Genomic DNA, 56,323 nt, shown 5'->3' with positions numbered 1-56,323 from the left:
TTTGCCGTCCTTATCGATTGCCGGACAACGCATTTGGTATAGGTCGGGGCAGCATTTTATCGTCATCGGCAGGCATGACGGTGTGGCTCGCCGATTGCCGATGGTCACGGATTGGTCACGATGACGCGCGGGTCCATCGCTCGACGACGCCGGTGACGGCACGGTAACGATCGTCATCTGAAGTCGTCGCGACGCGCTGAGCAAATCCCAGGGAAATCGCCCCGAAAACTTATCGTCACATCGTGGAACGACGTACGGCCCTGAAACTCCCTCTGTTACTGGCCGCGGGCGCCGCAGTCGCCCGGATGCCGCGGGCCACGGCGGAGGAAGCGGGCCGGTGGTCACCCGAGCGCGCCAGCCGCTGGTATCAAGCGCAGGGCTGGCTCGTTGGGGCTAACTACATTCCGGCGAACGCCATCAACCAGTTCGAGATGTTCCAGCCCGACACCTTCGACCTACGGCGCATCGATACCGAGCTCGGCTGGGCGCAGTTCTACGGGCACAACACCGCGCGGGTGTTCCTGCATGATCAGCTCTGGGCGGCCGATCAGCGCGGCTTTCAAACGCGCCTTGGGCAATTCGTCGACATCGCGGCGCGCCATCGCATCAAACCGCTGTTCGTTTTCTTCGACTCCTGTTGGGATCCGCAACCGCGCGCCGGACGCCAGCGCGCGCCGAGGCCCGGCGTGCACAACTCAGGCTGGGCGCAGAGCCCGGGCGCCGAACGCCTCGGCGATCCACGGTACGTCCAGGTCATGCACGACTACGTCACGGCGGTGATGACCCAATTCCGCAACGATGACCGGGTTTTGGGCTGGGACCTGTGGAACGAACCCGACAACCCCGCCCGCCAGTACCGCAGCGTCGAACGAAGCGACAAGGAGCAACTGGTCGCCAACCTGCTCCCCCAGGTCTTTCGGTGGGCCCGGGCTGTAGAGCCCAGCCAACCGCTGACAAGTGGTGTGTGGCGCGGGGATTGGGGACAACCGCAGGGTCGCAGCGCGATCAGCGACATTCAGCTCGCCAATGCCGACGTGATCACCTTTCACTCCTACGCGGGCCCCGCCGGGTTCGAGAACCGGATCAACGAGCTCACCCCGCTGGGCCGGCCGATCCTGTGCACGGAATACATGGCGCGACCTCAGGGCAGCACCGTCCAATCGATACTGCCGGTTGCCAAGCGCCACAACGTCGGCGCCATCAACTGGGGTCTGGTGGCCGGCAAGACCCAGACCTACTTCCCGTGGGACTCGTGGGATCACCCCTACACCTCGGTGCCCAAGGTGTGGTTCCACGACCTGATCCGGCCCGAGGGGCGACCGTTCCAAGACATCGAAGCGCTGACGGTGCGAAAGCTGGCCGGTAGCCAGACCTGAAAAGGTCGCGTCCTCCGTGACCCCAGTCAAGCCAACCGACACCACGCCGCCATACACCTTCCGGTAGTAGGGTTGTACCAGCTCAGAAGGGGGCGGCGATGCTCGTCGGTGTTTGTCTGCTGCTGGCGGCACAATGACGTGGGAAAACCTGAGCGAAGCAGAGCTGATCGCGTCGGCCGGCGGCGATCCGTGGGCGATCAACCAGAGCTTGCAGGCCGGCAGCCCGTTCCAGATTTCACAGCTGGCTGAGGCCTTTCATGGCGCGGGTCGGCACACCGCCGAGGCCGACCACGCCTTCGAGGAAGCCCGGAAACGCTTGGCCGCGTCCTGGAACCATCAGGACGGTGGACACCCGATCAACGACTCAGAGGAAGTGCAGCGGGTCACCAAATCCCTTGGCGCGCAATCAGAGCAATTGCCGAAGATCGGCGCCGAGTTGGAAGGTATCGCCGCCGCGCTGGCCGACGCGCAAAAGCAAGGCGCTCAGGAGATCGCCGCCCTGGAGAGTTCGCTGCGGGGGCTCGACAGGCTCATCGGCGCGATAAAACACGACTTGACCCTCGACCTCTCCCCGTCGGAACGCGCCAAACTGGAGAGGCTGAAGGAGGCTGCGCACGCCCAGGCCGTGGACGACGTCCGCGATGCCGTCAAGCAGATGAATTCAATTCGCAATGCCTACTCGGACACGTTACGGAAATCGATGGAGGCTCTGCACACCGACGGTTGCAACCCCCCGACAACCGTCGACACCTGGATGGAAAGTCCGTTGAAGCCGGGTGAGGCACGAAACCTGGGACCGATCGCCGGAACCGGCGGTATCCCAGGCGTCCCAGGGATCGGGGCGGCCGACCTGGGCGAAGTGGTCGAGGTGCCCGGGGAGAACGGACAGCCCGCAAAGTTGTACGCAATCTTCGGGGATTCGTTCACCGGCGATAAGGCCTACGACGGCAAGCACTACCCGTCGGTGGCCGTGCCGGTCACCTTCGACGACGAGGGCCGCCCGCATTTCGGTGCGCCGCTGACTGGCCAAGACGGCCAAAACGTCTTGTTCCCACCGCCACCGGAGGCAAAAGGGACAGACACGCTGCCCGCCGGAAGTATCCGCATGAGTGACGGCACCACGTACATGATGGTCGCCGGGACCAACAACCTGAACCCCACCGGCGGAACATGGCTGGTCAAGGTGACCAACGATCCCGGCCAAGGATGGAAACCGATCCCAGGATCGTGGCGTCCGTGGACACCGAACCCGCCCAATCCGAACGACCCCGTCCACCCGGGCACCAGCGCGGCGAGCCAGCCTACGCAGATCAGCGGTTTTCAAGCCAAAGACGGCACGGTGTACATCGCGGCCGACTCGTTCGACCGATCCCGAGGCGTGACCATGTACCGCGTCGATCCGAATCACGTCACCGAGCGCCAATACTGGCAGCCCTGGAACGGAAGCGGGTGGGGCCAGCCCGGCGAAGTCGCCACCGCACCGATCAGCCGCACCCCCTTCGGGGAACTCAGTTTCAGGGAAGTCGGCGGCCAGGCGGTGCTCTCGGGTTTCAACCAGGGCAGTGGAAACGTCGAAGTCCGAGTGGCGAATGACCCCACGAAGGTGTTGACCGTTGGACCGACAGTTGTTGCGCAGCAGAGTAACCCGCAAGGAACAAACTTCGTACCCCAGAATTACGGTGGATTCATACTTCCCGGATCAACGCTGGATAAGCTGAATCTTTTTGTCAGTCAATGGAACACAACGACCAACACTCCCTACAACACCCAGGAGTTTCAGGTTAATGCGAACCACTAACCCGCCCGCCGATAGGATCACGATGATCAGCAAGACTCTCGCCGTCGCTGCCGGGATAGTCAGCGCCGTGATGACCAGCTGCAATGCGCGCGCCGACACGCCTGCTTTTCCGGACATGAGCGGGTACGCACCGGTTAACGTCGCGGATTACACGATAGGGCTGCCCAACACGGGGCGCTCACCGCTCAACACGGTGTATTTCCTTACCCCGGACGGCATCACATGCGATTTTTTCTCCGGAGAGGCGCAGTGCACCGGCAATAACTTTCCCGCTATCCCGCCGGCCACCGGGACCGGCGCGGTGAACGCGATCGGGACCACCTCTGGGTTGGCACAATCCGGTGACCCGATCGCCGCCAATAATCAGGTCTACGGGCACCCCCTGAAGACCCTGCCCCCCTTGCATTCCATCACCGTGGACGGCGTGATCTGCGGGGTCGACAACGCGGGTACTACTGCGTGCAAAGACCCCCAGGGCCGTGGCTTTGTGCTCTCACCGCACGGGTCCGGCTGGCTGCCTCACGTGTAATCGCCGTCAAAGGTGGTGAAAAAGCTTGGCGCAGAGCAGCTTACGAGGCCGCGAAGTCACCGACGGCGGTCATTTTGTTGCCGTCCCAGGCGGTGGCGAAGCCGCCCGCGTTATACCCGCAATTCAGGATGATCGCTCGGTGTGGGGGACTTTGCATCCACATGTCGAGGGCCTTGTTGGGATTCGCGGCGGAACCCGTGCCCCAGAAGACGATCTCGCCCGAGTACCTGCTCCGATAGCCCGCATCCGTGATCCGCGCTTGCGGCGACGAGCCGTCCGAGCCGATGTGTCCGTTCACCCCGCTGCGCAGCATGTCGTCGGCGTGCCGCTGGGCCGCTTCGGCCAGACGCGGGTCATCATTGATGGCCGCGCATCCCTGACGAAGCTGGTTGATGCCGCCGTACAACACGGCTCCCGAATCGTCTGCGCGCGCTAGGAAGCCGGACACTGTCCCCGGGGCCGCAATGAAGGCAGTACAGATCGCGATGACGGCGATGATCCCGACTTTCTTGGCCATGACGCCTCGTGCCGTGCGCTCGTTGTGCTGCTTTTGGTACCCAAATGTTATCCATCGTCAACCGGGAACGAGCGCGAATCGCAAATTCGTCCACGCCGGCGACGTGGCGCTGGCCGACGCGGGGTCAGGCTCGAGCCGCTCCTAGTGGCCGACGTTGTGAACCAGATCGATGGCGTACTGGTTCACGAAGTTGCCGGCCGGTGGATCACCTTTGCCGCACGTTCCGTCGGATTCACCCGGACGTTTGATCCACAAGTAGGCGTCGGCGTGCGCTCCCGCGGTAGCCGCGGTAGGCGGAGTGCCGAGTGCTCGGCCGCTGGGGTTGCACCAGTTCAGGTCGGAGTCCGGTGCCGGTCCGGCTCCATTGCGCGACGTGTCGATCACGTAGTGCGAACCATTCGTGAGGCCCGAAATGGCCTCGCCGTAACCGATTTCGTCCTCGGTGGTGAAGAAGTTCGCGGTGTTGATGCTGAAGCCCCGCGCGTGACCGACACCCACCTGGTTGAGCCTGGCGGCCATGTCGTCGGCCGTATGCCAGCGCAGGTGGCCCGCGTCGACATAGACGGCCGCGTTCGGGTCGCGGGTCAGCGTGTCGACGGCGTAGCGAATCAAATCGAAGCGCTCCTGGCGCTGATCACCCGATAGGCAATCGGCCATCGCGAGCGCATCGGGTTCGACGATGATCGCCACCCGCGAAGTGCCCACGCCCGATGCGATGCCGTCGATCCACGAGCGGTAGCCGTCGGCCGAGCCCATGCCGCCGGCGGCGAAGCTGCCGCAGTCGCGGTGCGGGATGCCATAAATCGCCAGAATCGGGATGGCGCCGGCCGCATTCGCGTCGCCGACATACTTCCCGACCGTTGCCGCCGACCCGCCCGGGACGATCCAGTACGCCTGCGGTGTGTTGGCGATGGTGGTCAACTCCGGGCTCGGCGGATCGGCGCTCTGCGCGGCGCGCATGGCGGCCGACGTCGGGTTGACATAGAACGGCGCTCCGGCCAATGGGTCGCCGTCGGCAACCAGGCGCACCGTCGGGGCGGGACGAACCTGTACCGGGTCTCCGAGTAGACCCATGCCGGCGACCGCCGCAACCGTGAGCAAAGGGGCGATCCACCGCGCGACTGCGCCAGCAGCTGAGAACTTCACCTCAGGAAAGTTAGTGGTTGGGAAGCATCGAGCGCCAATCGTCGACGGCCCGATTCGTGCGTTCAATCACAAAGATGGCCGCAACCATCCGCTTACATGGATCCGCCTTCAGGACCTCCGCCAAGACGACCGGCCGCAAAGGCGGCACCCTGGTCGATCACCGCCATGTTGGTGGAGTACGTGTCGTGCGCGGCGAAATTCATGCCCTCAGAGCAGATCGGGTCCTGGGCAGCGCACACCTGGATGGTCTTGGCCTGATAGAGCGGGCCGATAACGACCGGCGGCTCGCCGAAGAAGTTCATCGCCTTCTCGTTGGGCAAGGCGAAGAGCACGACAGAGGAGACGTGGTTGGCCACCTCCGGATCCAACGGTTTGGGCACGGCCGCCGGATCGATCCCGTTCGGTACGACGGGTGAGGTGACGAAGCCCATCACGGCCGCACCTTGGGAGTAACCGCCGAGCACCATCTTCGTGTTGGGACAGTCGTGCGCCATCGTGACGACGTGTGCGCCGGCGTCTCTGACGCCGGCCTCCCCCGCGCTCGTCCAGTCATGGGTGGCGGGGTAATCGACCGGATAGACGTCGAACGACTTTGCGCCGATGCGCGAGTGCAGGGAGTCGACGAATGCCTGCCCGGTCGGACCGAGGCCGGGCGGATCGTCGGTGCCGCGGGCGAACACCACCTGAACCTCCGGACACGGATCCGCACCGGCGGGAGGGATGGCGGATACGAGGACACCACCGGCAACGCCCGACACGACGGCCACGGCGGAAGCCACAAGACGAGGGCTGTGACGTGCGATCATGCCGCTGTTTGCCCAAAAATGTGATTTTTAAACCGCGACTTCCCGGCCCACGCGCGCGGTGCGAAACATGCGCGCACGCGGCGGTCGGCCGGCGTCCAGCAAAACCACTGGGGCTTTCGTGCAGTCTTGGCGGTGGCGGAGGGATTTGAACCCTCGGACGGTTTTAGCCGTCACACGCTTTCGAGGCGTGCTCCTTAGGCCGCTCGGACACGCCACCGCCGAGCAGCTTACCCAACCGAAGGGCCGTCACCCCAATCGCTGGCGGGCGAAGAAGGCCTCCAGTGGCGCAGCGCACTCCTGCGCCAGCACACCACCGCGCACTTCCGGGCGGTGATTGAGCCGCCGATCGCGGACCACGTCCCACAGCGACCCGACCGCCCCCGTCTTGGGCTCCCAGGCGCCGAACACCAGCCGGGCGACGCGCGAGAGCACCAGCGCGCCCGCGCACATGGTGCACGGTTCCACGGTGACCGCCAGCGTGGCGCCTTCCAGGCGCCACCCGTCGCCGAGAACCTCGGCTGCCGCGCGCAATGCCAAGATCTCGGCGTGGGCCGTCGGGTCTCCCCGCGCCTCGCGCGCATTGACCGCGCGGGCCAGTTCGGTTCCGTCCGCGCCGATCACCACCGCCCCGATGGGCACGTCACGGGGACCCGCAGTCGCGGCAACCGACAATGCGGAGCGGATCAGGTCGTCGTCAGATCTCACCGGCGGGTCCTGATGGCGGCGACCCGCCGCGCCCGGCTCCGCCGCGCTTGCGATCACCGACCGAGGCGGTCGATCACCGCGGACAACTGGTCGGCGAAGCCCATCTCGCGGGCAATGCGGCCCAACTGCTCGTCGGCGTACAGATCGGTCTCGTCGAGGATGACCCCCAGCACCGCCTCAGGCAACCCGACGTCGGACAACAGCCCTAAGTCGCCCTCTTCGAAAGGATCCGAGTCCTCGAGATCCTCCGGATCGATGTCGGCATCCAACTTGTCGAGCACTTCCGCGGCAATGTCGTAGTCCAGCGCGGCGGTGGCGTCGGAGAGCAACAACCGCGTCCCCGACGGAGCGGGCCGGACGATGACGAAGAATTCGTCGTCGACGTCGAGCAGCCCGAAGACCGCCCCGGAACTGCGCAGTTCACGCAGCTCGGTCTCCGCGGCCGAGAGGCTCAACAGCGACTTACGGGCCATCGGGGCGCAGCGCCACTGCCCCTCTTCACGCACCACCGCGACACCGAAACCGTCCGGGGTGTCGGCGGACAGGCGCTGGGCGGAGGCCCGTTGTGCTCCCATGGCCGCTTACGGTAGTCCCTGACCAGGCCCCTGACCAGATGGCGCCTGGTAGCCGCGAGATCTGACGGCGCCGTTCCCAGCCGGATGTGCCAACCTTGGAATGTGGCAAGCCCTCCTTCTAAGACACCGGTGTGTGTGCTCGGGCTGGGGTTGATCGGTGGCTCGATAATGCGGGCCGCAACGGCGGCCGGCCGCGAGGTGTTCGGCTACAACCGGTCGGTGGAGGGCGCGCACGCCGCGACCGCCGACGGCTTCGACGCCGACACCGATCTGATCGCGACGCTGTCTCGCGCCGCCGCCTCCGAAGCGTTGATCGTGCTGGCCGTGCCGATGCCAGCGATGGCGGGCATGCTCGCCCACATCAAGGAGAACGCTCCGGAGTGCGCATTGACCGACGTCACCAGCGTCAAGCAAGCGGTGCTCGATCAGGTGGTCGCGGCCGGTCTGCTGAAGCGGTTCGTCGGGGGCCACCCGATGGCGGGCACCGCGCATTCGGGATGGGCCGCCGGCTACGCCGGTTTGTTCACCGGGGCCCCCTGGGTGATCAGCGTCGACGATCATGTCGATCCTTCGGTCTGGTCGACGGTGATGACGCTGGCCCTGGACTGCGGCGCGGTGGTCGTGCCGGCCAGGTCCGACGAGCACGACGCCGCCGCGGCGGCCATCTCGCATCTGCCCCACCTGCTCGCCGAGACGCTGGCCGTCGTGGCCGCAGACGTCCCGCTGGCATTCGCGTTGGCCGCCGGGTCATTCCGGGACGGGACCCGGGTGGCGGCCACGGCCCCGGACCTGGTCCGGGCGATGTGCGAAGGCAACTCCGATCAACTGGTGCCCACGGCCGATCGCGCGATCGAGCTGCTGAAACGCGCCCGGCAATCGCTGGCGTCCCATAACTCGGTCGCCGACCTCGTCGACGCCGGCCACGCCGCGCGAACGCGTTACGACAGCTTCCCGCGCTCCGACATCTTCCACGTCATCGTCGGGGCGGAGAACTGGCGTCAGGAACTGGCCGCGGCGGGCCGGGCCGGCGGGGTGATCAGATCCGCTCTGCCAAGCCTGGATAGTCGACGATGAAGCCTTCGTCGTCGACGCTCACCGTGGTGTCGGAGATCGGCGAGCGCAATTTGATCGCGTCCAGACTGCCGGTGCTGCTGTAGCTCACGGTGTCCGCGGTGATCGACATCTCCGGCATGTTCACATAGACCACCGGCAGCGTGACCGAGGCGGCTCGCTCGTACAGCCCGAGCCGCCGGATGGGCAGCGCATTGAAGAACGGGCTGAACTCCACGTCGATGTCGAGCGCACCGTTGTAGGCCGCGCGGTGCTCGCCCTGATGGTCGGTGACCAACCACATGTTCTCCTCGTCGCGGGCGAACGAGAAGACGCGCTCACGCTCAGCCAGGGTCACGGTCATGCCGAGCCGCTTGGTGGCGCCGGTCTCATCGGTCAGCAAGTCGTAATAGGCGCCGAACGCCGGGTGGGTATCGGTGGCGGCGGCGATGATGCGGCCATTGGCCTTGATTCTGTTGCCGGACAACTGAACTCGTACCGATTCCATCCGGGGAGCATCATGTGCGCGCCAGGTGAGCATCGCCTGCCACACGCGGCGAGACGGGTCAGAGGGGGCTGCGTTCACTCATCTACCGTAAGACGTGCCCGCCAACCGCTGCGGAAGTGCCCGGTATGTTCGCCGCAACCGCCCGGTGCCCGGCACCGAAATCCACACCGCCAGAGCCAGCAGTCCGTCGAGCACCAGCGCCAACGCGGCCACCATCAACGCCCCGACAAGGGCGAGATGAAACTCACGTTCTTTGATCCCGTCGATCAGGTATCTGCCCAGACCGCCGAGGCTGGCGTAGGCGGCCACCGTCGCGGTGGCGACCACCTGCAGCGTCGCGCTGCGGAGCCCACCGAGGATCAACGGCAACGCATTCGGCACTTCGACGCGCATCAGCACCTGGGCCTCGGTCATACCCATCGCGCGGGCCGCATCGACGACCGTCGGCTCGACGTTCGCGATCCCGGCGTAGGTGCCGGCCAACAACGCGGGCACACCCAGCAGCATCAGCGCCACCAGCGACGGACCGAGCCCCAGCCCGAACAGCAGCGTCCCGAACAGCAGCACGCCCAGCGTCGGCAGGGAGCGCAGGCCGTTGACGGCACCCACCACCAGCAGGGTGCCGCGGCCGGTGTGCCCGATGATCAAGCCGACGGGAATCGCGATGAGCGCCGAGGCCGCCACCGCCAGGGCGGTGTACTCGAGATGCTCGAGGATGCGGGCCGCGAGCCCCACCGGGCCCGTCCAGTTGTCGGCGGTCAGCACGTAGGAGATCGCCCGCTCGACGAAGTTCACCGCGCGCCACCCACTACGGGCGCCACGACCGAACGGCGGCCGGTGCTCCGGGTGGCGTGTGCCCACGGTGTGGCCAACCGGCCGGCCAACACGATCAGCACATCGATGACCACCGACAGCAGGAACAGCGCGATGATGCCCGCCAGGATCTGATCGCTCTTGTTGGTCTGGTAGCCCTGGGTGAACCAGCTGCCCAGGCCACCGATGCCGATCACCGAACCGACCGAAACCATCGCGATGTTGGTGACCACGACCACCCGCAACCCGGCAACGAGTACCGGAATCGACAGCGGCAGTTCAACTTTCAGTATCCGTGTGAGCGGAGGATAGCCGACCGCGGTGGCGGCGTCACGCACCTGGGCCGGCACCGCGTCGAGCGCCTCGAGCACCGCGCGCACCAGCAGGGCGGCGGTGTAGGCCGTCAACGCCACCATGACGTTGGCCTCGTCGAGGATGCGGGTCCCGATCAGCATCGGCAACACCACGAACAGGGCCAGCGATGGAATGGTGAACACGACGCTGGCGGCCGCCGTCGTGAGCCGGCGGGCGATTCGCGTGCGCTGCACCAGCATGCCCAGCGGCAGCGCGATCGCCAGCCCGATCAGCACCGGCACCAAGGCCAGCCAGAGATGTTCCGCGGTCAGCGTCCGGGCGTCGTCGAGGTGGGTCAGCAGGTAGTGCATCGGCTAAGTCCCTCGAGGTTCCGCGGCGCCCAGCCGCTGGGCCTGGACCGCGGCCAACACGTCGGCGGCCAGCACACCGCCGATCACCTTGCCGGCGTCGTCCACCGCGACGCCGATGCCCGACGGCGACGACAGCGCGGAATCCAGCGCCTGGCTCAGATTGCCCCGCGGCCTAAGCAGCGATCCGATGCCGCTCACGCTTTCGGACAACGACACATTGTCGCGATGCCGACGCAGGCCCGCCTCGTCGATCCAGCCCAGCGGCGCACCGTCGTCGTCGACGACGACCGCCCAACCGTCGGAAAGCCTTGCCCCGGAGAGCTTGTCGGCCGCGATCCGCTCGACGTCGTGTAACGGCAGACCGGTCGCGTCGAGAAGCTGCAACCATCGATAACCTCGGCCCAGCCCGATGAACCTGGACACGAAATCATTGGCCGGCCGCGACAGCAGCCGGCCGGGTTCGTCGTACTGCTGTAATGAGCCGCCCTTGAACACCGCCACCCGTTCGCCGAGCCGCAGCGCCTCATCGATGTCGTGGGTGACGAAGACGATCGTCTTGTGCATTTCGCCTTGCAGGCGCAGTATCTCGTTCTGCAGGTCGTGGCGAACCACCGGATCGACGGCGGAGAACGGCTCGTCCATCAACAGGATCGGCGGGTCGGCGGCCAGCGCCCGCGCCACGCCGACCCGTTGTTGCTCGCCTCCGGAGAGCTGCGCGGGGTAACGGGTTGCGAGCTTGGCGTCCAGCCCCACCCGTTCGAGCACCGCGTAGGCGGCCTTGCGGGCGGCCCTGCGAGACTGGCCGCGTAAGACGGGAACCGTTGCCACGTTGTCGATTACGCGTTGGTGCGGCATCAGGCCGGCGTGCTGGATGACGTATCCGATTCCCAATCGCAGCTTTACCGGGTCGCGGCTGGAGACATCGACGCCGTCGATCGAGATGCTTCCCGAGGTGGGCTCGATCATCCGGTTGATCATGCGCAGCGCCGTGGTCTTGCCGCTGCCCGAGGACCCGACGAAGACGGTCAGCTTGCCGTTGGGGACGGTCAGGCTCAGCTGGTTGACGGCGGTGGTGCCGTCGGCGAAGGCCTTGCTGACGTTGTCGAAGATGATCAAGTCATCCTCCGATCGCGTGGTCGAAGCCGTTGTCCTTCACCCAGTTTCGCGCCGCCTCGTCAGGGTCGATGCCCGAGTTTCCCGACACCGCGGCATTGAGTCCAGCGACACCTGAGGTGGTCAGCCTCGCCGAGACCGCGTCCAGAACGACCTTGAGACGGTCGGACCTCTTCTGCGTATTGATAAGCGGCACAATGTTTCCGGCTACGAAGTTGTGTTCGGGGTCGTCGAGGACCACCAAATGGTTCTGCGGTATCGCCGGCGATGTGGTGAAGATATTGGCGGCATTCACCCTTCCCTCGAGCAACGCGCGCACAGTGACCGCGCCACCGCCGTCGTCGATGGCGACGAAGTTGCCCGGTCTGATGTCGAGCCCATACTTCTGCCGCAGCCCCGGCAGGCCCGCCGGACGGGTCGCGAAGGCCGAGGGCGCCCCGAATCGCACGTCGGGCGAATGTGCCGCCAAATCGGCGATCGCCTTCAGATTCCAGGACTTCGCCGTCTGCCCGGCCACCGTGACGGTATCGGTGTCGGCGGCCGGCGCGGGCGTCAGAATTGACAGGCCGTCGGGCAGGCGCTGGTCGAGCTCCCGCTCGACCGCTTCCAATGTGGTGGCGTCGGACTGCGGCCAAACATAGCGCAGCAGATTGCCGATGTACTCCGGCACCAGGTCAATGGAATGGTCTTTGAGCGCAGGGATATACGTTTCGCGGCTGCCGATGCCCATCCGCTTGCCCACTTCGAAACCGTTGGCCTGCAACGCTTGTGCGTAGATCTCGGCGATGATCTGCGACTCCGGGAAATCGCCGGAGCCGATGACGACGGAGTTGGGGCTGCGAACCTGCGCTCCCAACGGATCGGAATTGCTGCACGCCGCAACGACGGACATCGCCAGCACTAATGCCGCCGCGCGCGTAATCGCGCTCCGACGTCGCGGCAGTGCCGTCATACCGCCGACCCTAACGCCCGAACGGCGCCGATGCCGGTCCCCGAGGACCGGTTGCGGTGAATCGGTTTCAATCTGCTCGGGATGGGGCAAAGATGGCACTATGAGCAGCCAAACCCCTGCCTCGCCCGGCCAGCCACCTCCCCAGCCCGATCCTGCACCCAAAACGGGCGCAACCACCAAGCAACCGGCCATTGGCTTTACCCGCGCCGGAGCGCTGTGGTCGTCGCTGGTCGCCGGATTCGTAATCCTGATCCTGTTGCTGATTTTCATTACCCAGAACACGTCGCCGACGGACTTCAAGTTCCTGGGCTGGCACTGGAGCCTGCCGTTGGGCGTGGCTATCCTGCTGGCCGCCGTGGTCGGCGGCCTGATCACGGTTGCGGCCGGCACCGCACGGATCTTGCAGCTTCGCCGCGCGGCGAAGAAAAGCCACGCGGCCGTCGCGCGCTAGCCGGGCAGCTTGGCCAGTTCGGCCAGACCCCGGGAGATCAGCGGCGCCACCACCTCCGGTGCGTGGTCGGAGTCCGCGCCCCGGGCTTGATCCGACATCCGGCGGCGGAAGTCTATGCCCGCGGCGATGATGGCGAGCTTGAAGTAGGCCAACGCCATGTAGAACTCCCAATGCGCCAGCGGTGTACCGGCCACCAACGAATACCGGTCGGCCAGTTCGTCGGCCGTCGGCAGCAACGGCGATGTCCAAGCGGCCTGCGCGTTGACGATCAAATCCAGGGCGGGGTCGCGGTACACGCACATCAGGGCGGCGTCGGACAGCGGATCGCCCAGCGTGGAGAGCTCCCAGTCGACGACGGCGCGGACCTTGGTCGGGTCGTCGGCGTCCAGGATCGTGTTGTCGATCCGGTAATCGCCGTGCACGATCGACGTGCGGCTCTGCTGCGGAATGGCCTCGCCCAGACCGGAATGCAGCCGTTCGACGTCGGCATCGCGCCGATCCTCGGGCAACCGCACCAGCGACCATTGCGAACCCCATCGCCGCACCTGACGCTCCAGATAACCGCTGGGCTTGCCGAAATCGGCCAAGCCGACGGCGCTGGGGTCGACATGGTGCAAATCGACCAGGACCCGGATCAACGAGTCGACGCAGCCGCCGATGACGGTGTGGCTGAACGATTCCAGTTGAGCGCGACGACGTACCACCTGGCCGTCGACGAAGTCGACGATCTGGAAGGGGGCGCCCAGCACCGAATCGTCCTCGCAGAGCGCGATCGTGCGTGCCACCGGAACGGGTGTGTCCTGTAGCGCCGCAACGACGCGGTACTCGCGGGCCATGTCGTGCGCCGACGGTGTCAAGCCGTGCAGGGGCGGTCGCCGCACCAGCCAGCTGGTGCTGTCGTCGTAGACGCGGAACGTCAGATTGGAGCGACCACCGGAGATGAAGTCCGCGCGTAACTCGCCGTCTCGCCCGATCCCGAGTGAACGCAGGTACCGGTCGAGCGAGGCCAGGTCGAGCCCCTCGAGTTGGTCAGCTGAAGTCACCGAACTTGTCTACCATCGCCGAGCCCGACGCGGTGCACCACCTGCAATGTGCCGATCTTTCGCTCAGCCGCCGCGGCCGGCGTCGTCGTCGAGCATCCTTTGGTTTCGCGGCAACAGGTCCCAGACGTGTTCGGTCGTGTTGACCGCGGCGACCGTCGCCTGACCGGACCGAGAGAACAACAGCCGAGTGACCGACGCGTAGTCGACGGGAAAGGACAGCAGCCGGGCGGTGCCCAGAATTTCGTGCAAGAGGACGTTGATGACCCCGCCGTGGCTGAACACCGCGACGGTGTCGTCGGGGTCGGCGGCGGCGACGAGGTCGTCGACCGCGGCGCGCACCCGGTCACGAAACGCATCCTCGTCGACCGCGCTGGGTAGATGCCCCTGAGCCAGTCGCGCCCATTCTTCGGGCATCTCCGCGCGGATCTGCTCGACGGGGATGTACACCGGCAGGTCGCGGTCGTACTCGGCGAAGCGATCGTCGACCTCGACGGTCAGCCCGCGATCCGCCGCGACCGGCTCGGCGGTCTGGATGGCCCGGCGCTGCGGACTGCTCACCACGCGGGCAATGGGAAACCTGGCGAGCGCCTTGGGGAGTCGCTCGATCTGCGCCAACCCTTCCTCCGACAGATCCGGGTCGGAACCTTGGCCGTGTTCGCTGCGCAGCGGCAGCGCGTGCCGGACCAGAAGCACTTGCATATGTCTTCCTGTCGTTCGATGGTTGGCAGCGCCAGTTTCTCATCGCCGGGTGACGCCAATCTCGAGGAGGACCGATGACCGAACCGGATAGGGATTGGGACGCCGCCTACCGGCAGGCCGCCCCGCCCCCGTGGAGCATCGGCCGGCCCCAGCCGGAGCTGGCGCTGCTCATCGACCAAGGCAAGGTGCGCAGCGAGGTGCTGGACTCCGGCTGTGGCCACGCCGCGCTCTCGCTGAGCCTTGCCGCGCTCGGCTACACCGTGGTCGGCCTGGATGCCAGCGCGACCGCGATTGCCGCGGCCACCGCCGCGGCCGCCGAACAAGGGCTCGCCACGGCGACTTTCGCCCAGGCCGACGTCAACAGATTCGGCGGCTATGACGGCCGCTTCTCCACCATCCTGGACAGCGGGCTGTTCCATGCGCTGCCACCCGAACGGCGCCATGACTACGTGCAGTCCATCTTTCGCGCGGCGGCGCCGGGAGCCTCGCTGTACATCCTGGCCTTCGCCGCCGGGGCACTGGACGATGCCCATTCGGGCCGGCCGGGCCCACCCGGCTTCACCGAAACCGAACTGCGCGATGCCGTCGCGACGCTGTGGCGGGTCGACGAGGTTCGCGCGGCCAGGGTGTACGGCACAGACGACGCCGCCGGGTCGCCGGACAATCCGCTGGCGCATCTCGACCACGACGACGAGGGCCACTTCATGGCTCCCGGGTTCCTGTTGAGCGCGCACAAGCCAGACTGACCCGACGGCGCCACGGCACGCGCGGAGAATGCTATTCTCCGCACAGAGATTGTGATGTGCGGCGATGCGGGGTGACTCACGTGGGTGAATCGGGACTCGACGCGGCCGTGTTCGCCCGGTGGCTGGACGCCAACGACGCACCGGGGAACGGGGAAGAACCGCAGCTGACCCAACTGAAGGGCGGTTCGCAGAACACCCTCTACCTGATCGAGCGCGCCGGCCGGCGCATGGTGCTGCGGATGCCCGGTCCCCGGGCGGACGCCGCCCGCATCGACGGGCTGCTGCGGGAGATTCGCCTGGTTCGCGCGCTGTCCGGCACGGATGTCCCGCACGCGGCGCTGATCGCCGCCGACGACACCGGCGACGTGCTCGGGATGCCGTTCTACGTCATGCAGGCGATCGACGGGTGGAGCCCGATGGACGGTGGGTGGCAACCGCCGTTCGACACCGACTTGGCGGCCCGGCGCGGCCTGGCCTTCCAATTGGTCGACGGCGCGGCAAGGCTGGGCCGGGTGGATTGGCGCAAGCAAGGGCTCGAAGGCTTCGGCCGCCCCGACGGATTCCACGAGCGGCAGGTCGATCGCTGGCTGGCGTTTCTGGACGCCTATAAGGTCCGCGAGCTGCCCGGTCTTGACGAGGCGTCCGACTGGCTGCGCCGCAACTGTCCGGCGCACTACCGGGCCGGCATCATGCACGGCGACTATCAGTTCGCCAATGTGATGTTCGCGCACGGCGAGCCGGCGCGCCTTGCCGCGATCGTGGACTGGGAGATGACCACTGTCGGCGATCCGCTGCTCGACCTGGCGTGGTGCCTACTGGGCTACGACGGTGAAAAGCCGCGCGAGGACGGGTTTTATCTCGACATGCGCGGCATGCCTACGCGCAGCGAGCTGTTGGACCACTACGAAACCGTCAGCGGCTTGTCGACCGAGGACATCGACTACTACCTGGTGCTGGCCAACTGGAAGCTGGGCATCGTGCTGGAGAAGACCTACGCTGCCGGGGTGCGCACCGGGAAGGTCGACCCCAAGATCACCGACGCGTTCGGGCCGATGATCTTGCAACTCATCGCGACGGCAGCCGAACTCGCCCGATCCAACAGGGTGTCCTGAAATGGGTTATGCCGAGCAGCTTTTCGACCTCACCGACCGGGTCGTCCTGATCACCGGCGGCAGCCGCGGGCTGGGACGTGAGATGGCGTTCGGCGCGGCGCGCTGCGGAGCGGATGTGGTGATCGCCAGCCGCAACCTGGACAACTGCGCCTCCACCGCCAAGGAGATCGAGGCCGAGACCGGCCGTGCGGCCATGCCGTATCAGGTGCACGTGGGGCGCTGGGATCAGTTGGACGGCTTGGTCGAGGCGACCTACGAGCGGTTCGGCAAGGTCGACGCGCTGATCAACAACGCGGGCATGTCGCCGTTGTACGACAAGCTCACCGACGTGACCGAGAAGCTGTTCGACGCCGTGGTCAATCTCAACCTCAAGGGCCCGTTCCGGTTGTCGGCGTTGGTCGGTGAGCGCATGGTGGCTGCCGGGCGGGGTTCGATCATCAACGTGAGTACGGCCGGCTCGCTGCGGCCGACACCCGACATCGTCCCCTACGCCGCGGCCAAGGCCGGTCTGAACGCCATGACCGAGGCGCTGGCGAAGGCGTTCGGCCCGGCGGTGCGGGTCAACACCCTGATGGCCGGGCCGTTCCTCACCGACGTGAGCAAGGCCTGGAATCTCGATGCGGCACCTCAGAATCCGTTCAAGCACCTTTCCTTGCAGCGCGCGGGCGACCCACGCGAAATCGTCGGCGCCGCCCTGTTTTTGGCGTCCGACGCGTCCAGCTTCACCACCGGCTCGATTTTGCGGGCCGACGGCGGGATCCCTTAGCGAGCAGGAGGTTGCGCGATGTCCTGGGACTTTTCTACCGAGCCCGAGTTCGAAGACAAGCTCGAATGGATCCGCGGGTTCGTTCGCGACGAGGTGGAACCGCTCGAGGTGCTTTTCCCCGGGTGTGAATTTCTGCCGCTGAACGACGAGCGACGCCGCATCGTCGACCCGCTCAAACAGCAGGTGCGCGACAACGGTTTGTGGGCACCGCATCTGGGCCCGGAGCTAGGTGGGCAGGGCTTCGGCGCGGTCAAGCTGACGCTGATCAACGAGATCCTGGGCCGCAGCCCCTGGGCGCCGATCGTGTTCGGGACGCAGGCGCCCGACACCGGCAACGCCGAGATCATCGCCCGCTTCGGGACCCAGGAACAAAAGGACCGCTATCTGGCGGGCCTGCTGTCCGGAGAGATCTTCTCGTGCTTCTCGATGACCGAGCCGCAAGGCGGCGCCGACCCGCGGGTGTTCACCACCCGGGCCGTGCGCGACGGCGACGACTGGGTGATCACCGGGCGAAAGTACTTCTCCTCCAACGCCTCCGTCGCCTCCTTCTTCATCGTCGTCGCGATCACCGACCCCGATGTGCCGGTGCATACCGGCGCGTCGACGTTCCTGATCCCGGCGGGCACCGAGGGACTGGTCGTGGAGGCCAACCACCATCTGGTCGGGGCCGACCCGCACGAGCCGGGCCATTCCCTGGTGCACTACAACGACGTGCGAGTGCCGTCCGACGCGTTGCTGGGAGAGCCGGGTCAGGGATTCCTGATATTGCAGACCCGGCTGGCCGGCGGGCGGCTGCACCACGCGATGCGCTCCATCGGGATGGCGCAGCGCGCCGTCGAGATCATGTCGCGCCGGGCGAAAAGCCGCTTCACCCAGGGCAGCCTGCTGGCCGACAAACAACTGGTGCAGGAGTTCGTCGCCGACTCCTACACCGAGTTGATCCCGTTCCGGCTGACCGTGCTGCACGCGGCGTGGTTGATCGACCAGGGTGACGAGCGCGCCGCCCGCGCCGAGATCGCCGCCTGCAAAATCCTGGCCTCGCAGGTGCTCAAATCGATTGCCCTGCGGGCGATCCAGGTGCACGGGGCGCTGGGGCTCACCGATCAGCTGCCACTGGTCAACGTCCTGCTCGGCGGCATCGCGCTGGGCCTGGCCGACGGGCCCACCGAGGCGCACAAGGTGAACCTGGCCAGGATGCTGCTCAAGGGTTACGAGGCCGAAGAAGGCGACTGGCCCAGCGAGATGCTCGATGTGCGGCGCGCGGCCGCGCGCGCCAAATACGGTGAGCTCGTTGACCTCTGACCGGGTGAGCGCGGCGGTCGAACGCGCGCTCGACGACCGCCAGCGCGAGGCCACTGAGGAGGTGGAACGCATCCTGGCCGCCGCGGTGCGCGTCATGCAACGCGTTGCGCCCGAAGCGCCCCGGGTCAGCGACATCGTCGCCGAGGCGGGCTCGTCGAACAAGGCGTTCTACCGATATTTCGCCGGTAAGGACGACCTGATCCTGGCGGTGATGGAACGCGGGGTGGCCATCGTGGTCTCCTACCTCGAGCACCAGATGGCCAAGGAATCAGACCCCCGCGACAAGGTCATGCGGTGGATCGAGGGCACGCTGGCCCAGGTCGCCGACCCGCACCTGATCAGCATGACCCGCGCGGCGGCCGGCCAGATGTCGGCCGGCACCAATTGGCGCGCGGCCGACCGGGAGATGATGCGGCCGCTTCGCGAGCTGCTCGTCGAACCCATTGCGGCGCTGGGCAGTAGCGATGTCGAGCGGGATGTCGAGGCCGTGTTCAGCTGCACCGCCGCTACCATGCGTCGCTACGTGGGTTCGGCCGCGCAGCCCGGAGCGGACGACATCGCGCACGTGGTGCGGTTCTGTGTACGGGGATTGGGGGTCGGTTGATGCGCGCGGTGATCTGTCGTGCGTATGGCACACCCGAGGACCTGGTGATCGACGACGTGCCCGATCCCGTTGCGGCGCCCGGACAACTGCTGGTGCGGGTCCGTGCCGCCGCAGTCAACTTCCCCGACGTGTTGTTCATCGCCGGCAAGTACCAGGTCAAAATTCCGCCTCCGTTCATACCCGGCAACGAGATCGCCGGGGAGGTCGTCGCCGCCGGGGAGGGCGCGCCGTTCCGTCCCGGGCAGCGGGTCTGCGGAACCACCTTCGGGGCGTTCGCCGAACTAGCGCTGCTCGACGCGAGCCAGGCCGAGTTGGTGCCCGACGACGCCGACTTCGCGTCGGCCGCGGCCTTCGGCGTCACCTACCGCACCGCCTATCACGCGCTGCGCTCGACGGCCGCTGTCACGCAGGGAGATTGGGTGGTGGTCCTCGGGGCCGCCGGCGGCGTGGGGCTGGCCGCGGTCGACCTGGCGGCGGCGATGGGGGCCCGCGTGCTGGCCGCGGCGTCGAGCCCGGAGAAGCTCGAGCTGTGCCGGCAGCGTGGGGCCGAGGCCACCGTGGACTACCACCGCGAGGACCTCAAAACGCGGATCCGTGAACTCACCGGCGACAGCGCCCGCGTGGTGCTCGACCCGGTCGGCGGACGTTACTCGGAGCCGGCGCTGCGCGGTCTCGCGCGGGGCGGCACCTTCGTCACGCTGGGCTACGCCGCCGGCTCCATCCCGGCCATCCCGCTCAATCTCATTCTGCTCAAAGACATCTGCGTGCGCGGCATGGAGATCCGCACCTTCATGACCGACCGGCCCGACGAGGCCGTGCGCGACCTGGCGGAGTTGGCGCAGATGTTCGCTGCCGGCACGGTGCGGCCGTACATCGGCGCGCGATTCCCGCTCTCGGAGACCGCGGCGGCGTTACGGCATGTGGCCGACCGCAAGGTGCTGGGCAAGGTGGTGATCGACGTCGCGTGAAGCGGCGTCACGGCGTGACGATGTTGAAGTTCGGGTCGGGCTGGTCGAGCGCGCCGAGGAAGGCCTGCAGGGCGTCCTGATCACCGGTGAGCTCCAGGCCGGGCGAGGTGAAGTCACCCGCCGCCACCGATAGCAGCCGAATCTTGTTGGCCAGCCGCACCGTAACCGTCGCCGTCGATGGATCCGCCGCCACCTTGCGCTGGACCAGCACGCCGTTGCGCAGGGCGAGTCGATAGTTGACCGCCGCGTCGGCAAGCGTGGCGTCGATGGTGATGTCAAGATCCCAGCTGCGCGGTCCGTTGACCCGGATAGCCAGGCTGTCGAAGATCTGCTCCGGCGTCAGCTGGCTGAGCATCGAGATAGACGTCGTCGTGGTCGCGGTGCCGAAGTTTCCGTCGCGCAATTCCGCTGCGCCGCTGAGGAAGAAGTTGCGCCAAGTCGCGTTTTCGGCCCCGTACGCCAGCTGCTCGAGCGTGTCCGAGTACAACGCGCGGGCGCCCGGGTGCGCGCTGTCGGTGAACATCGCATGGTCTAAAAGAGTTGCCGCCCAACGGTAATCACCCGAGTCGAACGCCTCCCTGGCGAGGTCGACGACTCGGTCGATGCCGCCCATCGCGCCGACGTAGCGGGGCGCCAGCGCCTCGGGCGGATGGGGCCACAGGCGTCCGGGGTTGCCGTCGAACCACCCCATGTAACGCTGGTATACCGCCTTGACGTTGTGGTTCACCGAGCCGTAGTACCCGCGCGTATGCCAGACCTGATCGAGAGCCGGTGGCATCTGGAATATTTCGGCTATCTCGACACCGGTGTAGCCCCGATTGAGCAGCCGCAGCGTCTGGTCGTGCAGGTACGCGTACAGGTCGCGCTGCAGCGACAGGAACGCAACAATGTTGTCCTGTCCCCAGGTCGGCCAGTGGTGGGAGGCGAACACGACGTCGGCGCGGTCGGCAAACGTGTCGATCGCTTCGGTGAGGTATCCGGACCAGGCGTGCGGGTCGCGCACCAGGGCGCCGCGCAGGGTCAAGAGGTTGTGCAGGTTGTGGGTGGCGTTCTCGGCCATACACAAGGCACGGAAACGCGGGAAATAGAAATGCATTTCGGCGGGCGCCTCGGTGCCGGGCGCCATTTGGAACTCGATCTCGACGCCGTCGATCGTGTGTCGCTCACCGGTTTCCCTGATGTCGACGGTCGGCACGATGAGCGCGACTTCGCCGGTGGATCCGGCCTGGCCGAGCCCGCACCCCACATGGCCGCGCGGCCCGCACTCGAGCAGCATGCCGTACATGTAGGTGGCGCGTCGCGTCATCGCCGGCCCGGCGTAGACGTTTTCCTGCACCGCATGCTCGGTGAAGCCCTCCGGTGCCAGGACGGCCACCGCACCGGCATCGACGTCCTCCTGCGAGGTGACGCCAAGCACGCCGCCGAAATGGTCGGCGTGGCTGTGGGTGTAGATCACCGCGACCACCGGGCGGTCGCCGCCGCGATGGGCGCGATACAGCCGCAGCGCCGCGGCGGCGACCTCCGTGGAAATCAGTGGGTCGATGACGATGATGCCGCTGTCGCCCTCGACGAAGGTGATGTTCGAGAGGTCTAAACCGCGTACCTGATAGATGCCGGGAACCACTTCGTAAAGGCCTTGCTTGGCGGCCAGCGTCGATTGTCGCCAGAGACTGGGATGCACCGACGTCGGGGCGGGGCCGTCCAAGAATGAATAGGCGTCGTTGTCCCATACCACCCGCCCGTCGGCCGCTTTGATCACGCACGGGGACAGGGCGGCAATGAATCCGCGGTCGGCGTCGGCGAAATCCTTCTCATCATGGAACGGCAGAACATGTTCGCGATGGGCCGATTCGATGATTGCGCTGGGCGATTTGTGGTCCACCGCCTTACCTTGCCACTAATGCGCCATCGGCCAAGGTTGTTCCGACGGCTTTTCGCCGTCCAATTAATGAACACAGCAACAATTTCTGCGGGTTCTGGATTCGTAGCCCAGTTAACCCGCATACTGCCCAGACGGCCCTCAATGCCGAGGACCGCAACTTTCGGGCAAAGGAGCACAGGTGAAGCGTGGACTGACCGTCGCGGTGGCCGGAGCGGCAATTCTCGCCGCGGGCATTTCCGGCTGTTCGAGCAACAAATCAAATGGCGTTTCGACCTCGGTGCCGGGAGGCTCGGTGTCGGCAGGCGGCAACAACTCGTCGAAGGTCATCATCGACGGCAAGGACCAGAATGTCCAGGGCACCACGATTTGCACGAAGGCCGGCGGCAATATCTCCATCGCGGTCGGTGGGAACACCACCGGGATCAGCGTCGTGCTCGCCGACGCCAATCCGCTCGCGGTGAAAGCGGTCCAGCTCGGCAACGTCAACGGCGTGACGCTTCAGTACGCGCAAGGTGGCCAGGGCAACGCCTCGGCGACCAAGGACGGCAACACGTACAAGGTCACCGGCACCGCAACCGGTGTCGACATGGCCAACCCGATGCAGCAGGTGAACAAGCCGTTCGAAATCGACGCGACTTGCTCCTGACTTAAGGCTCGCCAGCGGGCGGTTGCCATCCATTCGGTGGCAACCGCACCGTGAACGCGGTGTGGCCCGGCGCGCTGTCCACCGCGATACTTCCGTTGTGCGCCTTGACAACCGCCGAGGCGATCGCCAGGCCCAGTCCGGTGCTGCCGCCCTTGCGCGAGCGCGAGGAGTCGCCGCGGGCAAAGCGTTCGAAGACCTCGGACTGTAGCGCCGCCGGGATGCCGGGCCCGTTGTCGACGACCTGCAGCACGGTGTGTGACGGCTCGGTGCTCAATCGGATCGTCACGACGGTGCCCGCCCCGGTGTGCACCCGGGCGTTGGCAAGCAGGTTCGTCAGCACCTGATGCAGGCGCGCCGCGTCGCCAGTGACGACCACCGGTTCTTCGGGCAGGTCGAGTTCCCACTGATGATCGGGTCCGGCGACGTGAGCGTCGCTGACCGCGTCCACCGCCAACCGGGACAGATCGACCGGTTCGCGTTCCAAGGGACGGCCGGAGTCCAGCCGGGCCAGCAGCAGCAGGTCCTCGACGAGGCGCGTCATCCGCTCCGTCTCCGAAGCCACCCGGCTCATCGCCTGCGCAACCGCTTCGCGATCGTCGCCCATCCGTTGGGTCAGTTCGGTGTAGCCGCGGATCGCCGCCAGCGGCGTGCGCAGCTCGTGGCTGGCGTCGGCGACGAACTGGCGAACCCGCGTCTCGCTGGCCTGCCGCGCCGACAGTGCGGCAGCGATGTGGTCCAGCATCTGGTTGAGGGCAGCACCCAGTTGCCCCACCTCGGTGGACGGGTTCGCGTCGGATTCACCTACGCGCACAGGGAGTTTCACCTCGCCGCGCGCCAGCGGCAAGCCGGCCACCTCGCTCGCGGTCTGCGCGACGCGGCGCAACGGCGCCAGCGCCCGCCTGATGATGATCACACCGGCGGTGGTGGCCGCGACCAGCGCGACGACGGTGACGATCCCGAAGATGACGAGCATCCGCATCAGGGTGGCGTCGATGTTGGCCATCGACAGGCCGGTGACGATGACGTCGCCGCCGCTGCGGCTCGGCGCCGCAACCACCCGGTAGCGGCCCAGCCCGTCGAGGTTGAGGGTCACCGGCTTACGGCTGCCGGCGATCCCGGACAGTTGCTGCTGGGCGGTCGGGGTCAGCCCGGCCCGGTCGCCGCTGCTCGTCGTGTAACCGGCGTCCACCGTGTCCCCGTGGCTGACCACCGCGGCCACCATGCCCGCCGGCTGACCCGGGGCGTCCAGGAATCGCGGGCCGGGGCCCGGACGCGGATAGACGCGCTGATGCCGCCAGCCCGAATGCGGCGGCTCGGGGTACATGAGCGCCGAACGGTAGGAGGTGCCGGCGAGCTGACCGTCGAGCTGGGCCACCAGGTGGTGAAGCAACGCCAGTTCGGTCGCCGCGGTGATGCCGACGCAAACGATTGCCAACACGACGATCTGCCCGACCAGCAGCCGAAGGCGAAGGGACCAGACCCTTCGGGTATCAGCGGGCCGGCTTGAGGACATAGCCCGCGCCGCGCAGCGTGTGGATCATCGGTTCTCGGCCGTTGTCGATCTTCTTGCGCAGGTAGGAAATGTAGAGCTCGACGATGTTGGACCGGCCGCCGAAGTCGTAACTCCATACCCGGTCCAGTATCTGGGCTTTGCTCAGCACCCGCTTGGAGTTGCGCATCATGAATCTCAACAGTTCAAACTCGGTGGAGGTCAACGAGATTGGCTCGCCCGCGCGGGTGACCTCGTGGCTGTCTTCGTCGAGCACCAAGTCTCCGACCACCAACTGCGCGCCGCTGTCGACCGTTGTCACCCCGGTGCGGCGCAACAGGGCGCGCAGGCGCAGCACGACCTCTTCGATGCTGAACGGTTTGGTGACATAGTCGTCGCCACCGGCCGTCAGGCCGGCGATGCGGTCTTCGACGGCATCCTTGGCCGTCAGCAGCAGGACCGGCAGTTGCGGATTCTCCTCGCGCAGTTTGCGCAAGACGTCGAGGCCGCTCATGTCGGGCAGCATCACGTCCAGGACGACCACATCGGGCCGCTGGGAGCGGGCGGTCGCGATTGCCGACGCCCCGTCGCCGGCGGTGCAGATGTTCCAGCCCTCGTAGCGCAGGGCCATCGACACCATGTCGGCCAGCACCGATTCGTCGTCGACGACCAGAACATTGATGGGGTTGCCGTCGGCGCGACACATGACAACCCGCTCTACCGAGGCTCGGGGCTGGGTCACAGCGTCCAGTATCCCCGCCGCGGGCTGAGCCAAGGCTATGCCGAACCTATGCGTGTCCTGTGAAACGGATCGCGCGGCTGCCAGGCAGCCGCGCGATCCGTCTTCGGCAGGAGCCGTTAGTACCAGTAACGGCGTCCGGCGACCGGGCGGCCGACCGAGCCCAGAATCCAGAGCACCACGCCGATGACCAGTAGCACGATGCCCAGCGTGGTCAGGATGGGTACGTGGAAAAAGAATCCCAGGATAAGCAGGATGATCCCTAAGATAACCATGTCGACTTCCTTTGAGTGAGTGGTTAGAGGTTGATCGATTGCATTGAACTTGGTTGCGGCAGATGACAATCCGTCACTTTTGGATTGACACCGAAGTAATTCAAGGGGCCAGCGATCACGGTTACCGCGACCGTGCCCGCCGAGGCGCATGAGGTGTTGTCGTTTTTGAAGTAGTCGCGCTGCCACGCCGCGAAAACCCCGATCAGCAACCACACCAACGCAACCGTTCCGATGATCCCGCTGCCACGCATCGTGACCTCCAATGTGGACGAGAAGAAGTTTTCTCGTGGACCTGAAGTTACCCATTCGACTTATGTCTAAACATGCAATGGGTTATGCAACAGTGCTTGTCGGCGCAGCTCGTCGCGTTAGGTGTGGTCGGCAAGCCAGGTAGCGGCGCGCTTTTTCGACGCCCGGGATAACCAGGCGTCCTGAATGAGCTCAGCTAACTCGGTCCTACTGATTTCAGCCAGCCGGCTGGCCCGCACCAACACCGAAGGGTGACCGTCGAAGTGGTCCGTGGTGAAGAACGGCGAACCGGGATCGGAAATCAACGCCAACTTGTCGCTTTCCGATTCCACCCACAGCGTGATCACATCCGCGTAGCGCTCGCCGGTGTCAGGATCGGTCGCGTCGGGCCGGGGCGTGCGGAAAAAGACGAACGACTTCCCGCCCACCTGGTAAATCGCATTGCCCTTCGGGCCCTCCAGACGCTGGACGTGCGGCATCGCGGCGGCGATCTCATGCACGTCGCTTAGCCGGGCACGTCGAGCAGCCATAGCGGCGAGGGTACCGTCCGCCTGTCATTCTGGCGAGAACCGTTGCGGTACTTGACGTTAACCTCGCGGAGATCCGTCGGGCAGATCAGCCCGCCGTCCGCTGCGCGGACACGTAGAGAGTGGGCGGCATCGAGTCCTCCGCACCCGGCGGAACACTGCGGCCATACCGCGCCATCAACTCCGCGAACGAGGCCGTCGTGACGTCCCAGCCGCGCTCACGCAGCCAGCCGTCGACGGGCGTGCGCTCCTCGGGATACCACAGGTCATCGAAGTCCGTGATCTCGGCGTTGACCAGTTCGGCGGCCGCGGCCCGCATCCGGCGCATGTCGTCGCGCTGGCGCTGCACACGAGCCGGATCGGTGAAACCCGCGGCGGGCACGTTGGACGCCAGCCGACTGCCCTCCACACTCAGCGAATCGATCCGTTCGAACAACAGGTCCTGGGCCTGCGCAGGCAGGTAGCGAACGAGTCCCTCGGCCGACCACACGGCGGGCTTGGAGGGGTCAAATCCCGCCTCCCGCAGCGCTTTCGGCCAATCCTGACGCAGGTCGATCGGGACGTTGACCAGCCGCGCCCTGGGCTGCGCCCCGTGCTCGCGCAGCGTGTCGGACTTGAATTCCAGCACCTTGGGCTGGTCGAGTTCGTAGACGACGGTTCCGTCGGGCCAGGGGAGGCGCCAGCTGCGTGCGTCGAGGCCGGCCGCCAGGATCACCACCTGCCGAACGCCGGCGTCCGCGGCGCCGAGGAAGAACTCGTCGAAGAACGCCGTCCGGGTGGCCATGAAGTCGACCATCAGCTGTAGCCGATTGCGCAGGTCCGGCTCGATGTCGCCCGCCTTGGCCAGCAGCGCCGGGTCGGCGTAAACGCTCCACATCCCCTCGCCCGCGGCGTCGACGAAGACGCGGGCGAAGGGGTCGTTGATCAGGGGGTTCTCGCTCTCGGTTTCGGCCGCGCGAGCTGCCGCCACACCGAGCGCGGTGGCGCCCACGCTTTGAGTGATCTCCCAGGAGTCGTCGTCGGTCCGCGGCATCGCCAGTTCCCTTCCCCAGAAAGTAAGTTATGCACACTATTCTTCCAGGCGCCGCCGGCCGGGGTCGCCCGTCGCCCCTGTCCTAGTCTTTTTCGCAGACGGTCCACAGGTTGCAAGGGAGTGCCATGACGCCCACCCCGTCACGTACGCCGCGGGAGGTCTTCGCCCACCACGGCACCGCGCTGGCCGCGGGCGACCTTGACGAGATCGTCGTCGATTACACCGAGGATTCCGTGCTGCTCAGCGCAGCCGGCGTGGCTCGCGGCAAGGCGGCCATTCGCAGAGTCTTCGCGACATTGCTCGCCGATCTGCCGGATGCGAACTGGGACTTGAAAACTCAGCTCTTCCACGAGGACGTGCTGTTCCTCCAGTGGTCGGCCGACTCGGCTGTCAATCGGGTCGACGACGGCGTCGACACCTTCGTGTTTCGCGACGGCATGATCCGAGCGCAAACCGTCCGATACACGCCGCACCCGAAGGGCTGAAGAGTGGATTACGTGAACCTGGAAGCCGTAGCGGAGTGGATGTCCGGGCAGGGACTCGGCGAGGGGCCGCTACAGGACGTTTCCAATGTCACCGGCGGAACTCAGAACGTCATGGTGCGGTTCACCCGGGCCGGCCGCCAGTATGTGCTGCGGCGCGGACCGCGACACTTGCGCCCGCGTAGCAACAGCGTGATCCTGCGGGAAACGAAAGTCCTTGCCGCACTGGCTGGTTCGAACGTCCCCCATCCCCACCTCATCGCCGCCTGTGCGGACCCGAGTGTGCTGGGAGACGCCGTCTTCTACCTGATGGACCCGGTCGACGGATTCAACGCGGGCGAAGGCCTGCCACCCCTGCACGCCGGCGACGCCAAAGTGCGTCACGGAATGGGACTGTCGATGGCCGACGCGCTGGCCAACCTGGGCGCCGTCGACCATGTCGCGGTGGGCCTCGCCGATTTCGGCAAGCCGGAGGGTTTCCTGGAACGCCAGGTGCCGCGCTGGCTTTCGGAGCTGGAGTCCTACAACGAGTACGACGGTTACCCAGGGCCCGACATCCCGGGCATCGAGCAGGTGTCGTCCTGGCTGGACCGGCACCGACCCGCCCACTGGAGGCCGGGCATCATGCACGGCGATTATCACGCCGCGAACGTGATGTTCTCCCGCACCGGCCCGGACGTGGTCGCCATCGTCGACTGGGAGATGTGCACCATCGGAGACCCGCTGCTGGACCTGGGCTGGCTGCTGGCCACCTGGCGCCAGCCCGACGGCTCCAGCGTGTTCAGCCACGCCCTTGGCGGGCAGGACGGGTTGGCCAGCACCGACGAGCTGCTCGAGCGCTACGCCGCCAACACCGCCCGCGACCTGTCCCACATCACCTGGTACACGGTGCTGGCCTGCTTCAAGCTCGGGATCGTGATCGAGGGGACGTTGGCCCGTGCCTGCGCCGGTAAAGCCGAGAAGGAGGTCGGCGACCAACTGCACGCGGCCACGGTGCACCTGTTCGAGCGGGCGCTGGGCCTCATCTCCGATGAGGGCTCCTACTAACATCTCCTCTCGTGCCGCCTTATCCCGAGGAACCGGATTTCTACTCCGAGCCGACCGCGGCCGCGCGGTACGGCGGATATTACGAGCCCGAGCCACAATCGCCTGAGCCACCGGAGCCGCCGACGCCGTGGTACCGCCGTCCGGCGGCGCTGGTCGCGGCCGGCGCCATCGGGGTGATCGTGCTGGCTGCGCTGGTGTTCGCGGTGGTCAAGCTGACTGGCGGGTCGTCACCGGCGCCCAGCCCCGCCACCACAACCACGCCCGTCCCGTCCGCCACCGCGCCGGTGACCACCACGGAGCAGGCGCCGCGGCACCATAGGGGCGGCGGTGGCGGAGACCCGACCGAGACGGTGACCGAGACGGCCCCGCCGCCGAGCACCGAGACTCCTACGACGACAGAGCCTCCGAGCACGGTCACGGTGTCGCCGAGCACCGAAACCAGCACCGTCACACAGACCGTGACCGAACCGCCTCGCCGGGGGCCGTTCGGCGGACCGTTCCAGCCGTTCCAGCCGCGCCCCTAGCGCGGCGGAGTGCACGCGGGCGGTGAGTGATCCGGCTGCTGGCATGACGTTAGTCGTGGGCGGAAGGTATCGGGAAAGCCGCACCTACAACAAACTGGCGCTTCACGATTCGAATCATTTCGGATGCCCCGAACAAGCCCTGAGCCCTGAGCGCGCCCGAAGGGATTCGAACCCCTAACCTTCTGATCCGTAGTCAGATGCTCTATCCGTTGAGCTACGGGCGCCTGTCATTCAGTTGTCGTTCCGTGTTCCGTGGCGGAGGCGAGAGGATTTGAACCTCCGGTCCCCTTTGAGGGGGACAACTCATTAGCAGTGAGCCCCATTCGGCCGCTCTGGCACGCCTCCCTTGGACTTCCTGAGGGTACCGGACCCCTTTCCGCTCGCGCGGAGCCATACCTTACACAGTCGAGACATAAACTGTCGAAATGACCGCCCGCCTGCGCAACGAACTGGTCGGACTGCCGGTGTATGTCCCCGGCAAGAACGTGCCCGGCTCGATCAAGCTGGCCAGCAATGAGACCGTCTACGGCCCGCTGCCCAGCGTGCACGCGGCGATCGAGCGCGCGGTCGCCGTCGTCAACCGCTACCCGGACAGCGCCAGCGTCGAACTCAAGGCGGCGCTGTCCATGCACCTGGGTTCCCACGTCGCCCCCGAGCAGATCGCGGTCGGTAGCGGTTCGGTCACCTTGTGCCAGCAGCTCGTTCAGATCACCGCCGCCGCCGGTGATGAGGTGATGATCGGCTGGCGCAGCTTCGAGTGCTACCGGCCCATCATCCAGGTGTCCGGCGCGACCACCGTCAAAGTTCCGCTGACCGAGCACACGCACGACCTCGACGCGATGCTCGCCGCCATCACCGACCGCACCCGGCTCATCTTCGTGTGCAACCCGAACAATCCGACGTCCACCGTCGTCGACCCGGACGCACTGACGCGATTCGTCGAGGCCGTGCCGCCTCACGTCCTGATCGCCATCGACGAGGCTTACGTCGAATACATTCGCGACGGCATGCTGCCCAACAGCCTGGATCTGGCGCTGACCCACGGCAATGTCGTTGTGCTGCGGACTTTTTCGAAGGCCTACGGGTTGGCGGGGCTGCGCGTCGGTTACGCGGTGGGCCACCCGGACCTGATCATCGCGCTGGACAAGGTGGTCATGCCGTTCGCCGTGACGAACGTCGCGCAAGCGGCCGCCATCGCGTCGCTCGAGGCCTCCGACGAGCTGATGGCCCGCACCGACGCGCTGGTCGTCGAGCGCACCCGCGTCGGTGACGCGCTGCGCGACGCCGGATTCGAGCTGCCCCCGTCGCAGGCCAACTTCCTCTGGCTACCGCTGGGTGAGCGCACCATGGATTTCACCGAGCAGGCCGCCGACGCACACCTGGTGGTGCGGCCGTTCGCGAACGAAGGCGTCCGTGTCACCATTGGTGCGCCGCAGGAAAATGACGCGCTGCTGCATTTTGCCCGCGATTGGATAGCCCGCACCGAATCGTAAGGAGACGCCGTGGACCTCGCGCGGAAGAAGTTCACCGAGTTCAAGGAGCGCAGCGGCGACATCCCGGATTCCGAGCTCGACGAATTCTGGGCCGAGCTTGCGCCCGCGACGATCGACGGGATGCTCGGCGAATGGAAGGGTGGCGAGTTCCAGACCGGCCACAAGATGAACGGCCAACTAGAAAAGGCCGGCTGGTACGGCAAGACCTTCAAGTCCGCCCGCGACGTGCAGCCACTCGTCTGTCTCGACGCCGACGGCAACAAATTCTCCAACGTCGAGATGGGCAAGGGCGAGGCCAGCCTGTGGCTGGAGGACTTCCGCGGAGAGGTCACCGCGACCATGGTTTACGACGGTCAGCCGGTGCACGACCACTTCAAGAAGATCGACGACAACGCCGTGATGGGCATCATGAACGGCAAGGGCGTCCGGGATAACGGCAAGTACTACTACTTCTACCTCGAGCGGGAGTGAGTCTTCGACGCTCGAGCGTGAAGGTAGTTTCACATTCGTCACTCAGCGTGAAGCCAACTTCACGCTCGGCAATAGCACCGAAGGCGTAGAACTACCCCGCGGGGTTGCGTCCGGTGAACGCGACCAACTGCTCGAGCGCGCCGGCGTCCGCGGGGACGTCGACCGGGTCGTCGAACCCGGCCTGACCGCGTAGCTCCGGACGGATGATCTGACGCGCGAGCCCCAGCACGTACTCCGACAGTGGCTCGGGGGCGTCCACGTCGCGGCCCAGCGCGGTGGCGTAATCCCATGCGTGGACCAGGAATTCGATCGACAGGATGGCGCACGCGCTGTTCGCGGGCATCTCGCCCTTGCCGAACGGCACCGACCCGTCCAGACCGTGGCGGTGCCAGGCGTCCAAGGCCGGCCGAGCGGCGGCGATCACCTGACGTTCCACCGAATCGCCCTCCTCGCGCGCCGGAATGTCCGCGCCGACCATGCCGCCGAGGGCCGAGATCGAGTTCAGTAGGTGCCCGGTCAGATCCGACACGTCGAATTCCGTGCACGGCGTCCGTCGTGACAGGTCGTCGGAGGCGATCGTGTGCAGCACCCGCTGCAGCACCCCAAGCGTGTCCTCGGCGCTGTGCAGCTCGTCGGTGGGCGGGGAATGCGGTCCGGGTCGCAAGTCTGGAGCCATATTCGCCACGCTACGGTCTCGATATGGCGCAAGCATACGAATCCGTCACCGTCGAGACGAAAGACCACGTCGCCCAGGTGACGCTGATCGGACCGGGCAAGGGCAATGCGATGGGACCGGCCTTCTGGTCGGAAATGCCCGAGCTGTTCGCGGCGCTGGACGCCGACCCCGAGGTGCGGGCCATCGTGCTGACCGGCTCGGGCAAGAACTTCAGCTACGGCCTGGACGTGCCGGCGATGGGCGGTTCGTTCACCCCGCTACTGTCCGGCGACGCGCTGGCCGGCCCGCGCGCGGTGTTCCACCGCGAGGTCAAGCGCATGCAGGCCGCGATCACCGCCGTCGCCGACTGCCGGACCCCCACCATCGCGTCGGTGCACGGCTGGTGCATCGGCGGCGGCGTCGACCTCATCTCGGCGGTGGACATCCGTTATGCCAGCGCCGACGCCAAGTTCTCGGTGCGGGAAGTCAAGCTCGCCATCGTCGCCGACGTCGGTAGCCTGGCCCGCCTGCCGATGATCCTGAACGACGGGCACCTGCGCGAGCTGGCGCTGACCGGCAAGGACATCGATGCGGCCCGCGCGGAGAAGATCGGTCTGGTCAACGACGTGTACGCCGACGCCGACGCCACCCTGGCCGCGGCGCACGCCACCGCCGCGGAGATCGCCGCCAATCCCCCGCTGACGGTGCACGGCGTCAAGGACGTGCTCGACCAGCAGCGCATCGCGGCGGTATCGGAGAGCCTGCGGTATGTGGCCGCCTGGAACGCGGCCTTCCTGCCGTCCAAGGACCTGACCGAAGGCATCTCGGCGACGTTCGAGAAGCGCCCGCCGCGGTTCACCGGGGAATAACCGGACGCCACGTACCCTCGCTGGGGTGAACCAGCCGCGCTCAGCGACTCCCGACGGCAGAATCCGCGTCCCGGCCGATTTGGACGCCGTGACGGCGATCGCCGACGAAGACCACTCCGAGATCGACAGCGCCGCCGTCGACCGGATCTGGCAGGCGGCGCGACATTGGTACGGCGCCGGCTTCCATCCCGCGATCCAGCTGTGCATCCGACAGCACGGCCGCGTGGTGCTGAACCGCGCGATCGGCCACGGCTGGGGCAACGCCCCCAGCGACCCACCCGACGCCGAGAAGATCGCGGTCACGCCGGACACACCGTTCTGCGTGTACTCGGCCGCCAAGGGCATGGCGGCGACGGTGGTGCACATGCTCGTCGAGCGCGGCGTCTTCTCGCTCGACGACCGGGTGTGCGACTACATCCCCACGTTCACCAGTCATGGCAAGCATCGGATCACCATCCGGCACGTGATGACTCACAGCGCCGGGCTGCCGTTTCCCACCGGGGCCAAGCCGGACGTCAAGCGAGCCGACGACCACGAATACGCACAGCAGAAGCTCGGCGAGCTGCGGCCCCTGTACAGGCCGGGGCTGGTGCACATCTACCACGCGCTGACCTGGGGTCCGCTCGTGCGCGAGCTCGTCTACGCGGCCACCGGCAAGGAGATTCGCGAAATACTGGCCACCGAGATCCTCGACCCGCTCGGCTTCCGGTGGACGAACTTCGGCGTCACCAAGGAAGACCTGCCGTTGGTCGCGCCGAGTCACGCCACCGGCCGCCCGCTGCCGCCGGTGATCGCGCAGATCTTCCGCAAGGCGATCGGCGGAACCGTGCACGAGATGATCCCGATCACCAACACCCCGCTGTTCCTCAACACGATCATCCCGTCGTCCAACACGGTCTCGACCGCGCAGGAAATGTCACGCTTCGCCGAAATCTGGCGCCGCGGAGGCGAACTCGACGGCGTCCGGGTGATCAGTCCGGAGACCATGTACCGTGCCGTGACCCAATGCCGAAGGCTGCGACCCGATTTCGCGGTCGGGTTGCACCCGGCCCGCTGGGGCACCGGATTCATCCTCGGCACCAACCGGTGGGGTCCGTTCGGGCACAACGCGCCCCACGCGTTCGGCAACCTGGGCCTGGTCAACATCGCGATCTGGGCCGACCCCGCGCGCGGGCTGTCGGCCGGCGTCGTGAGCAGTGGCAAACCCGGGCGGGATCCCGAAGCCCGCCGGTACACCGCCCTGCTGGACACGATCACCGCCGAAATCCCCACCGGTTGACGACGGCGGCAGTGGGAACCCTGCCACCCATGGCTACCTATCGAGTGCTCGATCCCAAGGGCGAAGTCGTCGCCACCAAAGACATCGAAAGCGCCGACGACGCGCACGCGTGGTTCGTCGACCAAAAGGCCGACAACAGCGAGCTGGGCTGGCGCATGGAAGTCGAGCATGACGGCGAATGGCACTTCTTCGACGACACCGAGGGCGATCGAAGCTAGGTGTTTGTCCCCCGGCGCGGGGGCACCCAACACGGCATGGACTCGCAACGCTTCCGCAAGCTGCTGGACGCACCGGGGCCGTTCGCCTCGGTGTACTTCGACGACTCACACGACGCAGTGTCGAGTGACCACAGCGGTGGCGGAGGGATTTGAACCCCCGGACGGTGTTAGCCGTCTCTCGCTTTCAAGGCGAGTGCATTAGGCCGCTCTGCCACGCCACCGCTGATCAGGGTAGCGGGACTCGGTAGCGTGGCCTGCATGCGCGCCATCGTCGCCGAATCCGCCGATCAGCTTTCGTGGCAGGAAGTACCCGACGTGTCCGCCGGACCAGGCGAGGTCCTGGTCGAGGTCGCCGCCGCCGGGGTGAACCGCGCCGACCTGCTGCAGGCCGCCGGCAAGTACCCGCCGCCGCCGGGTGCGAGCGAGATCATCGGCATGGAGGTGTCCGGCGTCATCGCCGATGTCGGCCCCGATATCACGAATTGGTCTGTCGGACAACAGGTTTGCGCATTGCTCGCCGGTGGCGGCTACGCCGAATACGTCGCCGTGCCGGCCGGGCAGGTGATGCCGGTCCCCTCTGGCGTCGACCTGGTGGACGCTGCCGGATTGCCCGAAGTGGCCTGCACCGTCTGGTCGAATCTGGTGCTGACCGCGCACCTCGGCAAGGGGCAGCTGCTGCTGATGCACGGCGGTGCGAGCGGCATCGGCAGTCACGCCATCCAGGTCGCCCGGGCGCTGGGTGTGCGCGTGGCCGTCACCGCCGGGTCGGCGGGGAAGCTGGAGTTCTGCCGTGAGCTCGGCGCCGAGATCACCATCAACTACCACGACGAGGACTTCGTCGCGCGCCTGCAGGAGGCCGGCGGCGCTGACGTGATCTTCGACATCATGGGCGCCTCCTATCTCGACCGCAACATCGACGCCCTGGCCACCGACGGACAGCTCGTGATCATCGGCATGCAGGGCGGCATCAAGGGCGAGCTCAACATCGGCAAGCTGCTGGGCAAGCGGGCGCGGGTCATCGGCACCACGTTGCGCGCCCGCCCGGTCACCGGACCCAACAGCAAGACCGAAATCGTGCAGGCGGTGATCGCGTCCGTGTGGCCGATGATCGCCGAGGGCCGCGTCCGGCCGATCATCGGCGCCCGCCTGCCCATCCAGCAGGCCGGTGAGGCACATCAACAGCTTTCGTCGAGCAAGGTGACCGGAAAGGTCGTCCTGACGGTCTAGCCAAGGGCTCGGGCCGTCGAGTGTGCGCCCAGGGCTTTCAGTGTGCAACGTCGGCGAAATCTACGCCGGATTCCCGCCGTGAGTGCACACGCGATGACGGTCTAACCGAGGGACGCGAGCGCGCGCACCAACTGGTCGACTTCTGCCGTCGTCGAGTAGTGCGCCAGGCCGACCGTCACCGCGCCGCCGACGTCGTTGACGCCCAACACGTCGAGCGCGCGGGAACTTTCGTTGGTGACGGCCAGAATTCCGTTGTCCGCCAACCGCTGAACGACTCGCTCGGCGGGCACGCCGTTCAAGGCGAAACTGACCACCGGGATCCGCACCTCCGGGCGGCCGATCACCATCACCAACGGCAGTGACCGCAACGACACCATCAGATAGTCGTAGATCCGGTTCAGGTACGACGTGGCGGATTGCATCGATACCGCCAGGCGTTCGCGCCGGCCGCCGCGGGCGGATTCGTCGAGCGACGCCAGGTACTCGATGCTGGCCACCACCCCGGCCAGCAGACCGAACTGGTGCGCACCGATCTCCAGGCGGGCCGGCCCGACGGCCTTGGGATCCGGCGAAATGGAACTGAACGAGTTGAGCAACGCGGGATCGCGGAACACGATCGCGCCGATCGGCGGACCGCCCCACGCCGCGGCGTTCACCGCCACCACGTCGGCGTCGGTCTCCTTGACGTCGAGCAGCCGATAGGGCGCGGCGGCGGAATGGTCGACCACCGCCAGGCCGCCGACGTCGTGCACCAGCTTGGTCATCGCCCGCAGGTCGGTGACCGTGCCCAGCGTCGCGGAGGCCGAGGCCACGGCGACCAGCCGGGTCGACTTCCCGATCAGCCCCTCCCACTGCCACGTGGGAAGCTCACCCGTCTCGATGTCGATCTCGGCCCACTTGACCTTGGCGCCGTACCGGTGTGCCGCGCGCAGCCACGGGGCGATGTTGGCCTCGTCGTCCAGGCGGCTAACGATGACCTCGTAGCCCAGGCCGGCCCGCGACGACGACGCCTCGGCCAGCGCCGACAACAAAATCGCCCGATCGGCCCCCAGCACGACACCCGCGGGGTCGACGTTGAACAGATCGGCCACCGCCGCCCGCGCCGCCTCCAGCACGGCGGCACTGCGCTGCGCGGACGGGTGTGCGCCCGCCGTCGTGGGACCGGACCTGCGAAAAGCCGTCGACACCGTGGTCGCGACGGAATCTGGAATCAGCATCCCGCTCGGGGCGTCGAAGTGCACCCAGCCGTCACCCAGCGACGGATGGAGTCCGCGCACCCGGGCGACGTCATATGCCATGTGGGCCACCTTAGGGCTTCCGCTTTTTGCGAAACTGTGACGGTAGCGGGTCCCACAGACGTTCCGGCCAGTTGGTGGCCTCCCGAGCCAGGGCACCCGGCCAGCCATACTAGTCGAGTGGGGCTCTGGTTCGGAACGCTCATTGCATTGTTCTTGCTGATAGCGCCCGGGGCGATCATCGCACGCATCAGTCAGTTGTCGTGGTCGGTCGCTGTCGCGGTCGGCCCGGCGCTGACCTTCGGCATGGTCGCGCTCGCCATTATTCCGTTTGGCGCCATCGGAATTCCGTGGAACGGCTGGACCGCGCTGGCGACGCTGGTCGTGGTGTGCCTGCTGATGATCGTGCTGCAGTTGCTGCTGGCCCGTTTCCGCGACCGCGAAGCGGAAGCTCGCGGGGTCAGCCGCTGGCCGGCCATCACGGTGGGGGTGGGCGTACTGCTGGGCGCCCTGCTCATCATGTGGGCCGCCTACCGCGGACTGGCCGCCCATTGGCAGACCATCCCGAGCACCTGGGACGCGGTCTGGCACGCCAACGAGGTGCGTTTCATCCTGGACACCGGCCAGGCGTCGTCGACGCACATGGGCGAGCTGCGCAACGTCGAGACCCATAAGACGCTGTATTACCCGTCGGTGTTCCACGCCCTGATCGCCGTGTTCTGCCAGCTGACCGGGGCCGCACCCACCACCGGCTACACACTGACGTCGGTCGCGGCATCGGTTTGGCTGTTCCCCACCAGCGCGGCGATGCTGACCTGGCATCTGGTGCGGCGGCACACCACCGAGTGGCGCAGCGCCGGAGCGGCGGCCACCGCGGCGGCGCTGTCGGCATCGTTCACCGCCGTCCCCTATGTCGAGTTCGGTGTGGCCGCGATGCCCAACCTCGCCGCCTATGGGGTCGCGGTTCCGGCTTTCGTCCTGATCACCACCACGCTGCGGCACCGCGACCGCATCCCGGCGGCCATCCTGGCGTGGGTGGGCGTCATGTCCGTGCACATCACCGGCGGGGTGATCGTGTTGTTGTTCCTTGCGGCCTGGTGGCTGATGGATGCGGTGTGGCGTCCGGTGCGCGGCAGGCTGGCCGACCTCGTCGCGCTGGCCTGCGTCGCGGTGGTCTCCGGACTCATCCTGTTGCCGCAGTTCATCAGCGTCCAGGGGCAGGAAGACATCATCGCCGGACACTCCTTTCTGACCTACCTCAGCAAGAAACGCGGACTCTTCGACGCCGTCTTCCAGCACTCCCGCCACCTCAACGACTTCCCGTACCAGTACGGGCTCATGGCGCTCGCGATCCTCGGCGGGCTGCTTTTCGCCTACAAGAGGATCTGGTGGCCGCTGGCGGCGTGGCTGTTACTCGTGGTGGTCGATGTCGACGCGGGAACGCCCCTCGGCGGTCCGGTCGGTGCGGTGGCCGGGATGATCGGCGAGTTCTTCTACAAGGACCCGCGCCGGATCTCGGCGGCCATCACCCTGCTGCTGGAGCCGATGGCCGGCGTCGCGCTGTTCGCGCTCGTCGTGGGCGCCGTGGGCCTCGCGAAACGGCTGGCCGGTCGGGTTCGACCGGCCCTGGCAGGCGACCGGCACCTCGGGCCGGTTCCGGTGTGGACCGCCACCACAGCGGTGCTGCTGGTGGTTATCACCGTGCTCACCGGGCGCCACTACCTGTATCGGCACATCGTGTTGTTCGGCGACAAGTACGACTCGGTGATGATCGACCAGCGCGACCTGATGGCGATGGCCTATCTGTCCAAGCTGCCCGGCGCCCACGAAACGTTGATCGGCAACGCCAACACCGACGGCACCGCCTGGATGTACGCCGTCGCCGATCTGCATCCGCTGTGGACCCACTACGACTACCCACAGCAGATGGGCCCGGGTCCCAACCGGTACATCTTCTGGACCTCGGCCCGCAAAGGCGAATCCGATCCGCGGGTGCTCGAAGCGATCAAAGCGCTCAATATCCGGTACATCTACACCAGCACGCCGACTGTCCGGGGGTTCGCCGTACCCGAAGGACTAGTGTCACTGGATAAGTCGAAGTCGTGGGCGTTGATCTACGACAATGGCGGTGCCCGAATTTATGAATGGCGACCAAACGGCACGACGCCACACCCATAGTCCACAAAGGATGGTGAAGGATTGAGTACCCGCAACGATGACGACGACGTCGAAATCATCGGTGGCGTCGACCCGCGAGTGATGGCGCTCACCGAGGACGACGCCGACGAGCGCTCCCTGACCGACCTGGTCGAGCAGCCCGCGAAGGTGATGCGCATCGGAACGATGATCAAGCAACTGCTCGAGGAGGTGCGGGCCGCACCGCTTGATGAGGCCAGCCGTAACCGGCTGCGCGAGATCCACGCGACCAGCATCCGGGAACTGGAGGAGGGCTTGGCGCCGGAACTGCGCGAGGAGCTCGATCGCCTGACCCTGCCCTTCAACGAGGACGCCGCGCCGTCCGACGCCGAATTGCGCATCGCCCAAGCGCAGTTGGTCGGCTGGCTGGAAGGGCTGTTCCACGGCATCCAGACCGCGCTTTTCGCGCAGCAGATGGCCGCCCGCGCGCAGCTGGAAAAGATGCGCCAGGGCGCCCTCCCTTCCGGCATCGGCAAGCCGGGCGCGCCCGGGCACGGCCAGTACCTGTAAGCGACCTCGAGTAGTTGACGGTGTCGGGTCCTCACATCGAGACGCACAACGCGTGGGTGGAGTTTCCCATCTTCGACGCCAAGTCGCGCTCGTTGAAGAAGGCCTTCTTGGGCAAAGCCGGCGGCACGATCGGACGCAATAGCTCCAACGTGGTGGTGGTCGAAGCGTTGCGTGACATCACCATGTCCCTCGAGTTGGGTGACCGGGTCGGACTGGTGGGCCACAACGGGGCGGGCAAATCGACTCTGCTGCGCCTACTTTCGGGCATCTACGAGCCCACCCGGGGTTGGGCGACGGTCACCGGCCGGGTCGCACCGGTCTTCGACCTCGGCGTCGGCATGGACCCCGAGATCTCCGGCTACGAGAACATCATCATTCGCGGTCTGTTCCTGGGGCAGACGCGAAAGCAGATGCTGGCCAAGGTCGACGAGATCGCCGAGTTCACCGAGCTCGGCGACTACCTGTCCATGCCGCTGCGCACCTATTCCACCGGCATGCGTGTCCGGCTGGCGATGGGCGTGGTCACCAGCATCGACCCCGAAATCCTGCTGCTCGACGAGGGCATCGGCGCGGTGGACGCCGAGTTCTTGAAGAAGGCGCAGTCGCGGTTGCAGAGCCTGGTGGAGCGCTCCGGAATCCTGGTATTCGCCAGCCATTCCAACGAATTTTTGGCCCGGTTATGCAAGACGGCGATGTGGATCGACCATGGCGTCATCCGGATGTCCGGGGGCATCGAGGACGTGGTGCGCGCGTACGAAGGGGAAGACGCGGGCCGCCACGTCCGCGAGGTGCTGGAAGAGACCCAGCAGACGAATCGACTCGAGACACCCCTGGCCCAAAGAGCATCCGGGGATGAGTGAGACCGTCTTCGCCGTCGTCGTCACCCACCGGCGCCCCGACGAACTGGCCAAGTCGCTCGATGTGCTGAGCACGCAGACCCGGCTGCCCGATCACCTCATCGTGGTGGACAACGACGGCTCGGGCTCCGGCCGCGTTCGCGACCTGGTGGCCGGCCAACCGATCCCGACCACCTACCTGTCATCGCGCCGAAACCTCGGCGGCGCAGGGGGTTTCGCGCTGGGCATCCTGCACGCGCTGGCCCAGGGCGCCGATTGGGTGTGGCTGGCCGACGACGACGGCCGCCCGCAGGACTCCGGCGTCCTGGCCACCCTGCTGGCCTGTGCCGAAAAGTACGGCCTCGCCGAAGTATCTCCGATGGTCTGCGACTCCGACGACCCGGAACGGCTGGCCTTCCCGCTGCGGCGTGGCCTGGTATGGCGCAGGCGCGCAAGCGAATTGCGCACCGAAGCGGGGCAGGACCTGCTCCCCGGGATCGCCTCGCTGTTCAACGGCGCGCTGTTTCGGGCCACCACCTTGGACGCGGTCGGCGTCCCAGACCTGCGGCTGTTCATTCGCGGCGACGAGGTGGAGATGCATCGCCGGCTGGTGCGGTCCGGCCTGCCGTTCGGGACCTGCCTGGACACGATCTACTTGCATCCCTGCGGATCCGACGAGTTTCGCCCGATTCTGGGTGGCCGCATGCACACCCAGTATCCCGACAACCACACCAAGCGGTTCTACACCTACCGCAATCGGGGCTACCTGTTGTCGCAGCCCGGCCTGCGCAAGCTGCTGGTGCAGGAGTGGGTGCGGTTCGGTTGGTTCTTCCTGGTGAGCCGTCGCGATCCGCGCGGTCTGCTGGAATGGATTCGGTTGCGGCGCTTGGGGCGTCGCGAGCAGTTCGGCAAGCCAGCAGAGGAGCGGCGCACATGACGTTCGTCGACGCGGCGGCACAGTCGCGCACCCTTACCCGCGCCCGGGGCGACCTCGTCGCAGGCTTTCGCCGGCACGAGCTGTGGCTGCACCTGGGTTGGCAGGACATCAAGCAGCGCTACCGTCGCTCGGTGCTGGGACCGTTCTGGATCACCATCGCGACCGGAACCACGGCCGTCGCGATGGGAGGCTTGTACTCCAAGCTTTTTCATCTCGAGCTGTCGCTGCATCTGCCGTATGTGACGCTGGGCCTGATCATCTGGAACCTGATCAACGCCGCCATCCTGGAGGGCGCCGACGTCTTCGTCGCCAACGAGGGACTGATCAAGCAACTGCCGACGCCACTCAGCGTGCACGTCTACCGGCTGGTGTGGCGGCAGATGATTCTGTTCGCGCACAACATCGTCATCTATGTCGTGATCGCGATGATCTTCCCCAAACCGTGGTCGTGGGCCGATCTTTCGGTGATCCCGGCGCTGGCGCTCATCGTGCTCAACTGCATCTGGGTGTCACTGTGTTTCGGCATCCTGGCGACCCGCTACCGCGACATCGGACCGTTGCTCTTCTCGGTGGTGCAGTTGCTGTTCTTCATGACGCCGATCATCTGGAACGACGACACCCTGCGACAGCAAGGCGCCGGTCGCTGGTCGAAGATCGTCGAACTCAACCCGCTGCTGCACTATCTCGACATCGTGCGCGCCCCGCTGCTGGGCTCGCATCAGGAACTGCGGCACTGGGCCGTGGTGCTGATCTTGACGGCCGTCGGCTGGTTGCTGGCTGCCTTCGCCATGCGCCAGTACCGCGCCCGGGTGCCGTACTGGGTGTAGGACCGTTCCCCGGGATCGTCCACGCGGCCATGCTTGCCGGGCATTCGTTTTGGGTGGACAGTCGTGCACAGACGAACGACGGAGGGCGCCGATGGAAATCGTGCCGTTGGGCCCGGGCTTTGGCGCGGAATTGCGCGGCGTCACCATTCACGACGTTGCGGCCGACGACGCCGCATACGCGACGGTGCGCGCGGCGTTTGAGGAGCACTCCGTTCTGGTCCTGCGCGACCAGGACGTCACCGATGAGGCGCAGCTCGCGTTCTCGCGCCGCTTCGGGCCGCTCGAGGTCACCAAGCCGAACACGCAGGGCCACGGCACCAACCTGGTGATCCTCAGGACACTCGACGACCAGGGCAACGTGGTGGCCGAAGATGACCGGATCGCGCTGGAGAACAAGGCCAACCAGCTCTGGCACACCGACAGTTCGTTCAAGCCGGTGCCGGCGCTCGCCTCGGTGCTGTCGTCGCGCATCGTGCCGGCGCAGGGCGGCGAGACCGAGTACGTCTCCACCCGGCTCGCGTTCGGGCGCCTCGATCCGGCATTGCAGCGGCGACTCGAAGATTCCTTCGCCTGGCACGAATACGCCTTTTCGCGCGGCAAGATCGCGCCCGACCTCGTCGGCCCGGCCGAACGGGCCGCGCTGCCGCCCCAATGTTGGCGTCTGGTGTGGCAGAACCCGGTCAACGGCCGCAAGGCGCTGTACATGGCCTCGCACGCCTACGCGATCGAGGGCATGGAGCGCACAGCCGCGCAAGAGCTGCTCGCCGAGCTGACCCGGGCGGCGACCGCCCCCGGCACGAGCTATCTGCACTCGTGGCGCGAGGGCGACGTGGTGATGTGGGACAACCGCGCGGTCATGCATCGCGGCCGGCCCTGGCCGGCGCGACAGCCGCGCCACATGGTGCGGAGCACGATCGCCGCGACGGCCGCCGACGGGCTCGAGGCGATGCGGGCGCCGACACGCCGGGCGGCGCAGTGACGGCGCCGGTGTGGGGAGCCGCGCGGCCGGTGCTGGCGGGCCGCTCGTCGCGGTGTCACACTGGAACGCCACCTGAGCAACCGGGCGAAAGGTCCACCGACGTGAGCAAAAAGGTCCCATCGGCAGCGGACGCCGCGCGGAGCAACCTCGAAGCGGAGCTGGACCGGCTACGGCAACGGCGCGACCGCCTCGAGGCCGAGGTCAAGAACGACCGCGGCATGGTTGGCGATCACGGCGACGCGGCCGAGGCGATCCAGCGCGCCGAGGAACTGGTGGTGCTCAACGACCGCATCGGCGACCTGGACCGGCGCCTGCGGACCGGGCCGTCGGAGTCCGACGCGTCGGAGACGCTGCCCGGCGGCACCGAGGTGACCCTGCGGTTCGCCGACGGCGAGGTCGTCACGATGCAGGTCATCTCGATCGTCGAGGAAACCCCCGTCGGCCGCGAGGCCGAGACGCTGACCGCGCGCAGCCCACTGGCCCAGGCCCTGGCCGGGCGCAAAGCCGGCGACACGGTGACCTACTCGACGCCGCAGGGCGAGAACCAGGTCGAGCTGATCTCGGTCAAGCTGCCCCGCTGACGCTTGCGGGAAGTGCCCGCCGGCCCCGTTAGACTCCCCTCGATGGTTGCCCCGCTGCCCGGTTCCGCGTCCGAAGAGGTGCGCGCGGACTTGAGCCTGACGACGCAGGTCATTCGGTTCGTCGTCACCGGCGGCCTGGCGGGAATCGTGGACTTCGGGCTCTACCTGCTGCTGTGGAAGGTGCTGGGCGTACAGGTCGACCTGTCCAAGGCCACCAGCTTCATCGTCGGCACCATCACGGCCTATCTGATCAACCGCCGCTGGACCTTCCAGGCGACCCCCAGCACCGCCCGGTTCGTCGCGGTCATGGTTCTCTACGCCATCACGTTCGCCGTCCAGGTCGGGCTCAACCATCTGTGTCTGGCGCTTCTGCACTACCGCGGGTGGGCGCCCCTCGTCGCGTTCGTGATCGCGCAGGGCACCGCGACGGTGATCAACTTCGTCGTGCAGCGTGCCGTAATCTTCCGCATCCACTGAGCCGCCTTCGCCAAGCCCAGATTGCCCGCCTCCTCAGCGGGACGCCCGCGTCCCGCATCGTCGTCGGAGCAGGCGGTACCCTCTTTGACGATGTCGAGCACCGATCCCCTGACCAAGCCCGCCCGGCTGACGGGCTTCGGGCGCACCGCGCCGTCGGTGGCCCAGGTGCTCTCCACCCGCGATCCGGAGGTGATCGCCAAGGCGGTAGCCCGGGTGGCCGACTCCGGCGACCCCAAGAGCCGCGGCGTGATCGCCCGCGGGCTGGGCCGCTCCTACGGCGACAACGCGCAAAACGGCGGCGGCCTGGTGATCGACATGACCGGGCTCAATCGCATCCACTCGATCAGCGCCGACACCCGACTGGTCGACGTCGACGCCGGCGTCAGCCTGGACCAGTTGATGAAGGCGGCGCTGCCGTTCGGGCTCTGGGTTCCGGTGCTGCCGGGTACGCGCCAGGTCACCGTCGGCGGCGCGATCGCCTGCGACATCCACGGCAAGAACCACCACAGCGCGGGCAGCTTCGGTAACCACGTCCGGTCGATGGATCTCCTCATGGCCGACGGCACCGTGCGCACCATCACCCCGGACGGCCCGGACGCTTCGGATGCCGAGGTGTTCTGGGCCACCGTCGGCGGCAACGGCCTGACCGGGATCGTGCTGCGCGCCACCATCGCCATGACGCCGACGGAGACGGCCTACTTCATCGCCGACGGCATCGCCACCCGCGACCTCGACGAAACGGTCGCCGTTCACCTCGACGGCAGCGAGTCCCACTACACCTACTCCAGCGCCTGGTTCGACCTGATCAGCCCCCCGCCGAAGCTGGGCCGGGCCGCGGTCAGCCGCGGCAGCCTGGCCAAGCTCGATCAGCTGCCGAAGAAACTGGCCAAGAACCCGCTGAAATTCGATGCGCCGCAGCTGTTGACGGTGCCGGACGTGTTCCCGGTCAGCGCGATGAACAAGCTGTCGTTCATGGCGATCGGCGAGGTGTACTACCGGCTGGGCGGAACCTACAGCGGCAAGATCCAGAATCTGTCGCAGTTCTACCACATGCTCGACCTGGTCAGCGGCTGGAATAACGCCTATGGCCCAAGGGGTTTCGCCCAACACCAGTTCCTGGTCCCGCCGGACGCGATGGACGAATTCAAGGCCATCATCCGCTGGATCCAGACCAGCGGCCACTACTCGGCCCTGAACGTGTTCAAGCTTTTCGGCCCGGGCAACCGCGCGCCGCTGAGTTTCCCGATGGCAGGCTGGAACGTCGCCATGGACTTCCCTAACAAGCCGGGGATCAACGAGTTCCTCAACGAACTCGACCGGCGCGCACTGGAATTCGGTGGACGGGTGTACACCGCCAAGGATTCCCGCGTGAGCGCCGAAACCTTCCACGCCATGTATCCACGCATCGACGAATGGATCGCGGTGCGCCGCAAGGCCGACCCCTTGCGGGTATTCGCCTCCGACATGGCCCGACGTTTGGAGCTGCTCTAAATGGTGCTCGATGCCGTGGGGAATCCACAGACCATCCTGCTGCTCGGCGGGACCTCCGAGATCGGCCTGGCAATCTGCGAGCGCTACCTGCAGAACGCGCACGCACGGATTGTGTTGGCCGCCATGCCCAGCGACCCGGGCCGCGACGCCGCGGTGGCGCAGATGCAGGCCGCCGGCGCGCGATCGGTCGAGCTGATCGATTTCGAAGCCACCGATCCCGACACCCACCCGAAGACGATCGAGGCGGCCTTCGCGGGCGGAGATATAGACGTGGCCATAGTCGCGTTCGGCATCCTCGGAGATGCCGAAGAGCTCTGGCAGAACCAGCACAAGGCGGTGCTGGCCGCTGAAATCAATTACACCGCAGCGGTTTCGGTGGGTGTGCTGCTGGGCGAGAAGATGCGGGCGCAGGGCTTCGGCCAGATCATCGCGATGAGCTCCGCCGCCGGCGAGCGGGTGCGGCGGTCCAACTTCGTGTACGGCTCCACCAAGGCGGGATTGGACGGCTTCTACCTGGGCCTCGCAGAAGCATTGCGCGAGTACGGCGTTCGCGTGCTTGTGATCCGGCCAGGCCAGGTGCGCACCCGGATGAGCGCGCACGTCAAGGAAGCCCCGCTGACCGTCGACAAAGAGTATGTCGCCAACCTCGCGGTGACCGCGGCCGCCAAAGGTAAGGAATTGGTTTGGGCACCAGCAGCATTCCGTTATGTGATGATGGTGTTGCGACACGTCCCGCGTCCCATCTTCCGCAAGCTTCCCATCTGATAATGCGTAACGCGCTGGCCACCCTCGGCCAGATGGCTTTGGCGGTGCTGGTCGCGGTGGCCGTCGCGGTGGTATCGCTGAGCGCCATCGCCCGGGTCCAGTGGCCGGCCTTTCCGTCGTCCAACCAACTGCACGCGCTGACCACCGTCGGGCAGGTCGGCTGCGTGGCCGGCCTGGTCGCCGTCGGCTTTGGCTGGCGGCGCTGCGTCCGTCCCCGCGGCCGGCTGCTAGCCCAGCTGGCCGGGCTGGTGTTCGTCTGCGCGTTCACCGTCGTGACCCTCGGCATGCCGCTGGGCGCGACCAAGCTGTATCTGTTCGGCATCTCCGTCGACCAGCAATTCCGCACCGAATACGTGACGCGCCTGGCCGACAGCCCCGCCCTGCGCGACATGACCTATCTCGGCCTGCCCCCGTATTACCCCCCGGGCTGGTTTTGGATCGGCGGGCGCGCCGCGGCGCTCTGCGGGACGCCGGCTTGGGAGATCTTCAAGCCGTGGGCCATCACCTCGATCACCATTGCCGTCGCGGTCGCGCTGGTGCTGTGGTGGCGGATGGTCCGCTTCGAATACGCGCTGATCGTCACCGCCGCCACCGCGGCGGTGACGTTGGCCTACGGCTCGCCCGAACCCTATTCGGCGATGATCACCGTGCTCTTGCCGCCGATGCTGGTGCTGACGTGGTCGGGACTGCGCGCCGGTGAGCGTGGGACTGGCCGCGAACCCGACGCCGAGCGTGAAACTAACTGCACAGTCGAGTCCGAGCGTGAAACTAACTTCACACTCGCGGCAGGGCAGCGAGCGCAGCCGGACGCGCCCCGGCGAGCGGGTTGGGCGGCCGTCGTCGCCGCCGGGCTGTTCCTCGGCTGGACGGCCACCTGGTACACGCTGTTGTTCGGGTTCAGCGCCTTCACGATCGGGTTGATGGCCCTGTGGCTGGCCGGCGTCCGCTGGCGGCGCAACCGGAAGACCGGGGGCCTCAAGGCCGCGCTCGATCCACTGCGGAGGCTGGCGGTGATCGCCGGCATCGCCGTGGTGATCGCGTGCACGACGTGGCTCCCATTCGTGGTGCGGGCGGTGCACAGCCCGGTCAGCAACTCCGGCAGCGCCATGCACTACCTGCCGGCCGACGGCGCGGAGTTGACGTTCCCGATGCTGCAGTTCACGCTGCTGGGCGTCGTCTGCCTGATCGGCACCCTGTGGCTGGTGCTGCGGGCCCGTTACTCCGTGCGGGCCGGCGCCCTGGCCATCGGCGTCCTGGCCCTGTACCTGTGGTCGCTGCTGTCGATGCTCACCACGCTGGCGCGCACCACCTTGTTGTCGTTCCGGCTACAGCCGACCCTGAGCGTCCTGCTGGTCGCCGCCGGGGCGTTCGGCTTCGTCGAACTCGCGCAGACCCTGGCCGCCGCCGGCCGCGACCGCGGCTGGGGTCGCGCCATAGCTCCGGTGGCCGGCGCCGTCGGCCTGGCCGCCGCGATCGCGTTCAGCCAGGACATCCCCGACGTGCTGCGGCCCGACCTCACCATCGCCTACACCGACACCGACGGTCACGGGCAGCGCGGGGACCGGCGGCCACCCAGCGCCGAGAAGTTCTACGCGACAATCGATCACGCCATCACGCAGGTGACCGGCAGACCCCGCGATCAGACCGTCGTGCTGACCGCTGACTACAGCTTCCTGTCCTTCTATCCCTACTGGGGATTTCAGGGGCTCACCTCGCACTACGCCAACCCGCTCGCGCAGTTCGACCTGCGCGCCGCGCAGATCAACAAGTGGTCCAACCTCAAGACCGCCGACGAGTTGATCCATGCCCTGGACACCTGCCCGTGGCCGCCGCCGACGGTCTTCCTGATGCGGCGCGGGGCGGGAGGCAACTACACCCTGCGCCTGGCCGAGGACGTGTACCCCAACCAGCCCAACGTGCGGCGCTACACCGTCGATCTGCGCGGAGCCCTGTTCGACAACCCGCGCTTCGTCGTTCAAAGCGTCGGCCCGTTTGTGCTGGCCATCCGCAAACCGGGGATGTGACTGCCGATGAGCACCGACACTGCGCCGCAAAGGGCCGAAGAACTAGCATCTAGCTCCGTGAACGACAGGGAAGCGAATCACCGGATCGCCCGGCTGGTCGCTTCGGTCGCCGGGCTGCTGGGAGTGCTGCTGGCGATCGCCACCCCGCTGCTTCCGGTCGACCAGACCACCGCGCAACTGAACTGGCCGCAGAACGGCACCTTCGGCAGCGTCGACGCACCGCTGATCGGCTACGTCGCCACGGATTTGACCGTCACCGTCCCGTGCCAGGCCGCCGCCGGGCTGATCGGCGGCAAGACGGTGTTGCTGTCGACGGTGCCCAAGCAGGCACCCAAGGCCGTCGACCGGGGATTGCTGATCGTGCGCGCCAACAACGACCTGGTGCTCGTGGTGCGCAACGTCCCGGTGGTGACCGCGCCACTGCGCCAGGTGCTCAGCCCGGCCTGCCAGCGGTTGACTTTCACCGCACACGCCGACCGGGTCACCGCCGAGTTCGTCGGGCTGACCCAGGGGCCTAACGCCGAGCATCCCGGCTCGCCGCTGCGCGGCGAGAAGAGCGGCTACGACTTCCGGCCCCAGATCGTCGGCGTCTTCACCGATCTGAGCGGACCGGCGCCGTCGGGCCTGAATTTCTCGGCGACCATCGACACCCGCTACAGCAGCAGCCCCACGCCGCTGAAGATGGCCGCGATGATCCTCGGGCTGGTGCTCACGGCCGCCGCCCTGGTCGCCCTGCACGTCCTCGACACCGCCGACGGGACCCGGCACCGCCGCTTCCTGCCCGCCCGCTGGTGGTCGATCGGCGGGCTGGACGCCCTGGTCATCGCCGTGCTGGTGTGGTGGCATTTCGTCGGCGCCAACACCTCCGACGACGGCTACATCCTGACCATGGCCCGGGTATCCGAGCACGCCGGCTACATGGCCAACTACTACCGGTGGCTCGGCACTCCCGAGGCGCCGTTCGGCTGGTACTACGACCTGCTGGCGCTGTGGGCACACGTGAGCACCACCAGCGTCTGGATGCGGCTGCCCACCCTCGCGATGGCGCTGACGTGCTGGTGGGTCATCAGCCGTGAAGTCATGCCCCGGCTGGGCCACGCGGTCAAACAGAACCGGGCCGCGGCCTGGACCGCGGCGGGCATGTTCCTGGCCGTCTGGCTGCCGCTGGACAACGGCCTGCGCCCGGAGCCGATCATCGCGCTGGGCATCCTGCTGACCTGGTGCTCGGTGGAACGCGCGGTGGCGACCAGCCGGCTGCTGCCGGTGGCGATCGCCTGCATCATCGGCGCGCTGACTCTGTTCTCCGGGCCGACGGGCATCGCCTCGATCGGCGCGCTGCTGGTCGCGATCGGGCCGCTGCGGACCATCCTGCACCGCCGCTCCAAGCGGTTCGGCGCGCTGCCGCTGATCGCGCCCCTGCTGGCGGCGGTCACCGTCACCGTCATCCTGATCTTCCGCGATCAGACGCTGACCGGTGAGATCCAGGCGACCATGCTCAAGCGCGCCGTCGGGCCCAGCCTCAGCTGGTTCGACGAACACATCCGCTACGAGCGGCTGTTCATGGCCAGTCCCGACGGGTCGGTCGCCCGCCGATTCGCCGTGCTGGCGCTGGTTCTCGCCCTCGGGATCACGGTCGCGATGTCGTTGCGCAAGGGCCGGATTCCGGGCACGGCCACCGGGCCCAGCCGGCGCATCGTCGGGATCACCATCATCTCCTTCGTGGCGATGATGTTCACGCCCACCAAATGGACCCACCACTTCGGGGTGTTCGCCGGACTGGCCGGGCCGCTGGGCGCGCTGGCGGCGGTCGCGGTGACGTCGGTGGCGATGCGCTCGCGGCGCAACCGCACCGTGTTTGCCGCGGTCGTGCTGTTCCTGGTGGCGTTGTCGTTCGCAAGCGTCAACGGCTGGTGGTACGTATCGAATTTCGGTGTGCCGTGGTCGAATGAGTTCCCGGCCTGGCATTACGCCTTCGCCACCGCGTTGCTCGCAATGACCGTCGTGGTGCTGCTGTTGGCGGCGTGGTTCCACTTCGTCGACCCGGACAACGGTCCGCCCAAGACCCGCCTGGGCGCCCGCGCGGCCGGAATCGTCCAGTCGCCCTTGGCAATTGCGACCTGGGTGCTGGTGGTGTTCGAGGTCGCATCGTTGACCCTGGCGATGACCGACCAGTATCCGGCATGGTCGGTCGGCCGCTCCAACCTGCAGGCCCTGACCGGCAAGTCCTGCGGGCTGGCCGAGGACGTGCTGGTGGAACAGGACCCGAACGCCGGGATGCTGACGCCGGTCAACGCGTCGGCGGCGGACGCCCTCGGCGCCGGCATGTCGGAAGCCTTCACGCCCAACGGGATTCCCGCCGACGTGCGCGCGGACCCGGTGATGGAACGCCCGGGTGACCGCAGCTTCGTCAACGACGAGGAGAAGACCGGCAGCAACCAGGCCGGCACCGAGGGCGGCACCACCCCCGCACCGGGAATCAACGGATCGTCCGCCCAGCTGCCCTTCTACCTCGACCCCGCGCGCACACCGGTGCTGGGCAGCTGGCGTTCCGGCATCCAGGTACCCGCGCACCTGCGGTCCAGCTGGTACCGACTGCCCGCCCGGGACAAGGCGGGGCCGCTGCTGGTGGTGAGCGCGGCCGGTCGCTTCGACCCCCGCGAGGTGCAGGTGCAGTGGGCCACCGACGACCAGGCGGCCGGCGGACACCCCGGCGGTTCGCTCCAATTCGCGGACGTGGGCGCGTCACCGGCCTGGCGCAACCTGCGGCTGGCGATGTCCGCAATTCCGAGTACCGCCACCCAGATTCGGCTGGTCGCCGACGACGAAGACCTGGCTCCGCAGCACTGGATAGCACTGACCGCGCCGCGGATTCCGCAGCTGCGCACGCTGCAGGACGTGGTGGGCTCGACCGACCCGGTGTTCCTGGACTGGCTCGTCGGGCTGGCCTTCCCCTGCCAGCGACCGTTCGGCCACCAGAACGGCGTGGACGAGACTCCGAAGTGGCGCATCCTGCCGGACCGATTCGGCGCCGAGGCCAACTCACCGGTGATGGACAACAACGGCGGCGGCCCGCTGGGCGTGACCGAGCTGTTGACCAAGGCGACCACCATGGCGACCTATCTCAAGGACGACTGGTCGCGCGATTGGGGCTCGCTGCAACGGCTGACGCCCTACTACCCCGACGCCGAACCCGCCCACCTGTTGCTGGGGACGGCGACGCGCAGCGGCCTATGGGGCCCGGCGCCGCTGAGACACTAAGGCGCACAACGAATCTCGAGGTCCGCGCGACACGCGGGTGGGCCAGTCTTGCATAGGCCCGCTGGCAACCCTTGAGCTGCGCCATCGGTAAGTCTACACTTACGGTTCGTGGTCACTTACCAAACGGGTGACGTCTGGCTGGCCCTGGCGGACGGGACGCGACGGGCCATCGTGGAGCGGCTTGCCCACGGGCCGTCGGCGGTCGGCGAGTTGGCCCGCGCCCTGCCGGTCAGCAGGCCGGCGGTGTCCCAACATCTCAAGGTGCTCAAGTCCGCCGGGCTGGTGCGCGACCGCGCCGCGGGAACCCGTCGGGTCTATCAGCTCGACCCCACCGGTCTGCAGGCATTGCGCGCCGACCTCGACCGGTTCTGGACGCAGGCGCTGGCCGGCTACGCGCAGACCATCGACGAGATGAACGAAGGAGAAACATGACGCAGCGGACCCCCGACGTCAACCATCACGTCGTCGTCAACGCCCCCATCGAGCGCGCGTTTGCCGTCTTTACCGAACGCTTCGGCCCCTTCAAGCCGCCCGAGCACAATCTGTTGGCGGTCCCGATCGCCGAGACGGTGTTCGAACCCCACGTGGGCGGCCATATCTACGACCGAGGCGTCGACGGCAGCGTGTGCCGATGGGCGCGAATCCTGGTCTACGAGCCGCCCCACCGCGTGACGTTCAGCTGGGACATCGGTCCGACGTGGCAGGTGGAAACCGACCCGGCGAAGGCAAGCGAGGTCGAAGTGCGCTTCACCGCCGAGTCCGACGAACGCACCCGGGTCGAACTGCAGCACCGCCATCTGGACCGGCACGGGACGGGCTGGGAGTCCGTCGCCGACGGCGTCGACGGCGACGCGGGTTGGCCGTTGTACCTGCGTCGTTTTGCGGGACTGTTCAGCGGCGGTGGTCCGCGATGAGCTCCGACCTGATGGCCATGGCGCGCGAGGAGCGGGCCGACCTCGCGGATTTCCTCGCCACCCTGACACCGCAAGACTGGAGTGCGCCCACCCTGTGCACCCGCTGGAGCGTGAAAGACGTTGTCGCGCATGTGATCAGCTACGATGAGCTGGGCGCGCTGGGGCTGCTCAAACGGTTCGCCAAAGGCTGGATCGTGCGGGCAAACCAGGTGGGCGTCGACGAATTCGCGGCCCTGACCCCACCACAGCTGCTGGAATTCCTGCGCAGCCACCTCCAACCGCGGGGCCTGACAGCGGGTTTCGGCGGGATGATCGCGCTCGTCGACGGCACCATTCATCACCAGGACATTCGGCGCGCGCTTGGCCGGCCGCGCGACGTGCCATCCGATCGGCTCGCGCGAATCTTGCCGTTGGTGCCCGGTAATCCCCGACTCGGCGCGGGACGCCGGATCCGGGGCCTGCGCCTGCGCGCCACCGATGTCGAGTGGACGCACGGCGACGGGCCCGAGGTGACCGGCTCCGGCGAGGCGCTCCTGCTGGCCATGACCGGGCGCGCGGCCGCCCTGGCCGACCTGACCGGGCCCGGGGTTGCCACGCTGGCGGACCGCGTCCGCGGATAGCGTTCGGTGACTTAAGGTCCGTCGCCGAGGCGCTGCGCGGCCCCGCGTCCTCATCGGACAAAGCCGCGTCGCTTACGATCGAGCCTCGTGCCCCACGACGGTAAAGAGCGATCGCAGCGGATCCCCCGGTCGGTGGCCGCCATCGCGGGGATCGTGGGCCTGCTGCTGTGCCTGTCCGTCCCGCTGCTTCCGGTGAAACAGACCACCGCAACGGTCCTGTGGCCCCAGGGCAGCACGGACGGGCACGTCAGCCAGATCACCGCTCCCCTGGTGTCGGGGGCGCCCCGCGCGCTGGACATCTCCATCCCCTGCCCGGACATCGCCACCTTGCCCGCCGCCGGCGGGCTGGTGGTCTCCACCCTGCCGCCCGGCGGCATAGACGCCGGGAAGAACGGGCTGTTCGTGCGGGCCAACACCGACGTGGTCGTCGTCGCTTTCCGGGACACCGTGGCCACGGTCGCACAACGCTCGGCGGCCGCCGCCGGGGCCTGCAGCGTGCTGCACGTCTGGGCCGATGCCGGCGCGTCGGGCGCGGATTTCGTCGGCATACCGGGCGCCTCCGGCGTGCTGCCCGCCGAGAAGAAGCCCCAGGTCGGCGGCATCTTCACCGACATGAAGGTGCCCGCGGGACCGGGCCTGTCGGCCCGCATCGACATCGACACCCGATTCATCACCGCGCCCACCGTCCTCAAGGAAGTGGTGATGATCCTGGGCGCCCTGGCGGTGCTAACGGCCATCGTCGCGCTCGCGGTGCTGGACCGCCGCAGCCGGGGCAGCAGCGCGCTGCTCAACTGGCGCTCCCCCATCGCGTGGCTCTCCAGATACCGCCCCGGCACGCGCCTGGCCAACTGGCGCCGGGTGGGGATCGCGACGTGGATCGCCGACGCCGGGGTGATCGCGACGCTGCTGCTGTGGCACATCATCGGCGCCACCTCGTCGGACGACGGCTACAACCTGGCCATCGCGCGTGTCGCCCCCGGCGCCGGCTACATCGCCGACTACTACCGCTACTTCGGCGCCACGGACGCGCCCTTCGACTGGTACCTCGGGCTGCTGGCCAAGATGGCCTCGGTGAGCACGGCCGGCGTCTGGATGCGGCTGCCCGCCACGGTGGCCGCGATCGGGTGCTGGCTGATCATCAGCCATTGGGTGCTGCGCCGGCTCGGCCCGGGCCGCGGCGGCCTCGCGGCGAATCGCGTCGCGGTCTTCACCGCCGGCGCGGTATTCGTGGCGGCGTGGCTGCCGTTCAACAACGGTCTGCGCCCCGAACCGCTGATCGCCCTCGGCGTGCTGATCACCTGGATGCTGATGGAACGTGCGATCGCGCTGCGGCGGTTGGCGCCCGCGGCGGTGGCCGTCATCGTGGCGTTGCTGAGCGCGACGCTCGCGCCGCAGGGCCTGATCGCCGTCGCCGCGCTGCTGACCGGGGCGCGGGCCGTCGCCCAGACGATCCGGCGCCGCCGGGCGACCGATGGCTTGCTGGCTCCGCTGGCGGTGCTGGCGGCCTCGCTGTCGCTGATCCTGCTGGTGGTGTTCCGCAGCCAGACGCTGGCCACGGTCGGCGAGTCGGCCCGGATCAAGTACAAGGTGGGCCCCACCATCGCCTGGTACCAGGATTGGTTGCGCTACTACTTCCTCACGGTGGAATCCAACCCCGACGGATCGATGGCGCGGCGATTCGCGGTGCTGGTGCTGCTGCTGTGCATGTTCGGGATGCTGGTCACCCTGCTGCGCCGGGGCCGGATCCCGGGCGTGGCCAGCGGTCCGGCGTGGCGGTTGATCGGCACATGCGCGTTGGGCCTGCTGCTGTTGACGTTCACGCCGACGAAGTGGGCGGTCCAGTTCGGCGCGTTCGCCGGGCTGGCCGGGGCGCTGGGTGCGGTGACCGCGTTCGCCCTGGCCCGGATCGGCCTGCACAACCGCCGCAACCTGACGCTGTACGTGACGGCGCTGCTGTTCGTGCTCGCGGTCGCGACCTCGGGCGTCAACGGCTGGTTCTACGTCGGCAACTACGGGGTGCCCTGGTACGACATCCAGCCGGTCATCGCCAGCCACCCGGTCACGTCGATGTTCCTGGCGCTGTCCATCGCGACCGGCCTGCTGGCCGCCTGGCAGCACTTCCGGATGGACTACGCCGGGCATACCGAGGTCAAGGACAACCGGCGCAACCGGGTGCTGGCGTCGACCCCGCTGCTGGTGGTCGCGACCATCATGGTCGTCGGCGAAGTCGCCTCGCTGACCAAGGGCGCGGTGTTGCGCTATCCCCTCTACACCACCGGCAAGGCCAACCTCGCCGCGATCACTTCGGGGCTCGCGAAGACCAGCTGTGCCATGGCCGACGACGTGCTGGCCGAGCCCGACCCCAACGCCGGCATGCTGGCGCCGGCGCCCGGGCAGACGTTCGGTCCCGACGGCCCGCTGGGCGGTGTCAACCCGGTCGGCTTCAAACCCGACGGCGTCGGCGACGACTTGAGGTCGTATCCGGTGGTGACCAAGCCGGGCGTGGTGAATTCCACCGGGTCGCCCAACAAACCCAATGCCACCATGAGCGACTCCGCCGGCACGGCCGGCGGAAGGGGGCCGGTCGGGGTGAACGGGTCACATGCCGCGCTGCCGTTCGGACTGGACCCGGCCCGCACGCCGGTGATGGGCAGCTACGGCGAGAATTCGCTGGCCGCCACCGCTACCTCGGCGTGGTACCAGCTGCCGCCGCGTAGCCCGGACCGGCCGATCGTGGTGGTGACGGCGGCCGGTGCCATCTGGTCGTACAAGGAGGATGGCACCTTCACCTATGGGCAGCAGCTGAAGCTGCAGTGGGGCCACCGCGACTTGGCCCGTCCCGACGCCACCACCCAGCCGCTGGGAGAGGTGTATCCGATCGACATCGGGCCGGAGCCGGCGTGGCGCAACCTGCGGTTTCCGCTGACCTGGGCGCCGCCGGAGGCGAACGTGGCTCGCATCGTCGCGTACGACCCGAACTTGAGCTCGGATCAGTGGTTCGCGGTCACGCCGCCGCGCGTGCCGGTGCTGCAGACCCTGCAGCAGTTGATGGGGTCGCAGACGCCCGTGCTGATGGACATCGCGACGGCCGCGAACTTCCCGTGCCAGCGGCCGTTCTCGGAACACCTTGGCGTTGCCGAACTTCCGGCGTACCGCATCCTGCCCGATCACAAGCAGACGGCGGCGTCGTCGAACGGATGGGAGGCCAGCGAGGACGGGGGTCCGTTCCTGATCACCCAGGCGATGCTGCGCACCTCGACGATCGCGACGTACCTGCGTGGCGACTGGCATCGCGACTGGGGATCGCTGGAGCAGTACTTCCGA

58 protein-coding genes and 4 tRNA genes (1 of these 62 running past the window's edge) are annotated in these 56,323 nt (G+C 67.3%); 37 read left to right on the top strand and 25 right to left on the bottom strand.

Annotated features, from left to right (window positions below):
• The first annotated feature begins 242 nt into the window (after positions 1-242).
• From AC5Y7E_RS02460 to AC5Y7E_RS02450, 3 genes are all read left to right on the top strand, one after another.
• Entirely contained in the window at positions 243-1,376 is a 1,134-nt protein-coding gene (locus tag AC5Y7E_RS02460; RefSeq protein WP_499947315.1) for a cellulase family glycosylhydrolase, read from the top strand.
• Positions 1,377-1,509: 133 nt separating this feature from the next.
• Entirely contained in the window at positions 1,510-3,174 is a 1,665-nt protein-coding gene (locus AC5Y7E_RS02455) for a putative alpha/beta hydrolase (protein ID WP_499947314.1), read from the top strand.
• Between the two features lie 115 nt (positions 3,175-3,289).
• On the top strand, positions 3,290-3,703 hold the full coding sequence (locus tag AC5Y7E_RS02450; RefSeq protein WP_499917652.1) for a hypothetical protein: 414 nt from the start codon (positions 3,290-3,292) through the stop codon (positions 3,701-3,703).
• A 40-nt stretch (positions 3,704-3,743) separates the two neighbouring features.
• Here the strand turns inward: AC5Y7E_RS02450 and AC5Y7E_RS02445 are convergent, their stop codons facing one another.
• The 6 genes from AC5Y7E_RS02445 to AC5Y7E_RS02420 form a co-directional block, all read right to left on the bottom strand.
• Positions 3,744-4,220 carry a CAP domain-containing protein gene (locus AC5Y7E_RS02445; RefSeq protein ID WP_499917209.1) on the bottom strand — a complete coding sequence of 159 codons (477 nt, stop codon included), beginning with the start codon at positions 4,218-4,220 and terminating at the stop codon, positions 3,744-3,746.
• Positions 4,221-4,361: 141 nt separating this feature from the next.
• Entirely contained in the window at positions 4,362-5,366 is a 1,005-nt protein-coding gene (locus AC5Y7E_RS02440) for a glycoside hydrolase family 6 protein (protein WP_499917210.1), read from the bottom strand.
• A 92-nt stretch (positions 5,367-5,458) separates the two neighbouring features.
• Positions 5,459-6,172 (bottom strand): cutinase family protein, encoded by a 714-nt coding sequence (locus AC5Y7E_RS02435; RefSeq protein WP_499947313.1) that lies wholly within the window; start codon positions 6,170-6,172, stop codon positions 5,459-5,461.
• Between the two features lie 127 nt (positions 6,173-6,299).
• Positions 6,300-6,389: transfer RNA gene (locus tag AC5Y7E_RS02430), tRNA-Ser, on the bottom strand.
• A gap of 29 nt (positions 6,390-6,418) precedes the next feature.
• Positions 6,419-6,877 carry a nucleoside deaminase gene (locus AC5Y7E_RS02425; RefSeq protein ID WP_499917212.1) on the bottom strand — a complete coding sequence of 153 codons (459 nt, stop codon included), beginning with the start codon at positions 6,875-6,877 and terminating at the stop codon, positions 6,419-6,421.
• Between the two features lie 53 nt (positions 6,878-6,930).
• A complete protein-coding gene (locus AC5Y7E_RS02420; RefSeq protein ID WP_499917213.1) occupies positions 6,931-7,452 on the bottom strand; it encodes a tRNA adenosine deaminase-associated protein in 522 nt (173 codons plus the stop codon).
• 129 nt (positions 7,453-7,581) lie between these two features.
• Here AC5Y7E_RS02420 and AC5Y7E_RS02415 point away from each other — a divergent pair, with 129 nt between their 5' ends.
• Entirely contained in the window at positions 7,582-8,526 is a 945-nt protein-coding gene (locus AC5Y7E_RS02415; RefSeq protein ID WP_499947561.1) for a prephenate dehydrogenase, read from the top strand.
• Here AC5Y7E_RS02415 and AC5Y7E_RS02410 read toward each other — a convergent pair.
• From AC5Y7E_RS02410 to AC5Y7E_RS02390, 5 genes are read right to left on the bottom strand one after another with little or no spacing between them, the layout of a single operon-like run.
• Entirely contained in the window at positions 8,489-9,088 is a 600-nt protein-coding gene (locus tag AC5Y7E_RS02410) for a putative glycolipid-binding domain-containing protein (RefSeq protein WP_499947312.1), read from the bottom strand. The two genes, AC5Y7E_RS02415 and AC5Y7E_RS02410, sit on opposite strands and share 38 nt — an antisense overlap.
• Positions 9,089-9,805 (bottom strand): ABC transporter permease, encoded by a 717-nt coding sequence (locus AC5Y7E_RS02405; protein WP_499917215.1) that lies wholly within the window; start codon positions 9,803-9,805, stop codon positions 9,089-9,091.
• Positions 9,802-10,488 carry an ABC transporter permease gene (locus AC5Y7E_RS02400; protein ID WP_499947311.1) on the bottom strand — a complete coding sequence of 229 codons (687 nt, stop codon included), beginning with the start codon at positions 10,486-10,488 and terminating at the stop codon, positions 9,802-9,804. Before AC5Y7E_RS02400 ends, AC5Y7E_RS02405 begins: the two co-directional genes overlap by 4 nt.
• A 3-nt stretch (positions 10,489-10,491) precedes the next feature.
• Positions 10,492-11,604: an ABC transporter ATP-binding protein gene (locus AC5Y7E_RS02395; RefSeq protein ID WP_499947310.1), complete on the bottom strand. Its 1,113-nt coding sequence runs from the start codon at positions 11,602-11,604 to the stop codon at positions 10,492-10,494.
• Between the two features lies 1 nt (position 11,605).
• Positions 11,606-12,553 carry an ABC transporter substrate-binding protein gene (locus AC5Y7E_RS02390; RefSeq protein WP_499947309.1) on the bottom strand — a complete coding sequence of 316 codons (948 nt, stop codon included), beginning with the start codon at positions 12,551-12,553 and terminating at the stop codon, positions 11,606-11,608.
• A gap of 100 nt (positions 12,554-12,653) precedes the next feature.
• Between AC5Y7E_RS02390 and AC5Y7E_RS02385 the strand changes: the two genes are divergently transcribed.
• Entirely contained in the window at positions 12,654-13,004 is a 351-nt protein-coding gene (locus AC5Y7E_RS02385) for a LapA family protein (RefSeq protein ID WP_499947308.1), read from the top strand.
• On the opposite strand, the gene AC5Y7E_RS02380 is transcribed toward AC5Y7E_RS02385, so the two are convergent.
• Together AC5Y7E_RS02380 and AC5Y7E_RS02375 are read right to left on the bottom strand one after the other, a co-directional pair.
• Positions 13,001-14,047, bottom strand: a complete 1,047-nt coding sequence (locus AC5Y7E_RS02380; protein WP_499947307.1) for a phosphotransferase family protein — start codon at positions 14,045-14,047, stop codon at positions 13,001-13,003. The genes AC5Y7E_RS02385 and AC5Y7E_RS02380 overlap by 4 nt on opposite strands.
• Positions 14,048-14,110: 63 nt before the next feature.
• On the bottom strand, positions 14,111-14,746 hold the full coding sequence (locus AC5Y7E_RS02375) for a histidine phosphatase family protein (protein WP_499917221.1): 636 nt from the start codon (positions 14,744-14,746) through the stop codon (positions 14,111-14,113).
• A 74-nt stretch (positions 14,747-14,820) separates the two neighbouring features.
• Between AC5Y7E_RS02375 and AC5Y7E_RS02370 the strand changes: the two genes are divergently transcribed.
• The 6 genes from AC5Y7E_RS02370 (at position 14,821) to AC5Y7E_RS02345 (ending at position 20,244) form a co-directional block, all read left to right on the top strand.
• A complete protein-coding gene (locus AC5Y7E_RS02370) occupies positions 14,821-15,492 on the top strand; it encodes a class I SAM-dependent methyltransferase (protein WP_499947306.1) in 672 nt (223 codons plus the stop codon).
• Positions 15,493-15,563: 71 nt separating this feature from the next.
• Positions 15,564-16,604: a phosphotransferase family protein gene (locus AC5Y7E_RS02365; RefSeq protein ID WP_499947305.1), complete on the top strand. Its 1,041-nt coding sequence runs from the start codon at positions 15,564-15,566 to the stop codon at positions 16,602-16,604.
• A gap of 1 nt (position 16,605) precedes the next feature.
• Entirely contained in the window at positions 16,606-17,370 is a 765-nt protein-coding gene (locus tag AC5Y7E_RS02360; RefSeq protein ID WP_499947304.1) for an SDR family NAD(P)-dependent oxidoreductase, read from the top strand.
• An 18-nt stretch (positions 17,371-17,388) separates the two neighbouring features.
• On the top strand, positions 17,389-18,672 hold the full coding sequence (locus AC5Y7E_RS02355) for an acyl-CoA dehydrogenase family protein (protein ID WP_499947303.1): 1,284 nt from the start codon (positions 17,389-17,391) through the stop codon (positions 18,670-18,672).
• Positions 18,653-19,276, top strand: coding sequence for a TetR/AcrR family transcriptional regulator (locus tag AC5Y7E_RS02350; protein WP_499947302.1), 624 nt, complete (start codon positions 18,653-18,655; stop codon positions 19,274-19,276). Before AC5Y7E_RS02355 ends, AC5Y7E_RS02350 begins: the two co-directional genes overlap by 20 nt.
• Positions 19,276-20,244: an NADPH:quinone oxidoreductase family protein gene (locus AC5Y7E_RS02345; RefSeq protein ID WP_499947301.1), complete on the top strand. Its 969-nt coding sequence runs from the start codon at positions 19,276-19,278 to the stop codon at positions 20,242-20,244. The genes AC5Y7E_RS02350 and AC5Y7E_RS02345 overlap by 1 nt, the downstream gene beginning before the upstream one ends.
• Before the next feature lie 7 nt (positions 20,245-20,251).
• On the opposite strand, the gene AC5Y7E_RS02340 is transcribed toward AC5Y7E_RS02345, so the two are convergent.
• Entirely contained in the window at positions 20,252-22,126 is a 1,875-nt protein-coding gene (locus tag AC5Y7E_RS02340) for an alkyl/aryl-sulfatase (RefSeq protein ID WP_499947300.1), read from the bottom strand.
• A 178-nt stretch (positions 22,127-22,304) separates the two neighbouring features.
• Between AC5Y7E_RS02340 and AC5Y7E_RS02335 the strand changes: the two genes are divergently transcribed.
• Positions 22,305-22,772, top strand: a complete 468-nt coding sequence (locus tag AC5Y7E_RS02335; RefSeq protein WP_499917229.1) for a lipoprotein LpqH — start codon at positions 22,305-22,307, stop codon at positions 22,770-22,772.
• A 1-nt stretch (position 22,773) separates the two neighbouring features.
• On the opposite strand, the gene AC5Y7E_RS02330 is transcribed toward AC5Y7E_RS02335, so the two are convergent.
• From AC5Y7E_RS02330 to AC5Y7E_RS02305, 6 genes are all read right to left on the bottom strand, one after another.
• Positions 22,774-24,285 carry a sensor histidine kinase gene (locus tag AC5Y7E_RS02330; RefSeq protein WP_499947299.1) on the bottom strand — a complete coding sequence of 504 codons (1,512 nt, stop codon included), beginning with the start codon at positions 24,283-24,285 and terminating at the stop codon, positions 22,774-22,776.
• The gene (locus AC5Y7E_RS02325) at positions 24,263-24,967 is read right to left on the bottom strand and encodes a response regulator transcription factor (RefSeq protein ID WP_499917654.1); all 705 of its coding nucleotides are present in this window, start codon (positions 24,965-24,967) and stop codon (positions 24,263-24,265) included. Before AC5Y7E_RS02325 ends, AC5Y7E_RS02330 begins: the two co-directional genes overlap by 23 nt.
• A 152-nt stretch (positions 24,968-25,119) precedes the next feature.
• Positions 25,120-25,275, bottom strand: coding sequence for a DUF6131 family protein (locus AC5Y7E_RS02320; protein WP_197694711.1), 156 nt, complete (start codon positions 25,273-25,275; stop codon positions 25,120-25,122).
• A 23-nt stretch (positions 25,276-25,298) separates the two neighbouring features.
• Positions 25,299-25,538, bottom strand: coding sequence for a hypothetical protein (locus tag AC5Y7E_RS02315; RefSeq protein WP_064880197.1), 240 nt, complete (start codon positions 25,536-25,538; stop codon positions 25,299-25,301).
• A gap of 105 nt (positions 25,539-25,643) precedes the next feature.
• Positions 25,644-26,054, bottom strand: a complete 411-nt coding sequence (locus tag AC5Y7E_RS02310; protein ID WP_499947298.1) for an MmcQ/YjbR family DNA-binding protein — start codon at positions 26,052-26,054, stop codon at positions 25,644-25,646.
• 85 nt (positions 26,055-26,139) lie between these two features.
• Positions 26,140-27,084, bottom strand: coding sequence for a class I SAM-dependent methyltransferase (locus AC5Y7E_RS02305; RefSeq protein ID WP_499947297.1), 945 nt, complete (start codon positions 27,082-27,084; stop codon positions 26,140-26,142).
• A gap of 125 nt (positions 27,085-27,209) precedes the next feature.
• Here AC5Y7E_RS02305 and AC5Y7E_RS02300 point away from each other — a divergent pair, with 125 nt between their 5' ends.
• Genes AC5Y7E_RS02300 through AC5Y7E_RS02290 form a run of 3 tightly spaced genes read left to right on the top strand, consistent with a single transcriptional unit; the run spans position 27,210 to position 29,137 of the window.
• Positions 27,210-27,569, top strand: a complete 360-nt coding sequence (locus AC5Y7E_RS02300) for a nuclear transport factor 2 family protein (protein ID WP_499947296.1) — start codon at positions 27,210-27,212, stop codon at positions 27,567-27,569.
• Between the two features lie 39 nt (positions 27,570-27,608).
• Positions 27,609-28,613, top strand: a complete 1,005-nt coding sequence (locus AC5Y7E_RS02295; RefSeq protein ID WP_499947558.1) for a phosphotransferase family protein — start codon at positions 27,609-27,611, stop codon at positions 28,611-28,613.
• Between the two features lie 11 nt (positions 28,614-28,624).
• A complete protein-coding gene (locus AC5Y7E_RS02290) occupies positions 28,625-29,137 on the top strand; it encodes a hypothetical protein (RefSeq protein ID WP_499947295.1) in 513 nt (170 codons plus the stop codon).
• Between the two features lie 151 nt (positions 29,138-29,288).
• On the opposite strand, the gene AC5Y7E_RS02285 is transcribed toward AC5Y7E_RS02290, so the two are convergent.
• Both AC5Y7E_RS02285 and AC5Y7E_RS02280 read right to left on the bottom strand, forming a co-directional pair.
• A tRNA-Arg gene (locus AC5Y7E_RS02285) sits at positions 29,289-29,361 on the bottom strand.
• 29 nt (positions 29,362-29,390) lie between these two features.
• Positions 29,391-29,482: transfer RNA gene (locus tag AC5Y7E_RS02280), tRNA-Ser, on the bottom strand.
• Positions 29,483-29,562: 80 nt separating this feature from the next.
• Here AC5Y7E_RS02280 and hisC point away from each other — a divergent pair.
• Together hisC and AC5Y7E_RS02270 are read left to right on the top strand one after the other, a co-directional pair.
• Positions 29,563-30,630: a histidinol-phosphate transaminase gene (gene hisC / locus AC5Y7E_RS02275; RefSeq protein ID WP_499947294.1), complete on the top strand. Its 1,068-nt coding sequence runs from the start codon at positions 29,563-29,565 to the stop codon at positions 30,628-30,630.
• Positions 30,631-30,639: 9 nt separating this feature from the next.
• On the top strand, positions 30,640-31,101 hold the full coding sequence (locus tag AC5Y7E_RS02270; protein WP_499947293.1) for a DUF4334 domain-containing protein: 462 nt from the start codon (positions 30,640-30,642) through the stop codon (positions 31,099-31,101).
• A gap of 91 nt (positions 31,102-31,192) precedes the next feature.
• Here the strand turns inward: AC5Y7E_RS02270 and AC5Y7E_RS02265 are convergent, their stop codons facing one another.
• Complete coding sequence (locus tag AC5Y7E_RS02265) at positions 31,193-31,777, bottom strand: TIGR03086 family metal-binding protein (protein WP_499917237.1); 585 nt, start codon at positions 31,775-31,777, stop codon at positions 31,193-31,195.
• Between the two features lie 23 nt (positions 31,778-31,800).
• Here AC5Y7E_RS02265 and AC5Y7E_RS02260 point away from each other — a divergent pair, with 23 nt between their 5' ends.
• The 3 genes from AC5Y7E_RS02260 to AC5Y7E_RS02250 are packed head-to-tail and all read left to right on the top strand — an operon-like array spanning position 31,801 to position 34,122.
• On the top strand, positions 31,801-32,625 hold the full coding sequence (locus AC5Y7E_RS02260) for a crotonase/enoyl-CoA hydratase family protein (RefSeq protein ID WP_499917238.1): 825 nt from the start codon (positions 31,801-31,803) through the stop codon (positions 32,623-32,625).
• 25 nt (positions 32,626-32,650) lie between these two features.
• Positions 32,651-33,904 carry a lipase LipE gene (gene lipE / locus AC5Y7E_RS02255; RefSeq protein ID WP_499917239.1) on the top strand — a complete coding sequence of 418 codons (1,254 nt, stop codon included), beginning with the start codon at positions 32,651-32,653 and terminating at the stop codon, positions 33,902-33,904.
• 29 nt (positions 33,905-33,933) lie between these two features.
• A complete protein-coding gene (locus AC5Y7E_RS02250; protein WP_066873023.1) occupies positions 33,934-34,122 on the top strand; it encodes a hypothetical protein in 189 nt (62 codons plus the stop codon).
• Between the two features lie 134 nt (positions 34,123-34,256).
• Here AC5Y7E_RS02250 and AC5Y7E_RS02245 read toward each other — a convergent pair.
• Positions 34,257-34,343, bottom strand: a tRNA-Ser gene (locus AC5Y7E_RS02245).
• A gap of 37 nt (positions 34,344-34,380) precedes the next feature.
• Here AC5Y7E_RS02245 and AC5Y7E_RS02240 point away from each other — a divergent pair.
• Positions 34,381-35,349, top strand: a complete 969-nt coding sequence (locus AC5Y7E_RS02240; protein ID WP_499947292.1) for an NAD(P)H-quinone oxidoreductase — start codon at positions 34,381-34,383, stop codon at positions 35,347-35,349.
• Positions 35,350-35,450: 101 nt separating this feature from the next.
• Here the strand turns inward: AC5Y7E_RS02240 and AC5Y7E_RS02235 are convergent, their stop codons facing one another.
• Positions 35,451-36,647, bottom strand: coding sequence for a cysteine desulfurase-like protein (locus tag AC5Y7E_RS02235; RefSeq protein ID WP_499917241.1), 1,197 nt, complete (start codon positions 36,645-36,647; stop codon positions 35,451-35,453).
• 117 nt (positions 36,648-36,764) lie between these two features.
• Here AC5Y7E_RS02235 and AC5Y7E_RS02230 point away from each other — a divergent pair, with 117 nt between their 5' ends.
• From AC5Y7E_RS02230 to AC5Y7E_RS02155, 16 genes are all read left to right on the top strand, one after another.
• Positions 36,765-38,762, top strand: a complete 1,998-nt coding sequence (locus tag AC5Y7E_RS02230; protein WP_499947291.1) for a DUF6541 family protein — start codon at positions 36,765-36,767, stop codon at positions 38,760-38,762.
• A gap of 81 nt (positions 38,763-38,843) precedes the next feature.
• A complete protein-coding gene (locus AC5Y7E_RS02225; protein ID WP_499917656.1) occupies positions 38,844-39,290 on the top strand; it encodes a bacterial proteasome activator family protein in 447 nt (148 codons plus the stop codon).
• Positions 39,291-39,310: 20 nt separating this feature from the next.
• Positions 39,311-40,150, top strand: coding sequence for a galactan export ABC transporter ATP-binding subunit Wzt/RfbE (gene wzt, locus AC5Y7E_RS02220; RefSeq protein ID WP_499947290.1), 840 nt, complete (start codon positions 39,311-39,313; stop codon positions 40,148-40,150).
• Entirely contained in the window at positions 40,143-41,063 is a 921-nt protein-coding gene (glfT1, locus tag AC5Y7E_RS02215) for a galactofuranosyltransferase GlfT1 (RefSeq protein WP_499947289.1), read from the top strand. Before wzt ends, glfT1 begins: the two co-directional genes overlap by 8 nt.
• Positions 41,060-41,890 (top strand): galactan export ABC transporter permease subunit Wzm/RfbD, encoded by an 831-nt coding sequence (wzm, locus tag AC5Y7E_RS02210; protein ID WP_499947288.1) that lies wholly within the window; start codon positions 41,060-41,062, stop codon positions 41,888-41,890. The genes glfT1 and wzm overlap by 4 nt, the downstream gene beginning before the upstream one ends.
• A 91-nt stretch (positions 41,891-41,981) precedes the next feature.
• On the top strand, positions 41,982-42,869 hold the full coding sequence (locus AC5Y7E_RS02205) for a TauD/TfdA dioxygenase family protein (protein ID WP_499947287.1): 888 nt from the start codon (positions 41,982-41,984) through the stop codon (positions 42,867-42,869).
• Positions 42,870-42,970: 101 nt separating this feature from the next.
• Positions 42,971-43,450, top strand: coding sequence for a GreA/GreB family elongation factor (locus AC5Y7E_RS02200; RefSeq protein WP_499917247.1), 480 nt, complete (start codon positions 42,971-42,973; stop codon positions 43,448-43,450).
• Positions 43,451-43,561: 111 nt separating this feature from the next.
• Positions 43,562-43,927 carry a GtrA family protein gene (locus tag AC5Y7E_RS02195; RefSeq protein ID WP_499917657.1) on the top strand — a complete coding sequence of 122 codons (366 nt, stop codon included), beginning with the start codon at positions 43,562-43,564 and terminating at the stop codon, positions 43,925-43,927.
• A gap of 90 nt (positions 43,928-44,017) precedes the next feature.
• The gene (gene dprE1, locus AC5Y7E_RS02190) at positions 44,018-45,418 is read left to right on the top strand and encodes a decaprenylphosphoryl-beta-D-ribose oxidase (RefSeq protein ID WP_499947286.1); all 1,401 of its coding nucleotides are present in this window, start codon (positions 44,018-44,020) and stop codon (positions 45,416-45,418) included.
• On the top strand, positions 45,419-46,183 hold the full coding sequence (gene dprE2 / locus AC5Y7E_RS02185) for a decaprenylphospho-beta-D-erythro-pentofuranosid-2-ulose 2-reductase (RefSeq protein ID WP_499947285.1): 765 nt from the start codon (positions 45,419-45,421) through the stop codon (positions 46,181-46,183).
• A 2-nt stretch (positions 46,184-46,185) separates the two neighbouring features.
• The gene (locus tag AC5Y7E_RS02180; RefSeq protein WP_499917250.1) at positions 46,186-48,207 is read left to right on the top strand and encodes a galactan 5-O-arabinofuranosyltransferase; all 2,022 of its coding nucleotides are present in this window, start codon (positions 46,186-46,188) and stop codon (positions 48,205-48,207) included.
• A gap of 6 nt (positions 48,208-48,213) precedes the next feature.
• Positions 48,214-51,465 carry an arabinosyltransferase domain-containing protein gene (locus AC5Y7E_RS02175; protein WP_499917251.1) on the top strand — a complete coding sequence of 1,084 codons (3,252 nt, stop codon included), beginning with the start codon at positions 48,214-48,216 and terminating at the stop codon, positions 51,463-51,465.
• A 108-nt stretch (positions 51,466-51,573) separates the two neighbouring features.
• Positions 51,574-51,897 (top strand): ArsR/SmtB family transcription factor, encoded by a 324-nt coding sequence (locus tag AC5Y7E_RS02170; protein ID WP_499917252.1) that lies wholly within the window; start codon positions 51,574-51,576, stop codon positions 51,895-51,897.
• Positions 51,894-52,379 (top strand): SRPBCC family protein, encoded by a 486-nt coding sequence (locus AC5Y7E_RS02165; protein ID WP_499917253.1) that lies wholly within the window; start codon positions 51,894-51,896, stop codon positions 52,377-52,379. Before AC5Y7E_RS02170 ends, AC5Y7E_RS02165 begins: the two co-directional genes overlap by 4 nt.
• The gene (locus tag AC5Y7E_RS02160; protein ID WP_499947284.1) at positions 52,376-52,999 is read left to right on the top strand and encodes a maleylpyruvate isomerase family mycothiol-dependent enzyme; all 624 of its coding nucleotides are present in this window, start codon (positions 52,376-52,378) and stop codon (positions 52,997-52,999) included. Before AC5Y7E_RS02165 ends, AC5Y7E_RS02160 begins: the two co-directional genes overlap by 4 nt.
• Before the next feature lie 87 nt (positions 53,000-53,086).
• Positions 53,087-56,323: the 5' portion of an arabinosyltransferase domain-containing protein gene (locus AC5Y7E_RS02155; protein WP_499917255.1), read on the top strand. 99 nt of this gene lie beyond the right edge of the window; only the first 3,237 of its 3,336 coding nucleotides appear in the window; it begins with the start codon at positions 53,087-53,089; its stop codon lies beyond the right edge, outside the window.

The organism is Mycobacterium sp. NGS17, from assembly GCF_059813205.1.
This window is presented reverse-complemented; position numbering and strand designations above follow the sequence as displayed.

Coding starts and splice junctions, on each gene's coding strand:
- AC5Y7E_RS02355 (WP_499947303.1), top strand. CDS start 17,389: ATGTCCTGGGACTTTTCTACCGAGCCCGAGTTCGAAGACAAGCTCGAA.
- AC5Y7E_RS02265 (WP_499917237.1), bottom strand. CDS start 31,777: ATGGCTCCAGACTTGCGACCCGGACCGCATTCCCCGCCCACCGACGAG.
- hisC (WP_499947294.1), top strand. CDS start 29,563: ATGACCGCCCGCCTGCGCAACGAACTGGTCGGACTGCCGGTGTATGTC.
- AC5Y7E_RS02310 (WP_499947298.1), bottom strand. CDS start 26,054: ATGGCTGCTCGACGTGCCCGGCTAAGCGACGTGCATGAGATCGCCGCC.
- AC5Y7E_RS02240 (WP_499947292.1), top strand. CDS start 34,381: ATGCGCGCCATCGTCGCCGAATCCGCCGATCAGCTTTCGTGGCAGGAA.
- AC5Y7E_RS02180 (WP_499917250.1), top strand. CDS start 46,186: ATGCGTAACGCGCTGGCCACCCTCGGCCAGATGGCTTTGGCGGTGCTG.
- AC5Y7E_RS02160 (WP_499947284.1), top strand. CDS start 52,376: ATGAGCTCCGACCTGATGGCCATGGCGCGCGAGGAGCGGGCCGACCTC.
- AC5Y7E_RS02165 (WP_499917253.1), top strand. CDS start 51,894: ATGACGCAGCGGACCCCCGACGTCAACCATCACGTCGTCGTCAACGCC.
- dprE2 (WP_499947285.1), top strand. CDS start 45,419: ATGGTGCTCGATGCCGTGGGGAATCCACAGACCATCCTGCTGCTCGGC.
- AC5Y7E_RS02400 (WP_499947311.1), bottom strand. CDS start 10,488: ATGCACTACCTGCTGACCCACCTCGACGACGCCCGGACGCTGACCGCG.
- AC5Y7E_RS02330 (WP_499947299.1), bottom strand. CDS start 24,285: ATGTCCTCAAGCCGGCCCGCTGATACCCGAAGGGTCTGGTCCCTTCGC.
- AC5Y7E_RS02295 (WP_499947558.1), top strand. CDS start 27,609: ATGTCCGGGCAGGGACTCGGCGAGGGGCCGCTACAGGACGTTTCCAAT.
- AC5Y7E_RS02260 (WP_499917238.1), top strand. CDS start 31,801: ATGGCGCAAGCATACGAATCCGTCACCGTCGAGACGAAAGACCACGTC.
- AC5Y7E_RS02250 (WP_066873023.1), top strand. CDS start 33,934: ATGGCTACCTATCGAGTGCTCGATCCCAAGGGCGAAGTCGTCGCCACC.
- AC5Y7E_RS02420 (WP_499917213.1), bottom strand. CDS start 7,452: ATGGGAGCACAACGGGCCTCCGCCCAGCGCCTGTCCGCCGACACCCCG.
- AC5Y7E_RS02235 (WP_499917241.1), bottom strand. CDS start 36,647: ATGGCATATGACGTCGCCCGGGTGCGCGGACTCCATCCGTCGCTGGGT.
- AC5Y7E_RS02320 (WP_197694711.1), bottom strand. CDS start 25,275: ATGGTTATCTTAGGGATCATCCTGCTTATCCTGGGATTCTTTTTCCAC.
- AC5Y7E_RS02205 (WP_499947287.1), top strand. CDS start 41,982: ATGGAAATCGTGCCGTTGGGCCCGGGCTTTGGCGCGGAATTGCGCGGC.
- AC5Y7E_RS02360 (WP_499947304.1), top strand. CDS start 16,606: ATGGGTTATGCCGAGCAGCTTTTCGACCTCACCGACCGGGTCGTCCTG.
- dprE1 (WP_499947286.1), top strand. CDS start 44,018: ATGTCGAGCACCGATCCCCTGACCAAGCCCGCCCGGCTGACGGGCTTC.
- AC5Y7E_RS02385 (WP_499947308.1), top strand. CDS start 12,654: ATGAGCAGCCAAACCCCTGCCTCGCCCGGCCAGCCACCTCCCCAGCCC.
- AC5Y7E_RS02175 (WP_499917251.1), top strand. CDS start 48,214: ATGAGCACCGACACTGCGCCGCAAAGGGCCGAAGAACTAGCATCTAGC.
- AC5Y7E_RS02300 (WP_499947296.1), top strand. CDS start 27,210: ATGACGCCCACCCCGTCACGTACGCCGCGGGAGGTCTTCGCCCACCAC.
- AC5Y7E_RS02370 (WP_499947306.1), top strand. CDS start 14,821: ATGACCGAACCGGATAGGGATTGGGACGCCGCCTACCGGCAGGCCGCC.
- AC5Y7E_RS02305 (WP_499947297.1), bottom strand. CDS start 27,084: ATGCCGCGGACCGACGACGACTCCTGGGAGATCACTCAAAGCGTGGGC.
- AC5Y7E_RS02455 (WP_499947314.1), top strand. CDS start 1,510: ATGACGTGGGAAAACCTGAGCGAAGCAGAGCTGATCGCGTCGGCCGGC.
- AC5Y7E_RS02345 (WP_499947301.1), top strand. CDS start 19,276: ATGCGCGCGGTGATCTGTCGTGCGTATGGCACACCCGAGGACCTGGTG.
- AC5Y7E_RS02445 (WP_499917209.1), bottom strand. CDS start 4,220: ATGGCCAAGAAAGTCGGGATCATCGCCGTCATCGCGATCTGTACTGCC.
- wzm (WP_499947288.1), top strand. CDS start 41,060: ATGACGTTCGTCGACGCGGCGGCACAGTCGCGCACCCTTACCCGCGCC.
- AC5Y7E_RS02435 (WP_499947313.1), bottom strand. CDS start 6,172: ATGATCGCACGTCACAGCCCTCGTCTTGTGGCTTCCGCCGTGGCCGTC.
- AC5Y7E_RS02450 (WP_499917652.1), top strand. CDS start 3,290: ATGAGCGGGTACGCACCGGTTAACGTCGCGGATTACACGATAGGGCTG.
- AC5Y7E_RS02225 (WP_499917656.1), top strand. CDS start 38,844: ATGGCGCTCACCGAGGACGACGCCGACGAGCGCTCCCTGACCGACCTG.
- AC5Y7E_RS02390 (WP_499947309.1), bottom strand. CDS start 12,553: ATGACGGCACTGCCGCGACGTCGGAGCGCGATTACGCGCGCGGCGGCA.
- AC5Y7E_RS02325 (WP_499917654.1), bottom strand. CDS start 24,967: ATGTGTCGCGCCGACGGCAACCCCATCAATGTTCTGGTCGTCGACGAC.
- glfT1 (WP_499947289.1), top strand. CDS start 40,143: ATGAGTGAGACCGTCTTCGCCGTCGTCGTCACCCACCGGCGCCCCGAC.
- AC5Y7E_RS02375 (WP_499917221.1), bottom strand. CDS start 14,746: ATGCAAGTGCTTCTGGTCCGGCACGCGCTGCCGCTGCGCAGCGAACAC.